The sequence below is a fragment of the Clostridiales bacterium genome, assembly GCA_017569285.1.
In the GTDB taxonomy this organism is placed as follows: Bacteria; Bacillota; Clostridia; order Christensenellales; family Aristaeellaceae; genus Aristaeella.
Genome location: CP069419.1, coordinates 2,247,958 through 2,305,628 on the forward strand (window position 1 = coordinate 2,247,958; position 57,671 = coordinate 2,305,628).

48 protein-coding genes (2 of these 48 only partly in view) are annotated in these 57,671 nt (G+C 60.2%); 39 read left to right on the forward strand and 9 right to left on the reverse strand.

The genetic code is table 11. The annotated features are described in order from the left end of the window. From JNO48_09725 to JNO48_09765, 9 genes are all read left to right on the forward strand, one after another. On the forward strand, positions 1–1,982 hold the 3' portion of the coding sequence (locus tag JNO48_09725) for a SpoIIE family protein phosphatase (protein QTE67478.1). Its footprint begins 187 nt before the window's first position; only the last 1,982 of its 2,169 coding nucleotides appear in the window; its start codon lies beyond the left edge, outside the window; it ends in the stop codon at positions 1,980–1,982. A gap of 294 nt (positions 1,983–2,276) precedes the next feature. After that, the gene (locus JNO48_09730; GenBank protein ID QTE67479.1) at positions 2,277–4,886 is read left to right on the forward strand and encodes a glycoside hydrolase family 3 C-terminal domain-containing protein; all 2,610 of its coding nucleotides are present in this window, start codon (positions 2,277–2,279) and stop codon (positions 4,884–4,886) included. A 21-nt stretch (positions 4,887–4,907) separates the two neighbouring features. Further along, entirely contained in the window at positions 4,908–5,669 is a 762-nt protein-coding gene (locus JNO48_09735; protein ID QTE67480.1) for a sugar phosphate isomerase/epimerase, read from the forward strand. Between the two features lie 589 nt (positions 5,670–6,258). Next, positions 6,259–6,573, forward strand: a complete 315-nt coding sequence (locus JNO48_09740; protein QTE67481.1) for a hypothetical protein — start codon at positions 6,259–6,261, stop codon at positions 6,571–6,573. Further along, a complete protein-coding gene (locus tag JNO48_09745) occupies positions 6,566–7,711 on the forward strand; it encodes a radical SAM protein (protein QTE67482.1) in 1,146 nt (381 codons plus the stop codon). The genes JNO48_09740 and JNO48_09745 overlap by 8 nt, the downstream gene beginning before the upstream one ends. A gap of 595 nt (positions 7,712–8,306) precedes the next feature. After that, the gene (locus tag JNO48_09750) at positions 8,307–8,846 is read left to right on the forward strand and encodes a hypothetical protein (GenBank protein QTE67483.1); all 540 of its coding nucleotides are present in this window, start codon (positions 8,307–8,309) and stop codon (positions 8,844–8,846) included. 31 nt (positions 8,847–8,877) lie between these two features. Beyond that, on the forward strand, positions 8,878–9,717 hold the full coding sequence (locus JNO48_09755; protein ID QTE67484.1) for an ATP-binding cassette domain-containing protein: 840 nt from the start codon (positions 8,878–8,880) through the stop codon (positions 9,715–9,717). After that, entirely contained in the window at positions 9,714–10,544 is an 831-nt protein-coding gene (locus JNO48_09760) for an energy-coupling factor ABC transporter ATP-binding protein (GenBank protein QTE67485.1), read from the forward strand. The genes JNO48_09755 and JNO48_09760 overlap by 4 nt, the downstream gene beginning before the upstream one ends. Further along, positions 10,537–11,283, forward strand: coding sequence for an energy-coupling factor transporter transmembrane protein EcfT (locus JNO48_09765; GenBank protein QTE67486.1), 747 nt, complete (start codon positions 10,537–10,539; stop codon positions 11,281–11,283). Before JNO48_09760 ends, JNO48_09765 begins: the two co-directional genes overlap by 8 nt. A 67-nt stretch (positions 11,284–11,350) precedes the next feature. Here JNO48_09765 and JNO48_09770 read toward each other — a convergent pair whose 3' ends face one another. From JNO48_09770 to JNO48_09780, 3 genes are read right to left on the reverse strand one after another with little or no spacing between them, the layout of a single operon-like run. Continuing rightward, positions 11,351–12,580 carry a DUF4129 domain-containing protein gene (locus tag JNO48_09770; protein QTE67487.1) on the reverse strand — a complete coding sequence of 410 codons (1,230 nt, stop codon included), beginning with the start codon at positions 12,578–12,580 and terminating at the stop codon, positions 11,351–11,353. 18 nt (positions 12,581–12,598) lie between these two features. Then, complete coding sequence (locus JNO48_09775) at positions 12,599–13,648, reverse strand: DUF58 domain-containing protein (GenBank protein QTE67488.1); 1,050 nt, start codon at positions 13,646–13,648, stop codon at positions 12,599–12,601. Further along, positions 13,645–14,586 (reverse strand): MoxR family ATPase, encoded by a 942-nt coding sequence (locus JNO48_09780; protein ID QTE67489.1) that lies wholly within the window; start codon positions 14,584–14,586, stop codon positions 13,645–13,647. The genes JNO48_09775 and JNO48_09780 overlap by 4 nt, the downstream gene beginning before the upstream one ends. A gap of 182 nt (positions 14,587–14,768) precedes the next feature. Between JNO48_09780 and JNO48_09785 the strand changes: the two genes are divergently transcribed. The 6 genes from JNO48_09785 (at position 14,769) to JNO48_09810 (ending at position 20,275) form a co-directional block, all read left to right on the forward strand. Next, positions 14,769–15,293, forward strand: coding sequence for a cysteine hydrolase (locus tag JNO48_09785; protein ID QTE67490.1), 525 nt, complete (start codon positions 14,769–14,771; stop codon positions 15,291–15,293). Between the two features lie 320 nt (positions 15,294–15,613). Continuing rightward, positions 15,614–16,891, forward strand: a complete 1,278-nt coding sequence (locus JNO48_09790) for a rhamnulokinase (protein ID QTE67491.1) — start codon at positions 15,614–15,616, stop codon at positions 16,889–16,891. Further along, entirely contained in the window at positions 16,888–18,144 is a 1,257-nt protein-coding gene (locus tag JNO48_09795) for an L-rhamnose isomerase (GenBank protein ID QTE67492.1), read from the forward strand. The genes JNO48_09790 and JNO48_09795 overlap by 4 nt, the downstream gene beginning before the upstream one ends. Continuing rightward, positions 18,141–18,953 (forward strand): rhamnulose-1-phosphate aldolase, encoded by an 813-nt coding sequence (gene rhaD, locus JNO48_09800; protein ID QTE67493.1) that lies wholly within the window; start codon positions 18,141–18,143, stop codon positions 18,951–18,953. Before JNO48_09795 ends, rhaD begins: the two co-directional genes overlap by 4 nt. 12 nt (positions 18,954–18,965) lie before the next feature. Next, positions 18,966–19,952 (forward strand): aldo/keto reductase, encoded by a 987-nt coding sequence (locus JNO48_09805; protein QTE67494.1) that lies wholly within the window; start codon positions 18,966–18,968, stop codon positions 19,950–19,952. Between the two features lie 107 nt (positions 19,953–20,059). Further along, positions 20,060–20,275 (forward strand): hypothetical protein, encoded by a 216-nt coding sequence (locus tag JNO48_09810; GenBank protein ID QTE67495.1) that lies wholly within the window; start codon positions 20,060–20,062, stop codon positions 20,273–20,275. Positions 20,276–20,289: 14 nt separating this feature from the next. On the opposite strand, the gene JNO48_09815 is transcribed toward JNO48_09810, so the two are convergent. Beyond that, positions 20,290–21,252, reverse strand: coding sequence for a helix-turn-helix transcriptional regulator (locus JNO48_09815; protein ID QTE67496.1), 963 nt, complete (start codon positions 21,250–21,252; stop codon positions 20,290–20,292). A 301-nt stretch (positions 21,253–21,553) separates the two neighbouring features. Between JNO48_09815 and JNO48_09820 the strand changes: the two genes are divergently transcribed. The 14 genes from JNO48_09820 to JNO48_09885 all read left to right on the forward strand — a co-directional run bounded on the left by JNO48_09820 (position 21,554) and on the right by JNO48_09885 (position 36,750). After that, entirely contained in the window at positions 21,554–22,465 is a 912-nt protein-coding gene (locus JNO48_09820) for a sugar ABC transporter permease (GenBank protein QTE69738.1), read from the forward strand. Positions 22,466–22,481: 16 nt separating this feature from the next. Continuing rightward, on the forward strand, positions 22,482–23,390 hold the full coding sequence (locus tag JNO48_09825) for a carbohydrate ABC transporter permease (GenBank protein QTE67497.1): 909 nt from the start codon (positions 22,482–22,484) through the stop codon (positions 23,388–23,390). A 191-nt stretch (positions 23,391–23,581) separates the two neighbouring features. Further along, positions 23,582–25,225: an extracellular solute-binding protein gene (locus tag JNO48_09830; protein ID QTE67498.1), complete on the forward strand. Its 1,644-nt coding sequence runs from the start codon at positions 23,582–23,584 to the stop codon at positions 25,223–25,225. A gap of 85 nt (positions 25,226–25,310) precedes the next feature. Further along, a complete protein-coding gene (gene gnpA / locus JNO48_09835; protein ID QTE67499.1) occupies positions 25,311–27,458 on the forward strand; it encodes a 1,3-beta-galactosyl-N-acetylhexosamine phosphorylase in 2,148 nt (715 codons plus the stop codon). Positions 27,459–27,462: 4 nt separating this feature from the next. Next, entirely contained in the window at positions 27,463–27,780 is a 318-nt protein-coding gene (locus JNO48_09840) for an L-rhamnose mutarotase (GenBank protein ID QTE67500.1), read from the forward strand. Between the two features lie 101 nt (positions 27,781–27,881). Further along, the gene (locus tag JNO48_09845; GenBank protein QTE67501.1) at positions 27,882–28,937 is read left to right on the forward strand and encodes a glycoside hydrolase family 88 protein; all 1,056 of its coding nucleotides are present in this window, start codon (positions 27,882–27,884) and stop codon (positions 28,935–28,937) included. A gap of 20 nt (positions 28,938–28,957) precedes the next feature. Beyond that, the gene (locus JNO48_09850) at positions 28,958–29,914 is read left to right on the forward strand and encodes a sugar ABC transporter permease (protein ID QTE67502.1); all 957 of its coding nucleotides are present in this window, start codon (positions 28,958–28,960) and stop codon (positions 29,912–29,914) included. 48 nt (positions 29,915–29,962) lie between these two features. Beyond that, positions 29,963–30,871 carry a carbohydrate ABC transporter permease gene (locus JNO48_09855; protein ID QTE69739.1) on the forward strand — a complete coding sequence of 303 codons (909 nt, stop codon included), beginning with the start codon at positions 29,963–29,965 and terminating at the stop codon, positions 30,869–30,871. 198 nt (positions 30,872–31,069) lie between these two features. Beyond that, positions 31,070–32,578, forward strand: coding sequence for an extracellular solute-binding protein (locus JNO48_09860; protein QTE67503.1), 1,509 nt, complete (start codon positions 31,070–31,072; stop codon positions 32,576–32,578). A gap of 94 nt (positions 32,579–32,672) precedes the next feature. Continuing rightward, positions 32,673–33,473 carry a polysaccharide deacetylase family protein gene (locus tag JNO48_09865; protein QTE67504.1) on the forward strand — a complete coding sequence of 267 codons (801 nt, stop codon included), beginning with the start codon at positions 32,673–32,675 and terminating at the stop codon, positions 33,471–33,473. Between the two features lie 12 nt (positions 33,474–33,485). Further along, positions 33,486–34,556 (forward strand): hypothetical protein, encoded by a 1,071-nt coding sequence (locus JNO48_09870; protein ID QTE67505.1) that lies wholly within the window; start codon positions 33,486–33,488, stop codon positions 34,554–34,556. A gap of 4 nt (positions 34,557–34,560) precedes the next feature. Beyond that, complete coding sequence (locus tag JNO48_09875; protein QTE67506.1) at positions 34,561–35,217, forward strand: rhamnogalacturonan acetylesterase; 657 nt, start codon at positions 34,561–34,563, stop codon at positions 35,215–35,217. A 23-nt stretch (positions 35,218–35,240) separates the two neighbouring features. Further along, positions 35,241–36,080 carry a sugar phosphate isomerase/epimerase gene (locus JNO48_09880; protein QTE67507.1) on the forward strand — a complete coding sequence of 280 codons (840 nt, stop codon included), beginning with the start codon at positions 35,241–35,243 and terminating at the stop codon, positions 36,078–36,080. Positions 36,081–36,096: 16 nt separating this feature from the next. Further along, on the forward strand, positions 36,097–36,750 hold the full coding sequence (locus JNO48_09885; protein QTE67508.1) for a rhamnogalacturonan acetylesterase: 654 nt from the start codon (positions 36,097–36,099) through the stop codon (positions 36,748–36,750). On the opposite strand, the gene JNO48_09890 is transcribed toward JNO48_09885, so the two are convergent. Then, positions 36,751–39,429, reverse strand: a complete 2,679-nt coding sequence (locus JNO48_09890) for a hypothetical protein (GenBank protein QTE67509.1) — start codon at positions 39,427–39,429, stop codon at positions 36,751–36,753. It lies immediately after the preceding gene. Positions 39,430–39,584: 155 nt separating this feature from the next. On the opposite strand from JNO48_09890, the gene JNO48_09895 reads away from it, so the two are divergent. Both JNO48_09895 and JNO48_09900 read left to right on the forward strand, forming a co-directional pair. Continuing rightward, positions 39,585–41,048, forward strand: coding sequence for an alpha-N-arabinofuranosidase (locus tag JNO48_09895; GenBank protein QTE67510.1), 1,464 nt, complete (start codon positions 39,585–39,587; stop codon positions 41,046–41,048). A 181-nt stretch (positions 41,049–41,229) separates the two neighbouring features. After that, complete coding sequence (locus JNO48_09900) at positions 41,230–42,987, forward strand: hypothetical protein (GenBank protein QTE67511.1); 1,758 nt, start codon at positions 41,230–41,232, stop codon at positions 42,985–42,987. Positions 42,988–43,092: 105 nt separating this feature from the next. Here JNO48_09900 and JNO48_09905 read toward each other — a convergent pair whose 3' ends face one another. Genes JNO48_09905 through JNO48_09915 form a run of 3 tightly spaced genes read right to left on the reverse strand, consistent with a single transcriptional unit; the run spans position 43,093 to position 45,915 of the window. Continuing rightward, on the reverse strand, positions 43,093–44,049 hold the full coding sequence (locus JNO48_09905) for an aldo/keto reductase (GenBank protein QTE67512.1): 957 nt from the start codon (positions 44,047–44,049) through the stop codon (positions 43,093–43,095). A gap of 24 nt (positions 44,050–44,073) precedes the next feature. Continuing rightward, entirely contained in the window at positions 44,074–44,850 is a 777-nt protein-coding gene (locus tag JNO48_09910; GenBank protein QTE67513.1) for a carbohydrate-binding protein, read from the reverse strand. Positions 44,851–44,868: 18 nt separating this feature from the next. After that, positions 44,869–45,915 (reverse strand): LacI family DNA-binding transcriptional regulator, encoded by a 1,047-nt coding sequence (locus tag JNO48_09915; GenBank protein QTE67514.1) that lies wholly within the window; start codon positions 45,913–45,915, stop codon positions 44,869–44,871. 270 nt (positions 45,916–46,185) lie between these two features. On the opposite strand from JNO48_09915, the gene JNO48_09920 reads away from it, so the two are divergent. The 7 genes from JNO48_09920 (at position 46,186) to uidA (ending at position 55,837) form a co-directional block, all read left to right on the forward strand. Continuing rightward, positions 46,186–47,415 carry a sugar ABC transporter substrate-binding protein gene (locus JNO48_09920; GenBank protein QTE67515.1) on the forward strand — a complete coding sequence of 410 codons (1,230 nt, stop codon included), beginning with the start codon at positions 46,186–46,188 and terminating at the stop codon, positions 47,413–47,415. 86 nt (positions 47,416–47,501) lie between these two features. Further along, positions 47,502–48,458 carry a sugar ABC transporter permease gene (locus JNO48_09925; protein QTE67516.1) on the forward strand — a complete coding sequence of 319 codons (957 nt, stop codon included), beginning with the start codon at positions 47,502–47,504 and terminating at the stop codon, positions 48,456–48,458. Between the two features lie 19 nt (positions 48,459–48,477). Then, positions 48,478–49,344, forward strand: coding sequence for a carbohydrate ABC transporter permease (locus JNO48_09930; protein QTE67517.1), 867 nt, complete (start codon positions 48,478–48,480; stop codon positions 49,342–49,344). A gap of 16 nt (positions 49,345–49,360) precedes the next feature. After that, complete coding sequence (locus JNO48_09935) at positions 49,361–51,178, forward strand: heparinase II/III family protein (protein QTE67518.1); 1,818 nt, start codon at positions 49,361–49,363, stop codon at positions 51,176–51,178. Between the two features lie 3 nt (positions 51,179–51,181). Next, complete coding sequence (locus tag JNO48_09940; protein QTE67519.1) at positions 51,182–52,984, forward strand: DUF2264 domain-containing protein; 1,803 nt, start codon at positions 51,182–51,184, stop codon at positions 52,982–52,984. Beyond that, positions 52,968–54,077: a glycoside hydrolase family 88 protein gene (locus tag JNO48_09945; GenBank protein ID QTE67520.1), complete on the forward strand. Its 1,110-nt coding sequence runs from the start codon at positions 52,968–52,970 to the stop codon at positions 54,075–54,077. Before JNO48_09940 ends, JNO48_09945 begins: the two co-directional genes overlap by 17 nt. A 23-nt stretch (positions 54,078–54,100) precedes the next feature. Continuing rightward, complete coding sequence (gene uidA / locus JNO48_09950; GenBank protein ID QTE67521.1) at positions 54,101–55,837, forward strand: beta-glucuronidase; 1,737 nt, start codon at positions 54,101–54,103, stop codon at positions 55,835–55,837. Between the two features lie 73 nt (positions 55,838–55,910). Here uidA and JNO48_09955 read toward each other — a convergent pair whose 3' ends face one another. Further along, positions 55,911–56,933, reverse strand: a complete 1,023-nt coding sequence (locus JNO48_09955) for a LacI family DNA-binding transcriptional regulator (protein ID QTE67522.1) — start codon at positions 56,931–56,933, stop codon at positions 55,911–55,913. Between the two features lie 239 nt (positions 56,934–57,172). On the opposite strand from JNO48_09955, the gene JNO48_09960 reads away from it, so the two are divergent. Further along, on the forward strand, positions 57,173–57,671 hold the beginning of the coding sequence (locus tag JNO48_09960; GenBank protein QTE67523.1) for an extracellular solute-binding protein. Its footprint extends 776 nt past the window's final position; 499 of the gene's 1,275 nt are visible here — the first part of the coding sequence; its start codon is at positions 57,173–57,175; its stop codon lies off the right edge, out of view.

Below are 57,671 nucleotides of genomic sequence, written 5' to 3' on the forward strand. Positions count from 1 at the left end.
CCACGGCCGGGGTGATCGATACCGTGATCACCCAGAACATGGACAGCATCACGGACAAGGAAGCCCAGCTGGCGGACGAGATGTTCCGGGATGTGGCTGCCCGGGTCCGGATGGTGGGCGATTATGCGCAGAAGCTGCTGGAAAACGCGGATGGGTCCCCGCGCGCGCCCTGGAACCGGCCGGATCCGTCGAAGAACGGGGAGCTGTTTGCCAAGGTTCTGTTTGCCGAAGGCGTGGACGAGGCAGCCCTGGAAGACCGGGTGGGCATCATCGCCAATATGGGCGACATGATGATTTCCCTCTGCAAGGCTTACGGCGGGGACAACATCTGGTTCTCCCTGGCGGAGGGCGCCACGCTGATGGTTGATGACGTGCCGGATGAGTGGATCCTGGATGACGGCAGCTATGAAACCTACAATGCCACTGAACGGTACTGGTATAAGCAGGCAGCGCAGGAGGGGAAGCTCGTCTTCTCCGATGTGGAGATTGACCGGCGGACCTGGAAAAAGTGCGTTACATGCGCGCTGCCGGTATACGGCGCGGACGGAAAGCTGCTGGGTGTTGCCGGCGCGGACATCTTCCTGACGGACATGCAGGCCAAGGCGGCCGCATCCTCAGACAGCGCCGGCATTCTCCTGATCGTGAACCAAAACGGCCATGTGGTGGTGGCTCCGGACAACCAGGACGTATTCCCGGTGCTGAAATCCGTGGAAGCCAGCGACCTGCGCGAATCGGACAATTCCGGGCTGGCATCTCTGGTGAAGGATGCGCTGCAGAGCAAGACCGACGTACGGATGGTCAGCCTGGATAACGGAACCTACTACATGATCGGCGTGCCGATGAAAACCCCCGGCTGGGCGATGATCACCGCCTTCAGCGAGGAAGTGGCCGGGCAACCCGTGCGGACGATCCGGGAAACCTATAACGGCATCCAGGCGGAAGCCGCCGAGGAATACCGCACCAAGACCACCCAGGGCCAGACGCTGATGTGGATTATCCTGGGCCTGCTGCTGGCCGCACTGGTGGGCGGCGCCCTGCTGGCCGGCCGGAAGATCGTCAAACCACTGAACACAATTACGAAGCGGATTTCCGAGATCGGCGGGGACAACCTGCAGTTCCGGATGGAAGACGAGTACCGGACCGGGGATGAGGTGGAGGTTCTCGCAAAGTCCTTTGCGGACCTTTCCGCGAAAACCATGGATTACATTGACCAGGTTACTACGGTGACGGCGGAAAAGGAACGGATCGGAACCGAACTGCATGTGGCACGGGAGATCCAGAAGGGAATGCTCCCCGGCATCTTCCCGCCCTATCCGGAACGGAGCGAGTTTGACCTGTATGCCGCGATGGACCCTGCCAAGGAAGTGGGCGGCGACTTCTACGACTTCTTCCTGATCGACCATGACCACCTGGCCATGGTGATGGCGGACGTGAGCGGCAAGGGCATCCCCGCAGCGCTGTTTATGATGGTTTCCAAAACCATCCTGAAGAACAACGCCATGCTGGGCAAGTCCCCCGCGGAAATCCTGGTTTCCGCCAATGAGACGATCTGCTCCAACAACAAGATGCAGATGTTTGTGACCGTGTGGATGGGCATCCTGGAGATCAGCACCGGGAAGATCACAGCAGCGAACGCCGGACACGAGTATCCGGCCATCCGCCGGGCCGGCGCGGGCTTTGAGCTGCTGAAGGACAAGCACGGTTTCGTGGTCGGCGGTATGGAGGGCATCCGCTACAAGGAATATGAAATCCAGCTGAATCCGGGCGACAAGCTGTTCCTATACACCGACGGTGTGCCGGAGGCCACCAACGCGGAACAGGAGCTGTTTGGAACGGACCGGATGGTCACCGCACTGGACACCGGCGCGGACGGCAGCGCCCGGGACGTGCTGGTGAACGTGCGGAAGAGCGTGGACGCATTTGTGCAGGATGCCGAGCAGTTTGACGACCTGACCATGCTGTGCCTGGATTACAAGGGATAAAACAGACGGAAAGACGACAGCGCCGCCCCGGCCTTTCCTGCCGGGGCGGCGTCCTGCTGTGGCGGAAGGCGGCTGGGAAGAAAACCGCGGAAGCATAAATGATCCAACGGAACCGGACCGGGTACCCGACAGGGCACCCGGTTTTTTGTATCCCGGCGGCGCCGGGGTATTGACCTCAAGTGAGCTTTAAGTTATAAAATGAACCCGGAGAGAAAACAGAAACAGCGGCAGGAAGGCCGGAAGGGAGATAAAGGCCGGCCTGCTGGATCATATCCGTATCGGAGGAATGACTGTATGGACCGCAACACACCCCTGTATGATCCCCGCCTGACGGACCGGGAACGGGCGGAATACCTGGTTTCCCAACTGACCATTGAGGAAAAGTTTGCCTGGTTCGGCCTGCGCATCCGCAACGAGCGCCTGGGCCTGGCCGTTTCCACCTGCGGCGGGGAAGGCGCGCACGGCGTGCAGGCCAGGGCCGGGCAGGGGGAAATGCACCCGCCGACCCCGACCACGTCCTTAACCCAGCCGATCGGTATGGCGGCGTCCTTTGACAAAGAGCTGATTTTCAAGGCTGGCGACGTTACCGGAAAAGAATCCCGGGCATTCGCGAACGCGGTCAGCAAGGGCGGGCACTGCCGCCTGGCGCCTACAGTCGATATGTGCCGCGATCCGCGGTGGGGCCGGAACGAGGAAGGCTACGGCGAGGATCCGTATCTTACCGGCAAAATGGCTTCCGCGTATATCCGGGGCATGCAGGACGAGCACAACTATGACGGGACACCGGTGGCGCCCGGGGAGCGGGGCAGCCGCATCCGGACCGGTGCGGTACTCAAGCATTTCTACGCCAACAACCAGGAATACCGGCGCGCCTACGACAGCTTCGACATCTCCGACAAGGTGAAGTACGACTACGAGCTGGAACCGTTCCGCTACTGCGCGCAGGAAGGCCACGCGGAAGGCGTGATGACCTCCTACAATGAGATCAACCACCTGCCGGCCATGCTGAACCACGAGGTACAGGATATCCTGAAGGACCGGTGGGGCATAAAGTATGCCATGACGGACGGCGGCGACTTCCTGCAGACGGTGAACTTCCACCATTATTACGAGACCCACGCGGAAACCCTGGCGGAAGCGGTCCGGGCCGGCGTGGACGCGATGCTGGACAATCCCTTTGAGGTGCAGAAGGCGGCCAAGGAAGCGTATGAGCGCGGCCTGGTTACGGAAGCGGAGCTGGACAAGGCGATCCTCTGCACGGTGACGGAGCTGATCCGCCAGGGCGCCTTTGACCCGGAGGATCCGTACGCGGAGCTGGACATGGCGGACGTGGGAACGGACGAGGCGAAGCGGATATCCCTGCAGATGAGCCGGGAATCCAACGTTTTGCTGAAGAACGAAAACGGCTTCCTGCCTTTCCACCGGGACGACGACATCGCCCTGATCGGCGACGTCGGCAACAACTGGTATATGGACTGGTATGCCGGAAAGCCGATCTACAAGGTAACACTGAAGGCCGGCCTGGAAAAGCGGATGCACCGCGAGATCCCGTATGACAGCGGACTGAACATGTTCCGGCTGAAATACGGCGACAAATACATCGGCGGAAGCCATCCCGCACAGGCTTACTGGAGCTACAACAAGCCGGAGCCGGCGGAGCTGGTGCTGGTGGACAAGGCGGAGGATGCGATTGTCTTTGAACAGCGCAACTGGGGCTGGGGCAGCAATTTCCTGTATGCCCCCGCATACCGGAAGTACGCCCGGGTGGATGCCCTCGGGAAGATCACCCTTTCCTCCGATGAGCCGTTCACCTTTACCCTGATGGAGAACTTCACGATCGGTACGGCGGATGCTGTCCGCAGCACGGACACGCCGCGGAACGCGAATTGCGTGGAGCTGACCCGGTACTGGAACGACGAGGAATGCGGCATCAAAATCTACTGCTTCGGCAACCGGAACGTGTACATTGAGGACGGAAAGCTGACCACGAATCCCCTGGTCCGCAAAAAGCCCGAAAGCAACACCAAGGAAGGCGGCAACGTCGTGGAAGCCTGGGCGGGATCCGAAAAGGAAGCCGCAACGCTGACGGTGGAGATCGTTTCCAGCGGAATCGAGCGCGCGAAGGAAATCGCGAAGAAGGCGAAGAAGGTCATCGTGGCGCTGGGCTGCAACCCGATGATGAACGCGAAGGAAGAGATCGACCGCAGCAGTATTGAGATGATCCCCCTGCAGCAGAAGCTGCTGGAGGAAGTGTGCGCGGTGAATCCGAATGTGGCGGTGGTGCTGATCACCAACTACCCGTACGCCATCAACTGGATGCAGGCGCATGTGCCTGCCATTCTCACGAACGCGACCGGTTCCCAGGACATGGGTAACGGCCTGGCGGACGCGATCTTCGGCGAGGCGAACCCTGCCGGACGCCTCCCGATGACCTGGTATCAGAGTGACGATGACCTGCCTCCGCTGGAGGACTATGACCTGATCAATCATCCCCGGACCTACCGGTACTTCGACAAGCCGGTGCTGTACCCGTTCGGATACGGTTTGAGCTACACGAAGTTTGACTACAGCGGCCTGCGGGTGGAAAAGTGCGGCGATGGACTGAAGGCATCCGTGACCGTGACAAACACCGGCGGCGTGCCCGGTGATGAGGTGGCCCAGCTGTATATCCAGCGGGTGTCGCCCTCCGGGACGGTGCATCCGATCCGCCGACTCATCGGGTTTGAGCGGCTGAAGGACCTGCAGCCGGGTGAAAGCCGGGAAGCCTGCTTCACGGTGAACCCGTGCGACCTGGAGATCTACATGGAATCCGAAGGAAAGAAGATCATTGAGTCCGGGGAGTACCGGGTATATGCCGGCGGAAACTGCCTGGACGAGCGGCTGTCGGTGAATACTGAACTGTAATCAGGAAAGGAGCATCAGAGCATGGAAATCGGCGCCCAGCTGTATACCCTGAAGACATACTGCCAGAATGAGAAGGACCTGGCCCGGTCCCTGGAAAAGGTGGCCGGGATGGGCTATTCCTGCGTGCAGCTTTCCGCGATCGGCCCCATCGCCCCGGAACGGATCAAAACTATCTGCGACGATAACGGCCTGAAAATTGTGCTGACCCATACGCCGGAGGCGGAGGTGCACGGACGCCCGGAAGAAACCATCGAGAAGCACCGGCTGTTCGGCTGCCGGTATATCGGCATCGGCTCCCTGCCGGAGCGGTACCGCAACCCGGACTTCCTGCCGTACTTTGCGGAGGACTTCCTGCCCGCCGCCGAAAAGTTCAAAGCGGCCGGGATGAAGCTGATGTACCACAACCACTGCTTTGAGTTTGAACGCCTGCCGGAAGGGGACACGATGATGGACCGGCTGCTGGCCATGATGCCGGCGGACCTGATGGGCCTGACTGCGGATACCTACTGGCTGCAGTACGGGGGTGTGGACGTGAATCAGTGGCTGAAGGAGCATGCGGAGCGGCTGCACTGCGTCCACCTGAAGGACTACGGGGTTAAGGGATTTACGGTCCGCATGGAAGCAGTCGGCTCCGGGAACCTGGACTTCCCGGTGATCCTGGAAACCCTGCGGAATAACGGAATCACCGAGTATGCCCTGGTGGAGCAGGATGACTGCAATGGGGAATCTCCTTTCGCCTGCCTGAAGCGGAGCCTGGATTACCTCCGGACACTGCCGGAATGAACTGAATAACTTGCTCACACAACGCCGTTTGGGGGACAAAACGCCATGTCCAACAAACGGCGTGTTCTGATTCCGGCATTTTCCGGGATGTGTGCGCGGGAGCAACATACGGCATTCAGATTGCAAACATATTCTGTATACAATTCTCCCCGAAAGAACAAATTGAACAAATTAAATATTTGGCAAAACCAAAAAACATGAAAATATTGATAGAAAAAGGATTTTTATTCGAGATGTCCATCAGATTCGTGGCGGCCTTTTCGCGTTGAAACTGCGCCGTTCCAGGCGTGTTGTCCATCTGATGTCCATCAGAGAAATTGACTAAAAATGCCCAAAAGTGACCAAGAACAACAATGTACGTATTTACTTGTACAAAAAAAGTTGATATTATATCAGCGTAGAAGTATCTCCGGAATTTGCAAAAGGAGCAGATACACGGATTGTTACTACTGAACAGACCAGCAATATGAGCCGGCATTCAGCGATTGAGATGAGATTACAAAGACTCTTAAGGAGGGGACAGTTTTGAAGAGAAAGTATGAAAAGCCTTTTGCCGAAAAGATGGAATTCGACTATAGGGAAAACGTAGTTGCTGCATCTGATGGCAACGGCGATGTTGGCAGAGGTAGAGGACGGGGTGGCGGATGTGATGGTGTACCTTATCATCGCAACCAAAGAAGTTTCAGTAGTGGAAGAAATTCGGGCTGCAATTAAGGGAAAATTTCTGGAATGGATTACCGGGGTCTGGGAAACCAGACTTCCGGTTTTTTTATCGGAGAAATGTTGTATAATCAAAATAACCATAAGATTCGTTCTACATATAAACCATAGATTGGTAAATGATTGGGATGGACTGAGAGATTCGGCCGAGAAGATAAGACTTGCGGAGGGAACATATGAATGACCCGATCAATGGACAGGCATACTTGGAAATGATGCTGCGGCAAGAGAAGGAAAAGAGGCCGGGTTTTTCAGGGTTTTCGGAATACCTTGAATCAAAGGCCCGCAAGAGAGGAATACCCATCCACGGACAGTTTGAATTGACACCGTTTTGTAATTTTAACTGCAAGATGTGTTATGTCCATTTGCTTCCTGAGCAGATGAACGGTCGCTCGGTGCTAACGGCAGGGCAATGGAAGGAACTGATTCTTGAGGCGTGGAAAAGCGGAATGTTTCAAGCGACACTTACTGGAGGCGAATGTCTGACATATCCGTGGTTTGATGAGATCTACTTATATCTGCATAGTTTGGGATGCGAAGTTAATGTAATGACAAACGGATTGTTGCTGGATGATAACAGGATCAGTTTCTTCAAAAAGCATCCACCAGCGTCCGTACAAATCACACTTTACGGCAGTAACAACGATGCGTATGAAAAGGTTACTGGCCGGCGGGCGTTCAGCATGGTGGCCGAGAATATCCGGCGGGTGGAAGAAGCAGATTTGCCTGTTGTTTTATCCATGACACCATGCAGTTACCTGGGCGAGGATGCGCTTGAAACACTTCGGTTTGCTTATGGTACCGAACATGAGGTGCTGATCAACTCAATGCTGTTTACACCGCATCAGGAGACCGGGCGCACCGGCACAGGTGCTGAAGCGGATATTGATCTGTATGTGAGACTTTATCGGTTGCAAGCTGAATTGAAGGGAAAGAAACTGGACGATCATTATGAAGGCAGTTTGCCTGAACCGGGCGGACCATTTCATGAGTGTGCGGAATGTGGGCTGCAGTGTGGCGGTGGGCGATCTGGTTTTATAATGAACTGGAAAGGCGAGATGATTCCATGCAACCGATTGGATATGATTATGGAGTATCCCTTGCGGGATGGTTTCGCAACAGCATGGACAAACCTGAACAGACGGGCGGAAAACTGGCCACGGATTCCTGAATGCGATGGTTGCGCTTATGAAACGGTTTGCAGAAATTGTGCGGCTAATACTCTTCAGTTTGGTGAACCCGGGAAAAAGCCGGAGAAATTGTGTGAGCGAACCATGTATTTTGTCCGTCATGGAGTATGGGAAATCCCGGAATGCGAGTAAGTGATGTGTTATTCTTCCCGGTGCTCTATGCACCGGGATCAGGTCAGTCTGGTCTGCATCTTATTATGACATATCAGCAAGTAATGTAGAAGGACCGGAAGCTGTAAGATTGGTGCATTGAGTATTTGAAAGCAGAGAGTGAAAATGCTGCTGCGTGATGGGAAACAACAGTACAATGGAAATACAATCGGGCATATTGACAGAATCATGGAGCCATGGTATCTTTCATCCAACATATTGAAACCTTAGAGGCGAAAGTCAAACCGGAAGGGACGCCCACAGAGAGCGGGGGCAGCTGAAAACCCGCGGAAGGTTCACCGGCAAATGGTTCGCTGAGGGAAAGGGGAAACGGGGTAACCCGGAGTATCCGGACCGTATGCCTGCGTTAAAGGCAGAGCGTGTGTTGGCACGTTCGTGAGAGATGAACCGGTTTTCCGGTTCAAAAAAGGTGGCACCATGGATGATCACATCCGTCCTTTGACAAGGACGGATTTTGTTTTTATCCGCCTCCTCTCTTTCACCGACCGGGACGGCATCCGGCACCAACGGAAATTTATGGACAGCCCACAGAGGCGAAAGAAAGGAAGGATTCCCCATGGCAGAAAAACGTGTACTCACCAAAGAAGAAACCAAAGGCTTTTCCGTTCAGGACCTGATCATCGTGGCGGTGCTGCTGGCCGCCGGAACTGTGCTGAAGCTGTTTGTCGGCAGCGTGATCAACTTCTTCGGCATGAAGCCGAACTTCATCATTGCTTCCTATTGCCTGGCCATCCTGCTGGTACGGCCGAAGCTTCCCGGATGCGCGATTATCGGCATCCTTGCCGGCGCGATCTGCCAGTTCCTGCCCGGAACCCCGTGGCTGAATTTCATCAGCGAGCTGCTGGGCGCGGTCACCATGTTCTTCATGATGAAGGTGCCGTTCAAATTTGGCAAGCTGGACCTGAACCCGCTGCTGTCCACCTTCGTTTCCACAGTGGTTTCCGGCGGAAGCTTCGTGCTCTGCCTGCTGCTGTTCATGGGCGCGGCCACTTCGAGCCTGGTGGCCTATATCCCGATCGTGCTGGGCACGGCGGCCATCGGCGCGGTGCTGGTGCAGCTGCTTTACCTGCCCCTGCGGAAGGTTCTGAACCGCTGAGGCAGCCGATACCGGAAGGAGCTTGTTTTCCATGATTACGATTCAGGATTTTTCCTTTACCTATAAGGGGGAGAAAAAGCCTGCCCTGCAGGATGTCTGCCTGACGGTTCCGGAAGGCGGATTCCTGGGGGTGATCGGTCCGGCCGGCGCGGGGAAAACCACGCTGGCCCGGGCCGTGAGCGGCATGATTCCCCATCACTATACCGGGGACTACTACGGCCGGGTGTCGGTGAACGGGCTGGACACGGTGGAAACCTCCCTGTCGGATATCTCCCGGCAGGTGGGCATGGTATTCCAGGACGTGGAAAGCCAGATCATCTCCCCCATGGTGGAGGATGAAATCCTCTACGGGCTGGAGAACTTCGGCGTGCCGCGGGAGGAAATCCCCGCGCGGATGGAAGAGGCGCTGGAGCGGGTCGGCATCGCGGACCTGCGGGACCGGACCATCGGATCACTGTCCGGCGGACAGCGGCAGAAGGTGGCCATCGCCTCCATCATTGTCCTGAAGCCCCGCGTCCTGGTACTGGATGAACCCACGGGTGAACTGGATCCCCGCAGCAGCCGGCAGGTGTTCTCCCTGCTGAAGGAACTGAACGAGGAACAGGGGATCACCGTGATCGTGATCGAACAGAAGATTATGCTGCTGGGCGAATTCGCGAAGCAGCTGGCCGTGCTTTCCGACGGGAAGGTCCTCCGGCAGGGGGAGACCCGCGAAGTACTGGCCCACTCGGATGAACTGGAAGCCGCCGGCGTCAACTGCCCGCGGGTGACCACCCTGAGCCGCCTCCTGAAGGAGAAGACCGGCGAGGAACAGCCCGTCTGCGTCAACCTGGATGAGGCGGAGGATATGGTAAGGAGGCTGATCCCATGATTCAGGTGGAGAACGTCAGCTTTGCCTATTCCGACCAGGCCGCCACGGTGAAGGACCTGAGCTTCCATATTGAAAAGGGCGAGTTTGTGGCGCTCCTCGGCGCCAACGGCACCGGGAAAACCACCACGGTCCGCCTGATCGACGGACTGCTCCGGCCGACCAAGGGCCGGGTGCTGATCCAGGGCGCGGATACGGCCGCGACCTCCGTGAGCGAACGGGCGCGGCATGTGGGATTCCTGTTCCAGAACCCGGACCGGCAGATCTGCAAAAACACGGTGCGGGAAGAGATTATGTTCGGCCTGCGGACGGTGCGGGACGATGAGAGCGAGGAACAGCTGAATGCCCGCTGCGACAAAGTGCTGGAGGACTTCGGCTTCACCGGGGAGGAAGAACCTTTCTCCCTCAGCCGCGGACAGCGGCAGCGCGTGGCGCTGGCCTCCATCCTGGCGGTGGAACCGGAAATCCTGATCCTGGATGAGCCGACCACCGGCATGGATTACCGGGAATGCTGCCATATCATGGACCGGATCCGCCGGATGAATGAGGAACAGCAGGTAACGGTGATCATGGTGTGCCATGACATGGAAGTTGTGCTGGACTATGCCAGCCGCGCGCTGGTGATGGCGCACGGACAGCTGCTGGCGGACGGCCCGGTGGCGGAGATTTTCCGGAAGGACGAACTGATGGAGGAAGCCTCCATCCTGCCGCCGCAGATGATCGGCCTGGCGCAGCGGCTGGGGGACGGATTTGAACAGGCCGACAGCCCGGAAGCCATGGCGGAAGCGGTTCTCGCCCGCCGCGCGGAAGGAGGGAAACGGCATGAATAACCTGTTCCAGTACGTGCCGGGAAACTCCGTGATCCACCGGCTGAACCCGGTGACGAAACTGCTGCTGGCCATCGTGATCTGCATCGCAGCGTTCCTTTCCGGCAATCTGATTTTCCTGGCGGCGCTGCTGGTGATTGACCTGCTGATCGGCATCGTGGCCGGCGTGGCCTGGAAGACCTGGACCATTTTCCGCGGGCTGCTGAAGATTGCCCTCTTCCTGTTTGTGCTGCAGATCCTGCTGGTGCGGGGCGGCACGCCGGTTTTCTGGATTATTACGGATGAAGGCCTGCTGACCGCCGCGCGGGTGGTAATCCGCCTGGTGGTGGTGTGCATGCCGCTGGCGCTGGTGCTGGCGGTAACAAGGATTACCGACCTGACCAACGCCCTGGTGCAGGTGCTGCATGTGCCGTACCAGTACGCGTTTACCCTTTCCACCGCGATCCGGTTTGTGCCCCTGTTCCTGGAGGAAATGAGCGGGATCATGGAAGCGCAGACATCCCGGGGTGTGGCCTTTGACAAGGCAAAGGGCCTGAAGAAATTCTCGATGATGCTGCCGCTGTGCGTACCGCTGCTGGTTTCCTCCATCCGGAAGACGGATCAGACCGCCGCGGCGGCGGAGGTGCGCGGATTCCGCCTGCGGACCCGGGAATGCGCCTGGAAGCGGTATCCGTTCCACGGGATTGACCTGGCGGCGGCGCTGTTCTGCGCCGTGCTGCTGGCGGCCGCGATTATCCTGTAACCTTTCTATTGGAATATGAAAAAGCCCGGTGCATATCCGCACCGGACTTTTTTCGTGGTTCAGATGATCAGCCGACAATCCGTTCCAGGCAGGCCTGGGCCTCCTGGACCTGCTCGCGGGTGACCGCGGAGGGGTTGCCGTAGCGGGCGGCAAGATAAAGCTCGCGGAGACGAGCCGCGTCTTTGCTTTCGGCCATCTGCAGGTCCTTCTCCAGCACTTCCGCGGAGGTGTCGGAGGGGTAGACGGCGACGCCCTTGTCCCGCCGGTATTCCAGATAGGTCTTGTAGATGCGGCGAAGCTGGCGCGCGCTGCCGGCCAGGAGCGGCAGGCGATTCTTCCGGCGCTTCCGGCCTTTGACCGGGGCGCTTTCGTATTCCTCATACATCAGCTCTTCGTCCGCTTTGGCCTCGTTCTTCCGCGCGTGGTGCCAGATCAGCAGGAGGACGATGACCAGCAGGATGACCAGCAGGATCCAGCCGCCGATTGCGGCGGCGCGCTCGATAAGCAGTTCATTAAAGTTGGAAATCTCGATGGCGCGCATCTCTTCGCTAACCGAGCCGGACTCTTCCAGGGCTACGGGCTGGGCAACGGAGAAAGGCTGCATGGCTTCTTCCAGCGTCATTTCGTCAATGGGCGAATTCCCGGTGGGGAACAGCTGGTGGAACAGCCAGATGAAGAAACGGCCGACCGGGGCGAGTATCGCGCCCAGCGCGTATGTGCTGAAGCGCAGGAGCAGGAAGACTGCCAGGGAGGCGCCGATGGCCAGCAGCGGGATGCCGACCACGGACAGGACGTTCCGCACCTGCCAGCGCATATCCATCTGCGCGCCCATCCGCAGCCTGCGCATGACGAAGATGCCCAGGATCAGGAAAACGAGAGCATAGACCAGGCTCTCCGCGGAGATGACCTGGTTGCGCATGAGCGTGGAGTTGGCGATGTTGGCCGCGACAAAGAACAGGCTGATGGACAGCATAAAGATGAAGGCCTTGCGGTATTCCTCCAGCGGGATGGCGTAATGCCCCAGGACCATGACGATGATATAGTAGATCCAGGCAAATACCGGGAGGATCAGCAGCCACGTGAACGGCGCGAGGAGGAAACAAAGGCCCGGCAGGAGCGCCAGGACGCCCCGGATGACCGGGTTACTGATCCGGACGATGACCAGGCCCAGCAGCAGGCAGGCAGCCGCGAACAGCGCCATGGGCAGGGTGAACGCATTTGCGAGCGTTGCCGCGTGCAGGACGGAGAAATAGAAACAGATTTCCGCCGCAATCCGGAAGACAAATGTCAGCTTCATGGAAAAACCTCCCTTGAATCACGCGATGTCTTCTTCCGCACAGAGAACAACAGGTTTTCGGTCGATGTGGCCCGCGAGGCGGTGAATGGCCGCCTGCGTGCTTTCATCCAGGGTCGGGGTGATGACGATATAGGTCCGGCTGGGCTTCTTCATGCGCAGGCAGGCATCCACCGCATTGGAAAAACGGGTGTAGCCCGTCAGGCCGGACAGGCCGATTCGCCGCTGGATAAAGAACAGGTGACTGCTTCCCAGGCCTTCCGTGAGGGAGAAGAGGTCGCCGTTGCTCTGCATGGCATAGGGGACCTTCTGCTGCTCCAGCATCCGGCAGACCGTGGAGGTCATGGACAGGCACTGCTCCATGAGCCGGCGGGAAGTCGGGTCGATATTGACGACAACCACGGCAGCGTGGTCGGCAGTGTAGTCATTCTGGCGCACGATGAGCCGGCCGACCTTGGCACTCTGGTTCCAGGAGATCTGCTTCAGGGGTTCCCGGCCGGAGTAGTCGCGGTATCCCTGGACCATGGTGGGGTCATCATACAGGAAGCGCCGGACGGAGAATGTGCCCAGCTCGCCTCCCAGGGCCCGGATGGAGGGCACATCGCACGATGCCGCGGTGCAGATGATCCGGAGGCCAACATCCCCGGCGCGGACCTTCGGGCTCAGGCCCAGGAAATCGCCGGATTCCAGGTAGTACCGGCCCAGGTCATACAGGCCCCGCCGGCGGACGGAGAACCGTACCCGGCCGGAGAACTGCCGCTTGGGCGGCAGGAAGAAATGATGCGAGATGCGGACGCCCGTGAAATCGGTGACGGTGTACCGCTTCATGAATGCCTCGTCCTCTTCCGGCGCGAAGTCCGTATCCAGCCGCAGGGAGAGCCCGCCGTACATGACGGGGAGGATGCCGGTGTTGCGGACGGTATAGCGGAGGGTAATCACTTCCCCCGGCTCCGCAAGATCCGTATCAATGGCAAAATGGACATAAAGATTCCGGAAATAGTCCCGGCGGCTGATGATTTCGACGACGCCCAGGATCACGACTGTGAGCAGCAGGACAACTGCGACCATCATAGCTGTTCGAGGGGGACGGGAATCTCGTCCAGCAGGTTCTGCAGGTACTGGACATTGTCCAGGTGGCTCTGGTTGACCAGGGTGAGCCGGTGAGGCAGGACGCACAGCGCTTCCAGCTTCACGTCCTCGGGAATCACATAATCCCGGCCGCGCAGCGCCGCGATGATCTGGCAGGCGCGGTACAGGGCGAGGGTGCCGCGGGTGGAGATGCCGGTGAGCAGCATCTCGCTGGAGCGGGTGGCGTCCACGAGGTTCATGATATAGGCGGCGATGTCATCGCTGACCCGGACTTCGGGATAGCTCTTCCGCAATTCTTCCAGCTCGCCGGGTTCAACGACGGGCTGCAGGCCTTCCAGCAGGGTGCGGGTATCCGGGCGGCGCAGCACGCCGATTTCCTGCTCCCGGGTCATGTAGCCCAGCTTCAGCCGCATGAAGAAGCGGTCCAGCTGCGCCTCGGGCAGCGGGAAGGTGCCGTAGGATTCCAGCGGGTTCTGGCTGGCCATGACCAGGTAGGGCTCCTGCATGGGATAGGTGGTGCCGTCCACGGTGATCTGCTTTTCCTCCATCACTTCCAGCAGCGCCGACTGGCTGCGGGGCGTGGCACGGTTGATCTCATCCGCCAGGATGACCTGGGCGAAAAGGGGACCGGGACGGAACTCGAACTCACTCTTTTTCTGGTTGAAGAAGTTGATGCCGGTAAGGTCGGAGGGCATCAGGTCCGGGGTGAACTGGATGCGGCGGAATTCCCCGCCGATGCTGCGGGCGAAGGCACGGAGCAGCATGGTTTTGCCGGTGCCGGGTACGTCCTCCAGCAGGATATGGCCCGAGGCGACCAGGCAGACGACGATCTGCTCGATAACGTCTTCCTTGCCGACGATGATGCGGCTGCAGTTTTCCAGGATTTTATCCTTCAGTTTCACAAAGGGCTGTGTCTGCATGAATGATCCTCCGGATGCAAATATGGATATTGGGTTTTCCCGATTCTGAACATCTTTTATCATATCATTTTTCCGGCATGCGGGCAATACCCGCCGCAGAAAGCACCGGAAATGATTGACCGCGGGCGGTCGTTCGTTTACAATATTGTCTGCATTCATTTGCAGGAGGCGCGTGAGCTGAAATGATTTTACTGGTTGTGGATATGCAAAAAGCCCTGACCGAGGACGAGGAGCTGTACGACGCGGAAGCGTTCATGGACCGGAATATCCGGCTGATCGACGCCGCCCGGAAGAACCATGTGGAAGTGATCTTCGTGCAGCATGACGCGGGCGAAGGCTCCGGCTTCTCCGCCGGGGACGAGGACTTCGAGATCGATCCGCGGGTTGCGCCGAAGGAAGGCGAGAAGGTCTTCGTGAAGACCATCAACAGCTGCTTCGGGAACAAGGAGTTCAAGGCCTACATGGAGCAGCAGGAAGACAAGCGCCTGATGGTGATCGGCCTGCAGACGAACTACTGCATCGACGCCACGGTGAAATCCGCTTTTGAGCGGGGATTTGAGGTGATCGTTCCCGAGGGAACCAATTCCACCTTCGACAACGACTACATGACCGGGGAAACCACCGTTGCGTACTACAACGAGGATGTGTGGGACGGCGTGGCCGAGCTGCCGACATTTGACGAAGCGATGGAAATGATTGAAAAGTAAAAACCACATTGCAGGTCCCGGGAAACCGTGAAAAGGGTTCCCGGGATTTTTGGTGAAGAGTTTAGAGTTTAGAGTTGAAAAAGCCCGGAAAGCCGATGAAACGGTTTATGGTCTTTTTCAGTGAAGAGTTATCGTGCAGGGGCGGGCCCCTGCACGATAAGCAAATATATTGCATATTGCCCATAGGGAAAGGGTTAATGGTCGAAAACGCACCGGAAATGATCGGAAAAGCGGTTGACCATTCTTTTTTTATCTGGCAAAATGATTCATTGAAAGAGTATCAAAAATTGACCTGATCCGGATAAAGGGGGGACCAGCCTTTGGAGCGCTTTCTTGCGGTTGATATCGGCGCGACCAGCGGCCGGCACATTGTCGGCTGGAAGGAAAACGGGGAACTGAAGACCGAAGAGGTCTACCGTTTCCCGAACGGTGTCGCGGAAAAGGACGGGCACCTGACATGGGATATCGGAGCACTGGAAAGCCATGTCCGGGCCGGGATCGACGCGGCGCTGGAAAAGTATCCGAAGATTGAGAGCCTCAGCATTGACACCTGGGGCGTGGACTACGTGCTGATGAACGGCAGTGAGCCGATTCTTCCATGCTATGCCTACCGGGACAGCCGGACGGAGCCTGCAATTGAGGAAGTGCATAAAATCCTGCCGTTCGCGGAGCTGTACCGCCGGACGGGCATCCAGTTCCAGCCCTTCAACACCATTTACCAGCTGTATGCTGACAAGATGGCCGGGCGGCTGGAAAAGGCCACAGGTTTCCTGATGATGCCGGAATACCTGATGTACCGGCTGTGCGGCGCGGAGAGCCATGAGTACACCAACGCGACGACCGGCGGAATGGTCAGTGCGGAAACCGGGGCATTCGACCCGGAAATCATCCGGGCGCTGGGCCTGCCGGAACACCTGTTCCATTCCCTGCAGCAGCCGGGGACGGCAATCGGGGAATACAAGGGAATCCAGGTCGTGCTATGCGCGACGCACGACACCGGCAGCGCGGTGGAAGGCATTCCCATGGAAGGGAACGAGCTCTACATTTCCTCCGGTACCTGGTCCCTGCTGGGCGTGAAGACGCCGAAGCCGCTGACGGACGAGGGCAGCCAGGCGGCCAACTGGTCCAACGAGGGCGGCGTGGGATACAACCGGTACCAGAAGAACATCATGGGCATGTGGCTGGTGAACCGGCTGCGTGACGAGCTCTGCCCGGGCAAGCCGTGGGACGAGATTACCGCGGAGGCAGCGGAAAAGCATTTCGATCCCCTGGTGGATGTGAATGATCCGGTGTTCCTGGCGCCGGAGAGCATGAAGGTGGCGTTCGATTCGAAACTGCCGCATCCGCCGAAGTGCACGGCCGGATATTTCCGGTGTGCGTACCGGTCGCTGGCGGAGGGATACCGCACGGCGATTGAGGAACTGGAGCGGAACACCGAGAAACACTACACGAAACTGTATATTGTGGGCGGAGGCGCGAAGAACAGGTACCTGAACCGGCTGACGGAAGAAGCCATCGGCCGGCAGGTGATCGCACTGCCCATTGAAGCAACGGCACTCGGAAATCTCAGAATTCAGATGGAGGCGGAAAAGGCATGAGTTACGAAGAAGCAAAGAAACGGTACGCGGCACTGGGCATCGACACGGACGCGGCAATGAAAAAGCTGAAGGGCGTTCCGGTTTCCCTGCACTGCTGGCAGGGGGACGACGTGCGGGGATTTGACACGGATCCCTCCAAGCCCCTGACCGGCGGCATCCAGACCACCGGCAACTATCCGGGCCGCGCGCGGACGCCCGAAGAACTGATGGCGGACCTGGACAAGGTGATAAGCCTGATTCCCGGCACGCCGAAAATGAACTTGCATGCCAGCTACGCCATCTTTGAAAACGGCGAGTGGGCGGACCGGGACAAGCTGGAGCCGAAGCACTTCCGGAAATGGGTGGAGTTCTGCAAGGAGCGCGGCCTGGGCTGCGACTTCAACCCCACGTTCTTCTCCCATCCGAAATGCGACCCGCTGACGCTGTCGTCCCCGAACGAGGAAACCCGGAAATTCTGGATTGAGCACGGCAAGGCCTGCATCCGCATCAGCACCTACCTGGCGGAGGAGCTGGGCCAGCCCTGCGTGATGAACATCTGGACCGGCGACGGATTCAAGGACGTTCCCGGCGACCGGATGGGTCCCCGGGTGCGCTACCGCGAGAGCATCGATGAGATCCTGCGCGAGCCGTATGACTTCAAGAAGGTGAAGCCCTGTGTGGAAAGCAAGGTGTTCGGCATCGGCGTGGAAGCCTACACCACCGGCAGCGCGGAATTCTGCCTGAGCTATGCGGCGATGAACATGGACAAGTGCATCCCGCTGATGGACAACGGCCACTACCATCCCACCGAGGTGGTTTCCGACAAGATCCCGGCGCTGCTGACGTTCTTCCCGGAAATCGCACTGCATGTGACCCGGCCGATCCGCTGGGACAGCGACCATGTGGTGCTGTTTGACGACGAGACGAAGGAGATTGCCCGGGAGATCGTCCGCTGCGGCGGGCTGGACGGCCGGGTGAACATCGCGCTGGACTACTTCGACGCGAGCATCAACCGCATCGCGGCGTGGACCGTGGGATACCGCAACCTGCAGAAGGCGCTGCTGTTTGCGCTGCTGCAGCCGGCGGACGAGCTGAAGAAGCTGCAGGATGAGAGCCGCTTCACCGAGCTGATGGCGGCCCAGGAAGAAATGAAGACCATGCCCTTCGGCGAGGTGTGGGATGAATACTGCCGCCTGTGCGGAAAGCCCGCGGACGGCGAATGGATGCCGGAAGTACTGGCTTACGAGAAGAAGGTTCTGGAGGCACGGGCATGAAAGACGTAATGACGGCTCCCTTTATGGTGGAAATGATCCGCACGGCGACCAACATGTATGACCATGGCTGGGATGAGCGCAACGGCGGGAATATCTCCCTGATGCTGGAAGAAAAAGAAGTGAAGGAATACCTGGACCCGGCCCAGGTGCTGCGGACAATCCCGACGGGCTTTGAGGCGCCGGCGCTGGAAGGGAAGTATTTCCTGGTGACCGGTACGGGCAAGTATTTCAAGAACGTGCAGTACGCGCCGGAGGTCAACCTGGGCATCGTGCGCCTGCGGGACAACGGGCAGAACGCGGACCTGCTGTGGGGATTCACCGACGGCGGGAAGTTCACCAGCGAATTCCCGGCCCACATGATGAGCCATGCCGCACGGCTGGCGGTGGACCCGGACAACCGCGTGGTGATGCACTGCCATCCCGCGAACCTGCTGGCGATGACGTATGTGCACACGCTGGACGAAAAGGAATTCACCCGCACGCTGTGGCAGATGTGCACGGAATGCATCGTGGTGTTCCCGGAGGGCGTGAACGTGCTGCCCTGGATGCTGTGCGGCACCAATGAAATCGGCGAGGCGACCGCCGAAAAGATGAAGACGGCGCGCCTGGTGGTGTGGAGCCAGCACGGGATCTACGGCGCCGGCAAGGACCTGGACGAGACCTTCGGCCTGATTGAAACCGCCGAGAAGGCTGCGGAGATCTATATGAAGATCGCGCACCTTCCGCGGGTGAACACGATTACCGATGAACAGATGCACCAGCTGGAAAAGCGGTTTGGCATCAAGGCCCGGGAGGGCTACCTGGACTGAGGAGGTGCAGGAATGTACATTCCGGATGAAAACCGGTACGGAAAGATGACCTACCGCCGCTGCGGCAACAGCGGCGTGATGCTGCCGGTGCTGTCCCTGGGATTGTGGCACAATTTCGGGAACATCACCCCGTACACCACGCAGCAGGCGCTGCTGCGCACGGCGTTTGACTGCGGGATTACACACTTTGACCTGGCCAACAACTACGGCCCGCCCTATGGGGAGGCCGAGCGAAACTTCGGCCGGCTGATGGACGAGGACTGGCGGCCCCACCGGGACGAGCTGTTCATCTCCACCAAGGCGGGGTATGACATGTGGCCCGGCCCGTACGGCGACCACGGCAGCCGGAAATACCTGATTTCCAGCCTGGACCAGAGCCTGAAGCGGATGCGGCTGGACTATGTGGACCTGTTCTACCACCACCGGCCCGATCCGGAAACCCCCATCGAGGAAACGATGGGCGCGCTGGACCAGATCGTGCGCAGCGGCAAGGCGTTGTATGTGGGAATCTCCAATTACGGTCCGGCACAGGCCGAGGCGGCGATCAAAGAGCTGAAGCGCCTGGGAACACCGTGCCTGATCCACCAGCCGCGGTACTCCATGCTGGACCGGCATATCGAGAACGGACTGACGGACGTGCTGAGGAAGGAAAAGGTCGGCTGCATTGTGTTCCAGCCGCTGGCCGGCGGCATGCTGACCGGCAAGTACCTGGCCGGGATCCCTGCGGATTCCCGGATGGCGAAGGACAACCGGTATATGAAGCCGGACAGCCTGACCGAGGACATCCAGCGGAAGGTGGCCGCGCTGAAGGAGATTGCCGACGCGCGGGGCGAGAAGCTCCACCAGCTGGCGCTGCAGTGGGTGCTGCGGGACGAGGTGGTTACCTCCGCCCTGATCGGCGCGAGCCGGCCCGAGCAGATTACCGACAACGCGGAAATCCTGTCCATGCCGCCGCTGAGCGACGAGGAAATCAAGAAAATCGACAGTATCCTGAAGTAATCCGACCGACCGCTTTCCTGAAAGGGGCGCAGGATTCCCATGAACAAACGGGAACGCGTGACCGCGGCTTTCCGGGGACAGGAGACCGACCATGTGCCGGTGTGCATGTGGAAACATGTGCCGCAGGCATTCTGGGCGGCTTTGACAACCGGCCCGGCACGCTGCTGTATACCGCGGAAAAGGAAGAAATAGAAAAAGAAACTGCCTCGCTGATTGAACAGGGAGGCAGGAAAGGGTATATCATCGGGGCGGACTGCAGCCTGCATGACGAGCTGCAGGAGGAACGGATCCGGTGGGTAGCGGACGCCGCGCACCGGATCTGATACCGTCCGGGAGGTCAGGAAAACGCGGGCTCCGCGTTTTTCTGCAGGATCTCGTCGGAGGTTTCCGGCTGGACCCAGCCGGTGAACGTCAGCACGGAGCGGCGGACGTTCTCATCGTCCGCATGGCGCCACCGGGACGGTGAAGTGCCCATGAACCGGAGGAAATGCCGGTTGAAACAGCTGAGGGAGGAATAGCCCACGGCGGTGGCGACCTCCGCGATGCTGTCCGTGGACGTGAGCAGCATGGAGCAGCTGGTGGCGATGCGCACCTGGTGCAGGAAATCCAGCGGCGTGGTGCCGAGCTGCTGCAGGAACAGGCGGCGGAAGTGCGTCGGACTCAGGTGGCACAGCTCCGCCAGGGACTCAATATAGAAATCTTCCGCGTAATTCGTACGGATGTAATCGAGCGCGGGTGTCAGGACCCCGGTACGGGGCTGGACGCCCGCGTTTTCCTTTGGCGCGTTGCGAAGCAGGTAGACCGCCATGGAGAGAAGGAGCCCGCGGACGCTGGTTTTGTAGCCGGGTTTGCAGTCCACCACCTCGCGGATGAGGCCGGAGACGAGGGGTTCCGCCCAGGGATCGGTATCCGGACGGAGCATCAGGCCGCCGTTGATGACCAGCTCGGTGAAGTCCTGGTAGTTCGGAAGCTCCAGGGCCATGCTGTCCAGCAGGCGGGCATAATCCACAAACAGGTAGCTCCACAGGCTGTGGGAATCCGGGGAGGACCAGGTGGTGTGGTGCACATGGGGCGCGACAAAGGTGACGGTGCCCTCGGAGAAGGAAAGGTGATCCTCGCCGATGATCATCTCCCCGCTGCCGCGGCGGCATAAGCCGATTTCCACGCAGTTATGGAAATGCAGCCGCGGGCTCTGCACCGGGCTGATGAGCCAGTTGTCCCCGTGCAGGGCAAGGATCGGGAAATCTGCCGGAAGCTCATAATTCCGGTATTCAGAAAAGATGATCCGCGGTCTGGCCATGGCGCGGCTCCTCCTGTGATGTTGTCTGCGATGCAGCGGATTCATTATACGCCACATGGTGAAAAATGACAATTCTTCTTTTTTACGAATGAAAAATGGAAAAAATGGTACGGATAACACCGGATTGTAACTTATTACAGGATCGTTAATGGTCGAAACGAGTCAGTCCTGGGTCCAAAAAGAGTTGAAGGAAGGTGGAAACGGGCATTAAGATAAGGGCAGAACAAAAACGTTTGCATATTCCGGAAACTGAACAAGGGGGAAGGCAGATTTGCAGAAGACTGCAGCTGAGCGGAAACGGATGAGAACCCGCCTGTATTTCAAGGACAACTGGCAGATGTATCTCATGATCCTGGTTCCGATTATTTTCGTTTTCCTGTTTAAATACGCTGCCTACCCGGGCCTGCGCGTTGCCTTCATGAACTACAAGCCGGCCAAAGGCTTTGAAGGAAGCGAATACGTCGGTTTCCAGATTTTTGAGAAGATTTTCAAGGACCGGGACTTCCTCCGGGCGCTGAAGAACAGCCTGGTGTTCAACTTCCTGGACCTGCTGGTCGGCTTCCCGGTACCGATCATCCTGGCCCTGCTGCTGAATGAGCTCCGCTTCCCGCGGTACAAGAAGCTGACCCAGACGGTGCTGTACCTGCCGCACTTCCTGAGCTGGGTCATCATCGGCAGCGTGGCGCTGAGCCTTTTCAAACCCCAGACCGGCCTCGTCAACATACTGCTGCGGGATCTCCTGGGCTGGGTGGACAAGGGCGTTCCTTTCCTGACGGAAAAGTGGCACTGGGGCGCGACCTACCTGCTGATCGGCGTATGGCAGAACATGGGATGGGGATCCATCATCTACCTGGCGGCCATCACCGGCATCAGCCCGGACCTGTATGAAGCGGCAACCATCGACGGCGCCGGCCGCTGGCGCAAAATCTGGAATGTGACGCTGCCGTGCATCCGCGGCACGATGGTGACCCTGCTGATTATGAACCTCGGCCGGGTAATGGGCAGCAACTTTGAACGGCTGGATTCCCTGGGCAACGTCCAGGTGAAGGAATTCCAGTACCAGCTGGCCATCTACACCTACGAGAAGGGACTTGCGGGCGGCAACTTCAGCCGGGCCACGGCGGTCGGCCTGTTCCAGTCCCTGGTAGGCCTGATCCTTGTACTTGCGTCCGACCGGGCAGCGAAAGCGCTCGGCGAGGACGGACTGCTGTGAGGAAGGGGGAAGAAAGATGACGACGATTTCCCCGGCCAAGAAGACCGGCGCTTTCAGCGGTGTAAAGCGGCTCCGGATCAGCGATTTCGTGATCGCGTTCATTATCCTGGTGCTTTCCCTGACCTGTGTGATCCCGTTCCTGCATGTCGGCGCCAAGAGCATCTCCTCCAACACGGCGGTGATGAGCAAGCAGGTGTACCTGTGGCCAAAGGACCTGAATTTCAACGCGTATGAAGCTGTTTTCAAGGACGGGCAGCTGACGCACTCCATGGTCTACACGATCTGGATGACGGTCCTGTTCACTGTGATCGGCATGATCATCACGATCCTGGCGGCGTATCCGCTGGCCCGGAAGGAACTGAAGGGACGCAGCCTTTTCGCCTTCATCCTGATGTTTACGATGTACTTCAGCGCCGGCCTGATCCCCGAGTACCTGCTGTACCGGGACCTGGGCCTGATCAACTCCATGTGGGTGCTGGTGCTGCCGCTGTCGTTCTCCCCGTACAACATGCTGATCATGCGGTCCTTCATCCGCTCCACGATTCCGGACAGCCTGTACGAGGCGGCCAACCTGGACGGCGCTTCGCACTTCCAGATCCTGTTCAAGGTGGTGCTTCCGCTGTCCAAGCCGATCCTGGCAACGCTGGCCCTGTTCTACGCGGTGGGCCGCTGGAACGCCTACGCGGACGCCAAGTACTACATTACGACGAAATCCCTGCAGCCGCTGCAGTACCTGCTGAGTAACATGGTGCTCAACAGCGGGCAGGAAGCCATGAGCCTTTCCGAAGCCAGCGCGGCCGAATCCACCCCCGAGGTGCTGCAGTCCGCGGTGGTCATGTTCGCAACGATCCCGATCATCCTGGTGTATCCCTTCGTGCAGAAGTACTTTGTGCAGGGTACCATGATCGGCGCTGTGAAGGGATGAACATCTGACGACCCGCAGTGCGGGGAGTTTCGTCAGATGTGAATTCAACCGAAAGGGAGCAAGCTCCCCGGTGGGGAGTTGCGACCATTGAGGTTGCGGATGCATGGAAAAAGCCAATTGCCTTACCTGCTCTATATATTTCGGAACCCTGGGCGCGGAATGCCCTGAATGATAAAAAGGAGGTTACCCTAATGAAAAAACTCGTATCTGTGCTGCTGACACTGTGCCTGCTCATGAGCCTGGTCGCGGTTGCGGCGGCGGAAGCCCCCGCCGGCATCGAAGGCTGGGAACCCTTCGCGGAGCGCGTGAAGATCACCGTGCCCGTGTATGACCGTTCCAAGGCCGGCTATCCTGCCGTGGATGACAACTACTGGACCAAGTGGATCCAGGAGAACTTCGGTGACAAGTACAACATCGACGTGCAGTATGTCGCCATCCCCCGCGGTGACGTGATGATGAAGTACTCCACCCTGATCGCCGCGAAGGAAACCCCCACCATCATGATGGAATACGACTATCCGAAGGTTGCGCAGTGGGCCAATGACGGCGCGATGCAGGTGATCGACCTGGAAGCCTTCGCCAAGGTTGCCCCGACGTTCTACCAGGCGATGGTGGACAACAACCAGCTGGGCTACACCGACATCAACGGAAAGACCTACTTCGTGCTGACCGAGCGTCCCTACTACAACACCACCTTCGCTTTCGCCACCTTCGTTCGGATGGACTGGCTGCGCAAGGTTGGCTATGACCATGTGCCCGCGAATTACACCGAGTATGTGGATGCCATCAACAAGATGATTGAGGCCGGCCTGACCAAGAACCCCGTTGGCGCCGGTATCCCCACCAGCGCCTACATCACCAACTTCGGCTTCCGTGATTTCCCGGTCAGCGATGAAGGTGAAAAGGAATGGGCCATGCACTCTTCCCTGGGAACGCCCGGCTTCCCCTGGTATCCCACCAAGCGGCTGCTGCAGCGCGCGAACGCTGAGTACCACATGGGCTGGTATTCCGAAGAGTTCGACCTGGACAAGAACTCCTCCGGTATGGCGACCGACCAGACCCAGACCGACTTCATCAACGGCCTGACCTATTCCTATGGCGGATACATCGGCACCAACATGGCGTGGCTGACCGCTTTCTATGAAAACAATCCCGATGCCGAACTCGCGCTGGCCAGCCCCTACGGCGGCGTTGAGGAAGGCGTCAACACCGGCTGCATCCGCGCGGACAACCCCTTCGGCATGATCGTCGGCTTCTCCAACCTGGCAACGGAAGACCAGCTGAAGGCTGCCTGGATGCTGATGGAGTGGATGATCCAGCCTGAAAACCTCTTCGTGCTGGAGAACGGCGTCGAAGGCAAGACCTACGAACTCGGCGAAGACGGCCTGCCCCGGATGCTGGAGTACACCGGCGAGGAAATGATGAACCACAACAACAACATCGACATGACCTGCCTCGTGCATGCTTCCAAGAAGGTCGGCACGATCGAGCAGACCATCGCCCAGATGAGCCCCGTGGGCCTGCCCCAGGATTTCACCCAGGCGCTGATCGACAACTACTACCAGCTGAAGGAAATCGCGGATTCCGGCAAGGCCTACTCTGACCCGGTGTTCGCGGTGGCCATCGAGAGCGAGAGCGAATACTCCGCCACCCTGCTGAGCCTGTACCAGGAATACTACGCAAAGCTCGTGAAGTGTGATCCGGCTGAATTCGACGGCCTGTTCGACCAGTTCAGCCAGGAATTCCTGGATGCCGGTTACCAGGAGATCATGGACGAGCGCCTGGCGGCGTTTGAAGCCGGCCAGACCACCCGCCTGCCCGCCAACGCGAAGTAATTCGGAAGGCTTCAGGTAAAACCCCGGGGGCCGGACATCCGGTCCGGCCCCCTTTTTTCCCGGGAAAGAGAGAGGATGTGTGTGTATGAAAGCTGAGAGGCGCGGGGATTTCACCCTTCCGGGCGAAGCAGGCTATGAGAAGCTGACCCTGGAACTTGCGGAAAAATGGGGCGCCGACGTCATCCGCGACAGCGACGGCACCAAGCTCTCTCCCGAAATTACGGCAGCCGGCTACCGGATCTACTCCACGATCTGCATCATCCGCGAGCACAACGGGTTTGCGGAGGCCCATCCCGACGCGCAGCAGCAGACGTTCCTCTGCTCCGACGCGGAGGTGGCGGAAGGGGATACCGTGCGGATTGAGCCGCTGAAGGGCTATTTTGAGGAACAGTTCACCATCAACGACAGTGCGGACGCCATGGAATACTGGCAGGTCTATGACCGGACGGCGGACTGCCCGGTGCCGCGGGAGAAGTGGCAGTGGGACGGAAAAGCCGTGACGGTGACAGGCTGCGCGAAATGGCACCGTTACACGGTCTCCTTCCTGTGCTGGCGCATCTGGGAAGAGATCAACATGTACAACCACACCACGAACCACTGGACCAGCGAGCACCTGCGGCAGCTGGATCCGCGGCATCCGGAAGCCTGGGCCTTCCTGCAGGAATGGCTGGACACCTGGTGCCGGAACAATCCGCAGACGGACGTCGTGCGGCTGACGTCCCTGTTCTACAACTTTGTATGGATTTTCGGCAGCGATATGCGCCGGAGGACCCGGTTCTCCGACTGGGCCAGCTATGATTTTACGGTCAGCCCCGCCGCCCTGCGGGCATTCCGTGACGAATACGGATACGCGCTGACCGCGGAGGATTTCATCCAGAAAGGGCACCTGCAGGCCGCGCACCGGCCGCCGACGCCCGCGAAACGGGACTACATGGACTTTATCTCCCGCTTTGTGGCGGAAAAGGCCAAGGTGCTGGTGGATATCATCCACCGCTACGGCAAGAAAGCGTACGTCTTCTGTGACGACAGCTGGGTCGGCATGGAGCCGTACGGAAAGTATTTCCCGTCCGTCGGGTTTGACGGATTCATCAAATGCGTATTTTCCGGGTTTGAGTGCCGCTTCTGCGCGGGAACCGACGTTCCGGTGCACGAGCTGCGCTTCCACCCGTATTTATTCCCGGTGGGCCTCGGCGGACTGCCCACCTTCTCGGAAGGCGGAAAGCCGGAGCTGGACGCCCTCCGCTACTGGATGCATGTCCGCCGCGCACTGGTGCGCCAGTGCGTGGACCGGATCGGCTTCGGCGGATACCTGCACCTGACGCAGGGATTCCCGGCGTTTACCGAGACCGTAACCGAAATGGCCGATGAGTTCCGGACGATCAAGGCGCTGCACGCGCAGGGAGCGCCGGCGGTGCTGCCGGTCCGCGTGGCCGTGCTCCACGGATGGGGCGCGCTGCGGCCCTGGACGCTGTCCGGCCACTTCCACGAGACGGACGGCAACATCCTGATCCACCTGAACGAGGCGCTGTCCGGCCTGCCGGTGGACGTTCGGTTTATCTGCTTTGAGGATGTGAAGAACGGCGCGCTGCGCGACGCGGACGTGGTGATCAACGCGGGCCGCGCGGGCGACGTATGGAGTGGCGGGGACGCCTGGAAGGATCCGGAGCTGATATCTGAGCTGACCCGCTTCGTATATGAAGGCGGCGCACTGATCGGCGCCGGGGAACCCTCCGCGGTCCGCGGCGGGGAATACTGCCTGGCGCTGGCGCCGGTGCTGGGCGTTGATATTGACGACGGAACGTGGGCCTGCCACGGGGCCTGGGAGTTTGCGGAAGAGAAAGCGCCCTTCCCGGTGGCGGACGAAGCACTGGCCGTGAAACCCGGGGTACGGCTGACCGATCCGGAAACAAGCGTGTTCCGGGTGAAGGACGGCAGCCCGCAGCTGACGGTTCACCGCTTCGGCCGCGGCAAAGCCGCGTACCTGTCCGGGTTCACCTACAGCCCGGAGGCGGCGCGGATGCTGCTGGACCTGCTGCTATACCTGACCGGAACGGACGGGACGGCCGCGGCGATCTGCGGAAGCCCGGAGGCGGAAGCCGCCTGGTTCCCGGAAAGCAAAACGCTGGTCGTGATGAACAATGCGGAAACCGCCGTGCGGACGCGGGTTACCTGGCCCGGCGGCAGCACGGAAATGACCCTGAACCCGATGGAAACACGGATTACGGAGGGATGAAAGCATGGAGAGATTTGCCTGGAAGGGACGGATCAAACCGGGAATGCAGGCGGAATACAAACGCCGTCATGACGAGATCTGGCCGGAAATGCTGGCGCTGCTGAAGCAGGCGGGCATCCGGAACTACAGCATCTGGAGCGACGGATCGGAAGTGTTCGGCTACTACGAATGCGAACAGGGCGTTGCCTTCGCGGAGAAGACCCAGGCCGGAAGCCCGGTGGTGGACTGCTGGAACGATTACATGCAGGACGTGCTGGAGCTGGAAATGGACCCGGAAACCGGCGCCCAGCCGAAGCTCCGGCAGATGTTCCTGATGGAATAATCCGGTTTGACAAAAGCCGTTTGCGGCCGGTATAATGTTTGCACAGAAAAATACAAATGCATATCCGGCACACCAATCATAGAAAAAACGGGAGTTTTATTATGAAATACAGTGAAATCGCGGCGAAAGTTCTGGGAATGCTGCAGCGGGCGGACGGGAATGACCCGTCCCGCGGGCACCTGACGATGAACAACTGGGAGTGGCCGACCGGCGTGGCGCTGTACGGCATATACAAGACCTACCAGCAGGACGGAAATAAAGAAACGCTGGATTACCTGCTGGGCTGGTATGACGATTTCCTCTCCCGGGAAGAGAAGCCGCACCGCAACGTGAACACCGTTGCCCCGGTGCTGACGCTGACCTGCCTGTATGACGAGACAAAAAACGAAAAGTACCTGCCGGTGATCGAAAGCTGGATCGACTGGGTGATGAAGGAAATGCCCCGCACGGAGTACGGCGGGCTGCAGCACTGCACGGTGTGGAACAAGCATTACCAGCAGCTGTGGTGCGACACGCTGTTCATGGTGTGCCTGTTCCTGGCCAAGGCCGGCGTGGTGCTGGAGCGGCCGGAACTGATTGAGGAAGCGGAGTACCAGTTCCTGATCCACATCCGCTACCTGCAGAACAAGGTGAACGGCCTGTTCTACCACGGATGGACGTTCGACCGGCGGCACAATTTCGCAGAGGCCTTCTGGGCCCGCGGCAACGCCTGGTTCACGGCGGCCGCGATTGAACTGTACGATATCACGAAACGCGACAACGCCGCGATGCGGATGATCCGCTCCGCCTGGCTGGACCAGGTGCTGGCGCTGTGGAAATACCAGCGGGTGAACGGCCTGTACACGACGCTGATCAACGTGGAGGAAACCTACTGCGAGACCAGCGCCACCGCGGCCATCGCCTACGGCGTGCTGAAGGGAATCCGGCTGGGCTGGCTGCCCCAGGAACCCTACCAGGATATGGGCATGCTGAGCGCGGGCGCCGTGCTGGACCAGATTGACGAAACCGGCGCGGTGCAGGGCGTCTCCGGCGGAACCGGAATGGGACACAACCTGCAGCATTACAAGGACATCATCGTAACGCCGACGGCGTACGGCCAGGGACTCACGTTCCTGATGCTGACCGAACTGATGATCCGGGATACCAGACGGGATTGAGCGAAAGGGGGGAAACACACGTGAGCTCCAAAGCAGCTGAACGAAGAGCCGTGCACGGGACCGGGAAGCAATACTGGCGGCGCCTCGGCAGCGAAGTGAAGCGGGACAGGTGGCTGTACCTGCTGCTGCTTCCGGGTCTGATCTACTTTATCGTGTTCAAGTACCTGCCCATGTTCGGCATCGTCATCGCCTTCGAGAACTACGTGCCGTTCTCCGGCGTACTCGGAAGCCAGTGGGTGGGACTGAAATGGTTCCAGTATTTCTTCAAGTTCCCGGCATGGATCAACTACCTGAAGAATACGCTGGTCCTGAGCGTGATGAACCTGGTTTTCTACTTCCCGGCGCCGATTATCCTGGCGCTGCTGCTGAATGAAATGCGGAATGTGCACTACAAGAAGACACTGCAGACCATGCTGTACGTGCCGCACTTCATCTCCATCGTGATCGTGGTGTCGATCACCTTCGTGATGTTCGGCACCTCCGGCATCATCTACAAGCTGACCGAAAAGGTGCTGGGGCATACGATTCCCTACATGGGCAGCCCGGACACCTTCCGCTGGATGATCATCGGCCAGACGATCTGGAAGGAAACCGGGTGGGGCACCATCATCTTCCTGGCTGCCCTGACCAACGTGGATACCCAGCTGTACGAAGCCGCCATGGTGGACGGCGCAGGGCGGTTCCGCCGCCTGTGGCACATCACCCTGCCGGCCATCCGCTCTACAATCGTGCTGATGCTGATCCTGCGGATGGGCAGCATGCTGGATACCGGCTATGACCACCTGATCCTGATGGCCAACCCGCTGAACCGATCCGCCAGCCAGACACTGGACGTGTTCGTGTACCAGCAGGGTATCCAGCAGGGCCAGTTCAGCTACGCTTCAGCCATCGGCCTGATGAAGGCGGTCGTGAGCGTGACGCTGGTGGTTACCTCCAACAAGATCGCGCACCTGCTCGGCGAGCAGGGGCTGTACTGAGAAGGGAGGGACAAGCGCATGACAACGATACCTGCCTCCCAGAAAAAGATGAAGATCTCCACCGGCCCGGTCGGCCAGAACGCCACCTTCGGAAGCCGGCTCTTCGACATCGCGAACTACCTGATTGTAACCATCATCGCGCTGACGACGATCTTCCCGTTCATCTATATCATCGGCGCATCGTTCGCAACGGAGTATGAAATCGCCACCCGGCCGATGTTCATCATTCCCCAGAACGCGAGTACCGCTGCCTATGAGTACATCTTCTCCTCGAACAAGATCCTCCGCGGCTTCGGCAACTCCATCTTCATCACGGTCTGCGGTACGGCGATCAACCTGTTCTTCACCGTGACCATGGCGTACGCCCTGTCCAAGACGCGGCTGCGCGGCCGGAACTTCTTCCTGAACATGGTCATCATCTCGATGTTCTTCTCCGGCGGCATGATCCCGGGATACATCGTGGTGGCCAATATCCTGAACCTGAAGAACACCTACTGGTCCGTGCTGCTGCCCGGCGCGATCAGCGCGTACAACATGATGATCGTGAAGAACTTCTTCCAGGGCATCCCGCAGGAGCTGGAGGAATCCGCCTCCATGGACGGGTGTACGGACATGGGCGTCCTCTGGAAGATTGTGCTTCCGCTGTCCCTGCCGGTGCTGGCGACCTTCGGCCTGTTCTACGCGGTGGGCCACTGGAACGCCTACTTCGGCGCCATGATCTATATGAAGACCGCCAAGGAGAAGTGGCCGCTGCAGGTGCTGCTGCGTGAACTGATCATCCTGTCCAGCGGTACGGCCGGCGACATGAACAACCTGGATCCCGAGTTCGTCCAGCCGCCGGAACAGTCCGTGAAGATGGCGGTGATCGTGGTCTCCACCGTTCCGATCATGATGGTTTACCCCTTCCTGCAGAAGTACTTCGTGAAGGGCGTAATGGTCGGTGCTCTCAAAGGATAATATTCGATGACCCGCAGTGCGGGAAATCTCATCGAATATTATCTCAAGCGAAAGGAAGCAAGCTCCGCAGTGCGGAGTTGCGACCATTGAGCTTGCGTTGCGACCTAAGAGCATCGGATTTGGCAAACCAATTTAGGTTGTCATCAGCGATGAGAAGCGCTGTTGAACGATAAATAAATTACTTAAGGAGGCTTACCCATGAAGAAACTTCTCTCTGTGATCCTGGCTCTGCTCCTTGCCCTCGGCATGATGAGCTTTGCCGCCGCGGAAGAACCCTTCGAAATCACCGTAATGGTGCCCGAGTTCACGTATGACGCGGACTATGTGGAAGAAGGCAACCCCATCCTCGCGAAGATCGAGGAGCTGACCGGCGTGAAGCTGAAGATGCAGTTCATGGCCAATGAAGGCTATGGCGACACCATCAGCACCACCATGACCGAGAACAATCCCCCCATGGTGATGGCGGTGACGGATGCCCGCGCTCCCATCATTGTGGAATCCGCCCGTGCCGGCGCGTTCTGGGATCTGACTGATTTCGTGTCTGACGCGGAAAACTATCCCTACCTGGCTGCCGGTTCCCCCGCTGTTTACCAGAACATCGCGGTGGACGGCCGTGTGTACGGCATCTTCCGCGGCCGTGCCTTCCCGCGCGGCGGCGTCTACTATCGCTGCGACATCGCGAAGGAAGCCGGATTTGACCGCGAAGTCAAGACCATCGACGACCTGACCGAACTGGCTGAGAAGCTGGCGAAGTACAGCGATGACACCTATGCCCTGAATATGTGCTCCTACACCGCCGGCACGATCAACGTGATCACCGTCATGATGGGCGCTCCGAACGGCTGGGGCATCGACGAGAACGGCGACATCTATCCCGCCCACCTGTCCCCCGCTTACCTCGAAGGCCTGAACTGGCTGCGCCACCTGTATGAAATCGGCGGCATCGACCCCGACTTCTCCCAGATCCCGACCTCCGAGTGGGACAATATCGAGCGGACCGGCAAGGCGTTCATGCGGTTTGACTGCCTGGACAACGCACATCGTCAGCAGTGGTGGTTCGAAGACAACGCCGGTGTGACCGAACAGGTCTGGCAGTCCTGCGGACCGATCGCCAAGGCAGACGGCTCCATCACCACATGGCCGCAGAACAACGGCTTCGCCGGTGAGATCCTGATCAACAAGAAGAGCGTCTCCGAAGAAGACCTGCCCAAGGTTGTGAAGTTCCTCGACTGGTGCAACGGCCCCGAAGGCCAGACGATCCTGAATGCCGGTCTCGAAGGCGTGACCTTCGACATCAACGAAGACGGCCTCCGTTATGTGCCCGAAGACAAGTCTGAAGAATACGGAAAGAACAGCAAGGCTTACCTGCATGACTTCAACCAGCTGGGCATGGGCGTTCCCGGAAACCTGGAGAACCCGAAGGCTGTGCTGAGCCGCGGTTACACCAAGCTGCGTGACCGTTATGACGAACTGAACATCGAGCTGGCTCCCTACGCGGTGGCCAACCCCTGCTTCCCGTTCGTGAGCGAGACCTACCAGGCATTCGGCACCCAGCTGGATCCCATTATCTCCGACGCGGCTGTGCAGTACATCGCAGGCCTGATCGACGAAGCTGGCCTCCGTGCTGCCTGGGCTGACTGGGCTGCGCAGGGCGGCGACCAGGTAACTGCTGAGTACAACGAAGCCTATCATGCTTCCATCCAGTAATTCCTGAATCCAACGGTTATCCGGGGCTGCCGCGGGTGCGGCAGCCCCTAACAATTTGATGTTGTGAGGACCATATCATCACAGGAGAATGAAAATGAACAGAGTATACTGCTGCTACCCCGGGGGAAAGCACAAGGCGCTGACCATGAGCTATGACGACGGCCGTTCCTATGACCGCCGCCTGGTGGAGATTTTCAACAAAAACGGGATCAAGGGGACGTTCCACCTGAACAGCGGCCTGTTTGACCGGGGCGACCGGGTGATGCCGGAGGAGATTTCCACCCTGTACGCGGGCCATGAGGTGGCGTGCCACACCGTGACGCACCCGACGATTGCCCGCTGCCCGCTGCCGGAGGTGGCGCAGGAAGTGCTCGAGGACCGGAAATTCCTGGAGAAATACACCGGCTATCCGGTGCGGGGACTGAGCTATCCGAACGGCTCCGTGACCAAGGACATCGAAAACCTGCTGCCGTCGCTGGGAATCCGCTATTCCCGTGTGGTAGGCTCTTCGGATTCCTTCGGGCTGCCCGAGAATCCGTACCGCTGGCAGGCCACCTGCCACCACAATCACCGGCTGATGGAACTGGGCGAACAGTTCCTGGGCCTTTTCAAGAAACAGTACCTGTATCTGATGTATGTATGGGGACACAGCTACGAATTCAACGACAAGAACAACTGGGATCTGATGGAATCCTTCTGCGAAATGATGGGCGGCAAGGAGGACATCTGGTACTGCACGAATATCGAGTTCATGGACTGCATGGACGATTTCGCCCGCCTGCAGTTTGCGGCGGACAACAGCTTTGTATATAATCCCAACGCCAGGGACTGCTATATATCCGTGAACGACCAGCCTGCCATCCGGATCCCCGGGGGTCAGTGCATGACACTGTAAGGAGAGAAAACCATGGAACTGTACCGCGATCCGGTGACCGGCTATGAAATCCGTCGCTACACGGAAGGCCCGGAACGGAATGCCAAGCTTTACTTTACCTGTGAAAACTTCTCGACGGACGACCAATACTTCTTCTTCATGAAGCAGCAGATGTCGGACGGCAGTAAGGAACTGTCCGGCGGATGCTACCGGGCCAACGTGGAAACCGGCGAGCTGGAACGCGTGACGGACAATACCTACCGCGGCTTTGCCACCGACCGGGAGAAGAACATCGGCTACACCTGCCGGAATGAGACGGAAGTGTACGCCGTGGACCTTGCCACGATGGAGATGAGGAAGATCGGCGACCTGCCGAAGGGCGGCCAGATCACCGGCCACCTTACCGCGGCGGACACCGGGCGCATCGCATGCAGCTACCACCTGGCCAACAAGTACTACGGCCTGGTGATCATGGATCCCGGCAAGGAAGCGGAAGTGGTGTACCAGAGCGACTACCGCCTGGGCCACGCGCAGATCTGCCCGTCGGACGAGAACCTGATCTTCTACATCCACGAGACGGAGGGAGACGCTTTCCAGCGCACCTGGATGTTCGACGTGAAGGAACGGTATGTGCGTCCCTACTACGTGGAGCATCCCAACGAGTGGATTACCCACGAGGTGTGGTCCTCCGATGGGAAGGAAATGGCGCTCATGAAGCTGGATCCCGCCGGGCCTGTGGACGGGAGCAAAGGCGAGTTCCACACCGGCAACATCATCATCGCCGATAAGGACGGCCGGCACTTTGACGTGGCGGCGCAGAGCATGCAGATCCTGCACCCCTGCATCAGCCGGGACCATAAATGGCTGTGCGCGGACCGCATCAGCTACCTGGGCACCAAAGTGCAGGAAGGCGTGGTCCTGTTTGAACGCGCCACGGGCAAATCCAAGTTCATCGCGTCCACCGGAAACTGCAAAACCGGTGCGGACCACCAGCATCCCTCCTTCAACCGCCGGGGTGACCAGATCCTCTTCTCCAACCCGGACGCGAACGGGAATGCCCAGGTGTGTGTGATTGACCTGAATCAGGTATGGAAGGACTGGTAAGCATATGCCTTCGATTTATATCATCGGTGATTCCACGGTGGAGGACAACAAGCCGCCGTTCCGGGGCTGGGGATGGGCCCTGCCGAAGTATGTGAAGGAAGGCGTGGAGGTGAAGAACCACGCGCTCTCCGGCCGCAGCACCCGTTCCTTCCGGGAGGAAGGCCTGTGGGATCCGGTGGAAAAGGGACTTTCCGCCGGGGACCTGCTGCTGATCCAGTTCGGCCACAACGACGAAAAGGACGACGAGCGCCACACGGATCCGGACACGACCTATCCGGAAAACCTGTGGAACTACTGCAAGGCCGCGCTGGACAAAGGCGCGCAGCCGGTGCTGCTGACGCCGGTTTCCCGCCGGTTCTTCGTGGGCGGCGGCGCTATGCTGTACACCCACGGGGAATATCCCCGGGCGGTGCGGCAGCTGGCGGAGGAAAAGCATATTCCCCTGATTGACCTGAAGAAGGAAAGCCGGGAGCTGTACCTCTCCCTGGGTGAGGAGAAGACGGCGGAGCTGTTTGTGCGCCTGGCGCCGGGCGAAAACCCGGACTTCCCGGACGGACATGACGACAAGACCCATTTTAACGCAACCGGCGCGGACAAAATCTGCGCCCTGGTGGTGGAAGGGATGCGCCGTATTCCCGAATGCGCGAAATTCCTGAAATAACCGCCGCGGAACGGAGGAAAACGATGAATATCGGTATTCGCCTGCATGACACAAAGCCCGGAACGCTGAAGGAACGCCTGGCCTTTGCAAAGGCCCAGGGTTTTACCTGCGCGCATGTGGCGCTGAGCAAGGTGCTGGACGATTTTGCCATGGAGGACGCGCCAGGGAAGCTGACGGATGAGTACGCGGCGGCGGTGCGGAAGGATTTTGACGAATCCGGCCTGGAATGCGCGGTGCTCGGCTGCTACCTGAACCTGACGGACCCGAACCCGGAGCGCCGGGCACGGACCCAGGAGATCTACAAGGCGCACCTGCGCTTTGCCCCGAAGATCGGCGCGCGGGTGGTCGGCTCCGAAACCTTTGCCAACCCGGAAATGAAGCTGACCGAACCGGCCGGGCAGAGCGAGGAAGCCTTCCGCCTGTTTATGGACAGCCTGCGGCCGATCATCCGCTGCGCGGAGGAAAACGGCGCCGTAATGGCCATCGAGCCGGTGTGGAACCATGTGATCGCCACGCCGGAGCGCGCCGCGCGCATGCTGGAGGAGATGCCCTCGGACAACCTGCAGATCATCCTGGACGCGGTGAACCTGATTGCCCCGGATAACGCGGGGAAGGCGGATGAGATCATCCGGAACGCAGTTTCCCTGCTGGGAGACCGGGTGCGCATCCTGCATATGAAGGATTTCGTACTGACCCCGGAAGGAAAGATGGACGCCTGCGCCTGCGGCACGGGTTCCATGCGGTATGACCGGCTGCTGGCCTTCGGAAAGGCAAAGGCCCTGCCCATGACGCTGGAGAACACAGTGCCGGACAACGCGGAGGCCGCGCGGCTGTACCTGGAGAAGGCGGCTGAAGCCCTGTAAGCGGAGGAAAAGCGAAATGCGGATTTACGTCTGCGGCGATTCCACCGCCGCTTCCTATAACCCGGAGGAAACCCGGATGGTGGGCTGGGGACAGCTGCTGGGGGATTTCCTTCCCGGGGCCACCGTGGTGAACCTTTCCATGGCCGGGCGCAGCACAAAGACCTTCCTGGCGGAAGGCCGGCTGGAGCCGGCGGGGCAGGCGGACCCCGGCGACCTGGTGCTGATCCAGTTTGCGCATAACGATGAGAACGAAAAAAAGCCGGAGCGCTATACGGCGCCCTGGACAGAATTTACGGACAACCTGAAGTACTTTATCCGCTTTGCGCGGGAGCACGGCGCGGTGCCGGTGCTGCTGACGCCCATCTGCATGCGCATCTGGCAGGACGGAAAGCTGCAGCCGACCCACGGGGAATACCCGGCGGCCATGCGCGCGGTGGCGGAAGAAACGGACGTTCCGCTGATCGACCTGTATACGGAGAGCTTCCGGATTGTGGAGGCGATGGGCGAGGAAGGGAGCAAGGCACTGTTTATGCACTTTGCCCCCGGCGAAGACCCCGCATACCCGGACGGATCGGAGGACAACGCCCACACGAAACGCGCCGGCGCGGAACGCTTTGCCGAAGCGGCCGCACGGGGACTGAAGAAGTTGGGCCTCGTTCCGCAGGCCTGATTACCGCCAGGGCAGGAAGCCCTTTGCTTCCTCCATGGATATCTCCTCTTCCGGATGGAAAAGACCTGAAGCCATATAGTCATATATGGCTTTTTGCATGGCCCGGACGTTCGGCGCCTGCGGTCCCTGGTGCAGGCCCAGGGAGGAAACCAGCAGGCGGCCGCCGCCACATTTACATTCAAACAGCTGCGCCATCGGGCGGAGCAGCGCGCAGGAATCCATCTCCGTGACGATGGCCTTCATCCGGCGCGGAAGCAGGATCGCTCGGCGGCAGGCCATGGGCTTCCACTGCCAGGAGCTGAACTCATTGGTGGGGAAACTGCGGAACAGCGGATGGCCCGCGTCGATCAGCTGCCCCATGCAGCCAGACTGGGAAGGGAAGGTGCAGACCGACCAGAAATCCGGGCTGAACTGGGCCTGCACGGAGCAGGGAAGGGCTTCGGCCGTACTGTCCGGCGCAAGATACACCTTCCCGCCGGCGGCAAGCACCTGGCGGGCCTGCTCATCCAGCACGCGGCATTCCAGCACATCCCCCGGGCAGACCGGTTCTTCATCCGGGTAGACCCAGAGGGGATAGGTGTTCGCGTTTCCGCAGAAGTTCAGCGCCAGGTCCAGGCGCGCGGCGGCCGGCAGATCCGGCAGGCGGAAACAGATCTCCAGGTCTCCGGACAGGGAAACGGCCGGGACGCGGAGGGATGCGGTTTCCCCGAAAAGGGAAACCCCGTCCCCGGAGAGCGACCAGGCGCAGGGACCGTCCAGGCCGGCCTTGCCGTAATTCGCGATCCGGACCGGGAAGGAGACTTCCTCGCCGGAGGTGAACACAAACCGGGGCAGCAGCGCCAGGGGCAGCACATCCCGGAAGAAGGCGGCAAAGCGCGCCGGATCCGCAAAGGGAAACGGCTTCGGATGCAGGTGCGCGTTCATCATGCCGACCAGCGCGGTGCCCTGGCCGGGGAAATCCTGCAGGCTGAGCAGGGAGATGCCGCTGTAGCCTTCCGTGCGCATGGCGGCCTCGACCTCGGCCCGGTAGCACTGCAGCGCGTTTTCACCGGTGGCGCGGACCATCCGCGGCCAGAGATCCGAAAGCCCGGCGGCGCGCATTTTCCGCTCCATGTGCATGAGGTTGCACGGCTCGGTCACGCCGCGGTAGTCCGCAATTTCCCCGAAGTCCGGCAGGACTTCGTACTGCCCGACCTCAAAGGAGAAGACCGGCACGCCGGAAACCTGCCGGAGACGCTCCACGGCGCCGGAGTAGTCGATATCAAAGCCGGATTCCTCCCGGTTCAGCCAGCCGGTGAAGTTGGCGGAGGTCGCGCGGAGCGTCACCTTCCGGTCATCCGAGGCGGTGTAGAAATCATCCCCCGGGTTCGGTCCCTTTTCACCGTAGAACGCGTTGGAGCCCGCGGCGTACAGCCGGGTGGGGTCCTCTTCCTTCAGTTCCCGGAGCAGGTGACCGACAAAGGGGCGGACCTCATCGCGGTAATGCAGCTCGTTGCCGAAGCTGAGCATGACAAAGGACGGATGATTAGCCAGGGCACGGAGGATTCGTCTGGCCTCGAAAGCGTAATACCCGCGGGCCTCTCCGGAGCCGAAGGCATCCTTTGGGTCCCAGTGGGAAAGCTCGGGCTGCATCAGCATGCCAAGCCGGTCCGCGGCAGCAAAGGCGGCCTCCGGCGGGCAGTGGCTGTGGAAACGGACGCAGTTGACGCCGTAGGCGCGGTACTGCTGCAGGATGGAAATCCAGGTATCCTCATCAGTGGGAATATATCCCGTTTCCGGGAAGGCGGCGCAATTGGCTTCCCCGCGGAGGAAGATCCGCCGCCCGTTCAGCGTGAGGTGCCCGTCCCGGGCGGCAAAGGTGCGCACGCCGAAGGACACGGTGCGGCTTTCCAGGCCGCCTGCGGACACGGTGAGGGGAAGGAGGTTCCCCTCTTCGATATCCCAGCGGGGAACGTCCGGGCGCAGGGGCAGGGTGCAGCGCACCTCAAAGACCCCGGTCTTTTCGGGCACCGGGATTTCCGCGTCCGAAACGAGGGCGGGGGAAGATATGTGAAGGGGGTACGTTAATGCCCGGGAAAGGTCCAGGGTGATGCGGATCTCCGCCCTGCCGTTTCCGGGATAAACCCGGACGCCGGCAATATAGTCCGGCTGCTCAATGCGCAGGCGGATATATCCAAGGATGCCGTTCCAGTTGGTCTGCGTTTCGTCCGAGGCGGCGGAGGCATACACGATGGCGTCCCGCGGCCAGCCGGGATAGCTGTTGTCCGAAAGGAAGGAGAACTCATCCTCCCCGGTCGCCAGGCCGGTGATTTCGAACACGGCGGGGGCGGAGAGGCAGGACGGCTCCGCGGCGGGCGCTTCCTTCCCGTTGACGGTGAGGCGCAGCTGGCGCGTGCGTTCGCACTCCAGGAAGACCCGGGCTCCGGCGGGACAGTCCCAGGAAAGCTTCCGGGTCAACCGCACCGGTCCCTCGAAGGTATGCCGGCGGGTGAGCCGCGTGACGATCGGGTCGCCCTCCTGCCAGAAACCGAGGCGCTTTACGTCTTCAGCCTGCCACTGGTTCGCGGGATCATCCGGGAAGCCGAGGCCGGCTTCGTCCAGCGTTCCGGGCAGGCGGACTGCACCGGACTGCCCGGCAAAGGAACATTCCCAGATTCCCGAAAGGTCTATGGTTTTCATGCGCGTATCCCCCGCTCTTTTCTGCCTCTATCATACGCCCGCGGGCGCGCTTCGGCAAGGGGATTCATCAGTTATTGCGGACTTTCTGAAAAGCCTTGCGGGGAAACACCCGCAGCGGATATAATCAAAAAAACAAACAGGGAGAGGAAAAACAGATGACAAGGATCAATATCAGGCGGGACCAGTCCGCCGGGACGATTTCCCGGTATATCTACGGCAATTTCTCGGAGCACCTGGGCCACTGCATCTACGGGGGCATCTTCGTCGGGAAGGACAGCGATATCCCCAACGTGAACGGCATCCGCACGGACGTTGTGGAGGCCATGAAGGCCATTCATATGCCGGTGCTGCGCTGGCCGGGCGGCTGCTTCGCGGATGAGTACCACTGGCGGGACGGCATCGGCCCGCAGGAGCAGCGCCGCAACATGGTGAACACCAACTGGGGCGGCGTGACGGAGGACAACTCCTTCGGCACGCACGAATTCATGGAGCTGTGCAGCCAGGTCGGGTGCGAGCCCTACATCACGGGCAACGTCGGCAGCGGCACGGCGCAGGAAATGAGCGAGTGGGTGGAATACCTGAACTCCGACGGGGACTCCACCGTGGTGCGCGAACGCCGGGCGAACGGCCGGCAGGACAGCTGGGGCGTGAAGTACTGGGGCGTCGGCAACGAGAGCTGGGGCTGCGGCGGCATCATGCGGCCGGAGTACTACGCGGACGTGTACCGCCGGTACCAGAACTTCTGCCGGAAATACGGGGACAACAAACTCTACAAGATCGCCTGCGGCCCCAACGGCGCGGACACCAACTGGACCGACGTGGTGATGAAGAACGCCGCGTTCTGCATGGACGGCCTGAGCCTGCACTTCTACACCGTTCCGGGCAGCTGGGAGCACAAGAACAAGGCCACGGAATTCACGAAGGACGATTACATTGAAACCCTGGCGATCGCTTCCCGGATGGACCAGCTGGTGACGGACCACGCCGCGATCATGGACAAGTACGATCCCGACAAGCGGGTTGGCCTGATCGTGGACGAGTGGGGCACCTGGTTTGAAGTGGAACCCGGCACGAACCCCGGCTTCCTCTACCAGCAGAACACCATGCGCGACGCGATGGTCGCAGCCCTCACGCTGGATATCTTCAACAAGCACTGCGACCGGGTGCACATGGCCAATATCGCCCAGACGGTCAACGTGCTGCAGGCCATCATCCTCACCGAGGACGGAAAGATGGTCCTGACCCCGACCTACTACGTGTTCGACCTGTACCAGCACCACATGGACGCGAAGGAGCTGGCGTGCGAAGTGGAGGCCGCGCAGCTCGGGACAGAGAAGTTCCAGGTGCCCGGCGTAACGGCTTCCGCCTCCGAAAAAGATGGGTTTGTCACCGTGACGCTGAGCAACCTCGATCCCGAAAAGGGAGACGAAGTGGTGATCAGCCTGCCGGGCGCCGCGGAAGTGACCGGCCGCATCCTGCAGGGAAAGATGGACGCGTACAACGACTTCGGCAATTCCCCGCTGAAGACGGAAACCTTCAGCGATTTCGAAATCCGCGGGGATGAAATCCATGTGCGGATGCCGGCATGCTCCGTGGCGGAGCTCCGCGTGAAGATCTGAAGAACCGTATGAGAAGAGAGCCCGGGAGTGAATTCCCCGGGCTCTTTTCTTTTGGCCCAATATTGAAAAAACAACTGTGATATGGTATAAACAATAACAGAAACAGTATATGCCCAACGGGACCGGAAGAAAAACAAATACGCTGCAGTCGTGTTTCACGACGGAGGACAGGAGAAAGAACATGAAAAAAGGGATCTTTATCACCGTGATCTGCGTTCTTGCCGTGGCAGCTATCGCACTGGGAATGCTGTACTATACGAGCAATGAGGACAAAACCCGGCAGATCAAAACCCTGATGGCCGATGCGGACAGGCAGGCGGACCAGATTGAACGGCTCAGCGCGGACGTGGAGGACAAAGCGCTGCGGATCGAGGGCCTGGACGCGGACGCCGCAGACAAGGCCGCGCAGATCGAGACACTGAACGCGGATGTGTCCGACAAGGCGGCACAGATCGAAACGCTGAACGCGGATGTGTCCGACAAGGCGGCACAGATCGAAACGCTGAACGCGGACGTGTCCGACAAGGCGGCACAGATCGAAACGCTGAACGCGGACGTGTCCGACAAGGCGGCGCAGATTGAAACGCTGAACGCGGACGTGGCGGACAAAGCCGCGCAGATTGAGACACTGAATGCGGATGTCTCGGACAAAGCCGCGCAGATTGAGACACTGAACGCGGATGTGGCGGACAAGGCGGCGCAGATTGAAACGCTGAACGCGGATGTGGCGGACAAGGCGGCGCAGATCGAGACGCTGAACGCGGATATGGCGGACCAGGCAACGCAGATTGAAACACTGAAAGCCGAAGCGGCAGACAAGGCCGCCGAGATTGAGACGCTGAAGGCGGACGCCGCGGACAAGGCCGCCGAGATTGAGACGCTGAAGGCCGACGCAGCAGAAAAAGCCGTTCAGGCTGAGACGCCGGCTGCGGATGCCGCAGACAAGGCGGAACAGGCGGATGCTCCGGACGCGGAGACCGCGGAACAGGCGGCCCGGATGGATGAACTGAGCGCGGATGCCGCCGAGCAGATTGAGACGCTGAAGGCGGAGGTTGCGGACAAGGCAGCCCTGATCGATGCCCTGAACGCCAATATCACCGAGCAGGTTGAGACCCTGAAGGCGCAGATTACGGAGAAGGAAGACCTGATCCAGAAACTGGAAACGGACGCCAAAGACAAAGCGGCGCAGATTGATGCGCTGAACGCGGATATCGCGGACAAGGCGGCGCAGATCGACGCGCTGAGTGCGGACGTTGCGGACAAAACCGCCCGGATGGATGCCATGGACGCGGATGCCGCGGAAAGAGCCAAACTGGTGGAGACGCTGCAGGCAGACGTGGAAAGCAAGACGGAACAGATCGGAATCCTGAACACGGATATTGCGGAGAAGGCCACACAGATTGAAACGCTGAACGCGGATATCACAGAGAAGGCTGCACAGATTGAGACGCTGAACGCGGACATCGCGGACAAGGCCGCGCAGATCGACACGCTGAATACGGCCGTTGCGGACCAGACCGCGCAGATTGAAGCCCTGAACACCGATGTGGACACTCTGCAGAAGGCGCAGGAAGACAGCACATACCGGTTTGAGGAGCTGAAGAAGCTGTTTATGACGACATTCAGCGCTTCTTCGGACAACGCGCTGGCCAACCTGGAAGGCAATGAAAATGTGGAAGTGATCCGCCGTTTCCGGATCCGGGAGGAAGACAATCCCAACGCGCGCTCGTACCCCGGCATCGCGGCGGACAATATCCTGGGCCATGCCACCGCTTCCCAGGAGTACACGATCCTGGACGTTTCGGACAACGGATGGTACCTGATCCGGCTGGACAGCGGGGAAACCGCCTGGGTCAACGGAAAGATGGGAAGCGTGGTGGAAATCGGATTCAACTTCGCATCCGACACGCCTGACGCGGCAGCTGAAGGCGGGGAATGACCGGGAAGGCCGGTGCGCCTGTAAAACATGACAAACGGTAAACAAAAAAGACCTGCCCGATCCGGGCAGGCCTTTTCCATATCCGGAAGAGAATCAGGTGCGCGGTCAGACCACCGTGCGGAGCAGGTCCCGCTGCGCTTCCGTGAGCATGGCGTCCCCGGCTTCCCGCAGGGCCAGCACATGTTCCACTTTACTGGCGCCGACGAGCGGGAAGGCCGGGAAGGGCTGGCTGATGAGCCAGGCCAGGGCGATGCTGCTCACGGACAGGCCGGTTTCTTCCCGGATCGCCCGGATCCGCTCCAGGATGGCGCGGTTTTCCGGACAGTCGAATTCCCGGCGCAGGTTATCGGTGAGGGCGTCTCCGTCCCGGGTGTCCAGCCGGGTGAAATACCCGTGGGCCTGGGAGGAGAAGCAGAAGCAGGGCATGCCGGTTTCCCGGTGCATGCGCCATGTTTCCGCGTCCATGCCCCGGGTGGTGGGGTCCAGGAAGAAACGCTGCTCCGCCAGGCTGAACTGGGGCTGGTTGGCGGAAAGGCGGGTGAGCCCGTGGGCGTCGGCCCAGGCGTTGGCCTCCCGGATTCGCGCCGGCGCCCAATTGGAAACGCCGACCATGCGGGCAGAGCCGTTCTCCACGAGGCTGTGCAGGGTTTCCATGATCTGCCCGACCGGGCGGGACGGATCATCCCGGTGGAGGAAGTAAATATCCACATGATCCGTCCGCAGGTCCTCCAGGCTGGCGGCCATATCGCCCCGGATCTCCTCCGGGGACAGGCGGCTGCGCTGCATATCATTGAACGGCGGATGGCCGCCCTTGGTGCTCAGGAAAATCTGCCGGCGGTTGCCCCGGGCTTCCATCCAGCGGCCGACGATTTTCTCGCTTTCCCCGTTCTTCGGGGTCACAAAATCGCCGTATACCCGGGCGGTATCGACCAGGTTTCCGCCCAGGGAGACATAGGCGTCCAGCAGGTCCCGGGCGAGCCCTTCCGGGTGCCGCCCGCCAAACTCCGCCGTGCCCATGCCAATGACGGATATCTCATATTTTCCGAATGACTGCTTTCTCATAAAGGGTCATCCTTTCCGGAGGCGTTACGCCTCCCGGCCGAAGACCTCCCACTGCCGCAGGGCGGGGAAGGCGGAGGGGTCGTCGCTCTTGATCATCCGCTCCAGGCGCAGCCAGCGGACGGTGCGGTTTCCCAGGTCGATCCACTGGCGGTTGCCGGTCTTTTCCAGGTCAAAGGAAAGCTCCGTCCCGTCCGACAGGACGGCATGGCCGGAGACCCAGTAGGCATCGTGCGGGAAGTCCGCCCGGAGGGTCAGCGCCATCCTTTCGGCAACGACCGGGCGGCCCAGGTCCAGCAGGCACCAGGCATCCTCCCGGGCGCCGATGCCCCAGCTTTCAAAGGGCCATTCCCCGTGGAACGTATTGTGGCGGAGCCCGTCGATGACGTTGCGGGCGCAGAAGCACGCCTCATTGCGGGTTTCCACGTTGGCGGTGCAGTGGGGGAAGAAATCCGTATCCCCGCGCAGGTCCGCCGGGTTGAGGGCAACGTTGCGGACTTCGCGGAGCGTTTCTTCCGGAACCGCCGCGGCGCGGATGATATGCCGGGGCTGGTCAAACAGGCCCGGCGCGTAGGCCAGGCGGTGCTCCCCGGCGGGAACGGTCCAGGTCATGCTTCCCTCCGGGAGGAAAACCTCCCCGGCGGGGATGGACTGGTCCATCTGCACGGTGAGGTGCTTCGCGCCGGAAATGCGGATGACGTCCCCGGGCTCGTATACGCGGTCGACGGACAGGAGGGCTTCCTCCGGGTGCTCCGCGGAGGCGAGGACGGCGCCGTCCGGCGCCTGGACAAGAATCGTAATCATGGCAGTTTTCCTCCGGTATTACAGTTTGCGGAAGCCCAGGTGCACGCCGCAGCTTTCGCGGACGATGAGCGTGGCTTCCCGGACCATGGCAAAGGAACGGGACGAGGATTCGCGGGCCAGCAGCAGCTCCCGCACGGCGCTCTGGGCCATTTCCTCCGGGTGGAGGTCCACCGAGGTGAGGGCGGGATCCGTATAGGCGCAGAAGAACTGGTTGTCGCAGCCGATGATGGCCATATCCTCCGGGAGGGTGAGGCCCATTTTCTTCAGCTGCTTCATAACGCCCAGGGCGACCAGGTCGTTGAAGGTGACGATGGCGGTGGGCCAGCGGTTCCGGTCCAGGCCGGAGAGCATCCGCAGCACGGCGCGCTCGCCGCTTTCCATATCATATCCGGCGTCCACGTGGTAGGCGGGATCGTCCGGCAGGTCCATCATGCGGAGCTGTTCCAGGAAGCCGACGCCGCGGCGGGAGGTATCCTTGCTGTGCATGGAGCCGCCCAGGAATGCGATGCGCCGGTGGCCCAGGGTGTGCAGGTGCCGGACCGGCAGGCGGGAACAGTTGACCAGGTCGCTCTGGATGCAGATGCAGTCCAGGGAGACGTCCGGCGGGCAGATGGTGGCGACGGGCATATATTTGCCGAGCTTTTCCAGGGCGGTGTTCAGGTCGCCCCGGTCCTCAGACCAGATGCTGCCGGCAAAGAGCACGCCGTCCATCCGGCAGCGGATCAGCTCGTTGACAATCTCGGGGGAGATGGCCTGGTTTTCCATCGTCTGGAACAGGCGGAGGCTGCAGCCGTTCTTTTCCGCCTCCCACCAGGCAGCATCGAAGATCCGGTTGAAATACAGGTTGGATATTACGGGAAGCACAACCGCCAGGGTGCGGCTGCGGCCGCCCTCCAGGTTCTGGGCGGAGATGCTGGGGGAGTAGGCGTGGGCGTCGATGACCTGCTGCACCTTCAGGCGGGTGGCTTCCTTTACATGCGGGTCCTTCCGGACGACGCGCGTGACGGTGGCGGTGGAGACGCCGGCTTCCCGGGCAATGTCGTAGATGGTGGCTTTCTTTGTCATGCGGTTTTCCTCCGATGAGAATGAATCCGGTAACAATATAGCATGATCTCCCGCGAAAAGCAAGAAAAATGTTACCGATAACATGAATTATGTTCAGAATTTTTGATACATTTTTGGGAAAAATACTTGACAGAACGGGGGCTAAAACATAAAATAAGGACAAATACAGGGAAAAATACGCGGTCAACCGGTCCGAAAGCAAGGAACGGAATGCCCAGGACTATGAAACCGGTAACATTTCCCCGACATCATTACAGAGGAGGAACCCCCATGAAGAAAATGTTGTCCCTGCTGCTGGCGGCCATGCTGGTGCTGCTGGCCATCCCCGCCATGGCGGAAGACCAGGTGATCACCGTGGTGACCTGGGACGCCACCACCACCCCCTACCTGATTGCCCAGAAGGAAGCTTTTGAAGCGGCCAACCCCGGCATCAAAATCGAGTATGTGGACGTTGCTTCCCAGGACTACGCGGTGAAGACGACCACCATGCTCGAAGGCGGCGACAAGAGCGACGTCTACATGATCAAGGAAATCGACAACCTGATCAATTGGCAGGCCCAGGGCTTCGCGGCCCCGCTGGATACCGCTGACTACGACATGTCCGGTTTTGTCGGAACCGAAGCGAACTACGCGGTGGACGGCGTGCAGTACGCGATCCCCTTCCGCAGCGACTTCTGGGTGCTGTTCTACAACAAGGACCTGTTCGACGCGGCCGGTGTGGAATATCCCACCAACGACATGACCTGGGACCAGTACGCTGAACTGGCCAAGAAGATGACCAATCCCGAGAAGGAAATCTACGGCACCCACTATCACACCTGGCTGTCCGCGGTTGCCAACTGGGCGGTCTGCGACGGCGTGAATACCCTGGCTGACGGTCAGTATGACGACCTGCTTTACTTCTACAAGCTGTACCAGGATCTGGAAGACAGCGGCGCCTGCATGAGCTTCGCGGACCTGAAGGCCGCCGGCCTGCACTACTCCGGCGCGTTCGCCAACGGCAACATCGCCATGATGCCCATGGGCTACTGGTACGTTTCCACCCTGATCGGCTACAACAAGGACGGCACCTGCAGCTTCAACTGGGGCATCACCGCTGTTCCGCACCTGGAAGGCGTGCCTGCCGGATCTTCCTTCGGCAACCTGACCGGCGCGATGATCAACGCGAAGTCCGAGAACAAGGACCTGGCCTGGAAGTATGTTGCATGGCTGGGCGGCCCCGAAGGCGCGAAGGCGACCGCTTCTGTCGGCGCCCGTCCCGCGTGGGTTTCCGAGGATGTTGCCGGCGCGATGGCTTCCGTGGAAGGCTTCCCGGCGGACGAGACCAGCAAGGGCGCTCTGCTGCCCTCCGGCGTCGCGATGGAGTGGCCGGTGGCTGAAAAGGTCGCGGACATCAAGACCATCGTCAACGAAGAGCACAGCATGATCATGGCCCGCGAAATCACCCCCGAAGAGGGCATCGAAGAGATGAACGAGCGGGTTGCGGAACTGTTTGAATAATCCGGTAAGATAAACAGAACCCCAGGGCAGGGAAGGCGGCTTGCCTTCCCTGCCTTTTTCAGGACAAGGGAAAGGAAAGATGACACATGAGCCAGGCCGAAGTGAAGAAAGTCCGGCGGAAGATGGGTAAGCTGGAGCGGAAAAACACGCTCGTGGCCTATTCCTTCCTGGCACCGAACTTTATCGGTTTCGCGGTCTTTACGCTGGTGCCGGTAATCTGCGCGATCCTGCTTTCGCTGTTTGAGTGGAACGGCGGCGACATCTCCAAGATGAAGTACGTGGGGCTGGACAACTACGCCACGATCTTTGCCACGAAAAAGGTGGCGGAGAAGGGGATTGAGTACTTCTTCAACCGGGCGGACCTGGGCATCGCGCTGAAGAATACCGTGTACTACACGATTGTGACCGTGCCGCTGACGATCGCCTGCGCGCTGGCGCTGGCCCTGCTGCTGAACAAGATCAAAGGCGCGGTGTTCTTCCGGACCGTCTTTTTCTTCCCCTATGTTTCCTCCATGGTGGCCATCTGCGTGTGCTGGTCCTTCATGCTGATGAAGAACGGACCGGTGAACCAGATTATCATGGCCCTGGGAATCGATTTCAACAAAGGCTGGACCGCGGACAGCACGATGGCCATCTGGGCCATCATCCTGGTGAGCGTATGGAGGAACATGGGCTACTACATGGTCCTGTACCTGGCGGCGCTGCAGGGAATCCCGCGGGAGCTGATGGAAGCCGCCACGGTGGACGGCGCCGGCAAGTGGAAGCAGTTCCTGCATGTGACGCTGCCGCAGCTGAAGCCCACCACCTTCTTCGTTTCCGTGATGATGATCATCTCCTGCTTCAAGATTTACGACGTGGTCGCGATCATGACGGAGGGCGGCCCGGGACGGTCGACGAAGATGCTGGTGACGTACATCTATGACGAAGCGTTCGTCAAGATCCGGTACGGCCAGGCCAGCGCCATCTCCATGGTACTGCTGGTGATCGTACTGCTGATCACCATCATCCAGTTCAGCAGCGAGAAGAAATTCTCCAACGACTGAGAAAGGAGGAGAAGCATATATGGAAACCGCGATTCACAGCCGGGAGATCCGCAAGGACAATCCGGTGCTGCGCAAGATCGGGCGGGTGGTCATCTGGATCCTGCTGATCGCGCTGGCGGCGTTTACCCTGATCCCGTTTGTATGGATGATCTCCTCCTCCCTGAAGCTGGACCGGGAAGTGTTTGCCTTCCCGATGCGCTGGGTTCCGGAGACCTTCCACTGGGAGAACTACTCCCTGATCTGGCAGAAGGTGCCGCTGGTGACCTATTTCAAGAATACGGCGTTCATCGCCATCGTGGTGACGATCCTGCAGACGCTGACGTCCTCCTTCGCGGCGTACGCGTTCGCGAAGCTGAACTTCCGCGGGCGGGACGCCCTGTTCCTGTGCTACATCGGTACGATCGCCGTGCCGTGGCAGGCGTACATGCTGCCGCAGTTCATCATGATGCGGTCCATGGGCCTGTACGACACCCTGTGGGCAATGGTCGTGCTGCAGGCCTTCTCGGCCTTCGGCGTGTTCCTGATGCGCCAGTTCTACCGCTCCATTCCCACGGAGCTGTGCGAGGCGGCGCGGCTGGACGGCCTGAGCGAATACGGCATCTGGGCGCGGATCATGCTGCCGCTTTCCAAGGCAGCCATCGCAACCCTGGTGATATTCACGTTCGTGAATACCTGGAACGACTACATGGGCCCCATGATCTACCTGACCCGGGACGTGAACAAGACCGTGCAGGTAGGCCTGCGGCGGTTTATCCAGGAGAACTCCAGCGATTACCACCTGATCATGGCGGCTTCCCTCTGTTCGCTGCTGCCGGTTTCCATCGTGTTCCTGTGCCTGCAGCGGTACTTCATTGAGGGAATTGCCACATCCGGCCTGAAGGGCTGATTTTCCGGGAGGAAATATGCTGACGGAGTTTTTGCAGGACCATCCGGTGCGGGAGCTGCTGGCAGGCGGCACGCGGGTGCTGTTTCCCCCGGCGGACGATCGCCGGGCCTGGGAGGGAATCCCGGAAGGGTACCGGCGGGAAATCCGGGAACTGGCCGGGAAATACGCGGCGGTGACCTGGCCGGCGCGCACCGCTTCCGGCTTCCTGGCGTTTGTGAAAACCGGAAGCCGGCGGGCGGATGAGGATCCGTACTTCACGCGGCGGCGCAAGCTGTGCGCGGAAGTGCTGGGTGCCTGCCTGGACCCGGACGCCGGCATGGACGATATCGTGGACGGGATCTGGATGATCTGCGAGGAAAGCACCTGGGTGATCAGCGCGCACAACGTGAACCCGATCCCGGGTGCGCCGGCGGCCGCGGAATACCCGCTGCCGGATATCCGCAAACCGTATGTGGACCTGTTCTGCGCCCAGACCGGGATGATCCTGTCGCTGACCGCCTCCCTGTTGGGGAAGCGTCTGGACGCTGTTTCCCCGCTGGTGCGGAAACGCATCCGGGAGGAAATCCGCCGGCGGATCCTCCGGCCGTTTATGGCCACGGACGATTTCTGGTGGATGGGATTCCGGCGGAAGGACCTGAACAACTGGACCCCGTGGATCCTGTCCAACATTATGGTTTGCGCGGTGTATGATCCCATGCCGCGGGCGAAGCTGGCCGCCGTGCTGGAACGCGCGTGCGGCATGCTGGACCGCTACCTGGACACGCTGCCGGAGGACGGCGGCTGCGACGAGGGCGCGGGATACTGGAACATGGCCGGCGGGGCGCTGCTGGACTGCCTGGAGATCCTGGAAAAGGTGACGGGCGGGAAGATGACCTTCCGGCAGGAAAAGAAGATCCGGAATATCATGGCGTTCCCGGCGAAGATGGAAATGGGCGGCGGCTGGTTCGCGAACTTCGCGGACTGCGACGCGCGGCCGAATATCAGCGGGGAACGGCTGGAAACCGCCGGACAGATGCTCGGCGACCAGGCGCTGGCCGCCCTGGGCGCCCGGATGCCGGCTACGGTGGCCGGACAGCTGAACGACACACCGCACCTGACAAGGGCGCTGGACCTGATCTTCCACATTCCGGCGGAAACGGCGCCGGCGGCGGAGCCGGGGGATACATGGCTGCCGGACCTGCAGGTGCGCCTGGTGCGCCGCGGCAGCTGGACACTGGCCTGCAAGGGCGGGCACAACGGCGAAAGCCACAACCACAATGACGTGGGCTCCTTCATCCTGTTCCGGAACGGGGAGCCGGCGGTGGTGGACGCGGGCAACATGGTATATACGGCCAAAACCTTCTCCTCTGAGCGCTATACGCTGTGGAACGTGCAGGCGGAATGGCATAACCTGCCGGTGGTCGGCGGGCATGCCCAGAAGCAGGGCAAGGACCACGCCGCCCGGAACGTGAAGCGTACGCCGGACGGGATGGAGCTGGACCTGGCTGGCGCCTATGAGGAGGCCGCCGGTATCCGCAGCCTGCGGCGCACCTTCGCGCTGGGCGAAGGCGGACTGAAGCTGGCGGATGAAGGCCTCCTGCGGGAAGCACAGGAGACGGAATGGATTTTCCTGCTGCGGGAGAAGCCGGAGTGGATAAACGGGACCGTCCGGGCGGGAAGCCTGGAAATCCGCTGCCCGGAAGGGCTGGAATTCTCCGCGGAGGAGAAGCCGGTGACGGACGCGCGCATGGCGCGGAACTGGCCGGGAAGCCTCTGGCGGGTACACCTGCGGGGCCGGAAAACGGACCGGTTCCGGATGGAGTTTGTGTTTTCGGCATCAGGCCGGGAGGCATAAGGAATGAGGGAAGAACAGGGATTCCTGCGTACACGGCAGGACCTGGTACAGGCCGCAGTGAAGATCCTGCGGCCGATGACCGGATGCATGACGCCGGGGAAGGCGCGCATCTATGTGGGAAACGGATCCGCCCATTACGGGGAGGACGTTTCCGGCATGGAATGCTGGAGCCGCGCGCTGTGGGCGCTGGTGCCCATGCTGGCGGGAAAGTGCCCGGAAGCGGAAGAGCTCTGGCCGCTGTGGCAGGAGGGACTGATCCACGGGACGGATCCCGCCGACGCGGAGTATTGGGGTGAAATCGGCGATTTCGACCAGCGGATGGTGGAGATGGCGGTGATCGGCTGCGGGCTGAGCTTCGCGCCGGATTATTTCTGGAAGCCGCTGGACGACAGGCAGAAGCGGAACCTGTACAACTGGCTGAACCAGATCAACCGCTATGGCATGCCGAAGAACAACTGGCGGTTTTTCCGGATCCTGGTGAACATCGGTTTCCTGAAGAATGGGATGCCGGTGGACGAAGCCCGGCTGAAGGAAGACATGGATATGATGGAGAGCCACTATACCGCTGACGGCTGGTATTTTGACTATCCGACCAAGCGGGACTATTACACGCTGTGGGGATTCCATTTCTACAGCCTGCTGTATGCCGTGCTGATGGCGGACGACGACCCGAAGCGGTGTGACCGGATCCGGGAGCGCGCGGCGCTGATTGCCCCGCGGTTTGCCTGCTGGTTTGACCGGGAGGGAAGGGCGCTGCCCTACGGCCGCAGCCTGACCTACCGATTCTGCCAGGGCTCCTTCTGGGCCGCGGCGGCCTTCGCAGGAGTCGAGTGCGGCAGCCTGGTCCTGGGGCAGGTGAAGCACCTGCTGCTGCAGAACCTGCGGTTCTGGCTGAAGCGGCCGATCTTCGATCCCGCCGGCCTCCTGACCGTGGGCTACGGATACCCGAACCTGTGCGCCGCGGAAGGATACAACGCGCAGGGGTCCCCCTACTGGGCGATGAAGACCTTCTGGATCCTGGCCCTGCCGGAGAACCATCCCTTCTGGCAGGCAAAGGAGGAAGAGGTGTTCCCGCCGGAGAGCTTCCTGGATTCGCAGGTGCGGCTGCTGCTGACCCGCGACCGGAAGAACCGGCAGGTGGTGGCCTATACGGCCGGCAACCACGCCTGGGAGCATATGCACGAGGATGAGAAATACGAAAAGTTCGCGTATTCCACGCAGTTCGCCTTCTCCGTGGCGAAGGAGGAATCCGCGCTGAACCGCGGGGCATACGATTCCATGCTGGCGGTGAAGGCAGAAGGCCGGGACCTGTGGCATGTGCGGAGCGGATGCGAGAAATATGAACTGGCGAAGGACCGGATCACATTCACCTGGTCGCCCGTGAACGGGGTGATGATCGATACGGTGATCGCGCCGCTGGGCATGTGGCATGTGCGGAAGCATGTGATCCGGACGGAGATCGCGCTGGAAGCCGCGGAGGGCGCGTTCGCCGTGCCGAAGGACTGGGCGGGGGCCCGGCCCTGCGACCGGATCCGTACGGAAACGGAAGCGGACGACAGCCATGCCGCGGCATACGGAGACAAGGGAACCAGCGTGATCTGCGCGCTGGAAGGCTATACCGGCGGCGAGGTGATCAGCACCGAGCCGAACACCAATCTGATGGAGCCGCGGTGCGTGCTGCCGATGCTGCACGGCCGCCTGGAGCCGGGGGAGCACACGCTGCGGTGCGCGGTGTTTACGGACGCCGGAAATCATCTGCCGGATCGGATTCCGAAGGAGGTGCGGAAACTTGCCGCTGAATTATGAGGACGCGCTGAACCGAACTGCCCTGAAGTTCCGGAAGACCGCGGAAGCCGCGGCGGAAGCCGGGATTATCCCGTACCAGAGCGTGAACGGGAAATGGGTGGAAAGCCCCTATGACGGGAACAGCTGGTGGACCGGCGGCTTCTGGCCGGGCCTGATGTGGCAGCTGTGGACCCTGACCGGGGATGATTTCTTCCGGCAGGAAGCCCGGCGCGCGGAAGCGCTGCTGACCGCGGAATTCCGCACCTTCCGGAAGCTGAACCACGACGTGGGCTTTATGTACCTGCTGTCCTGCGGGGCGGACGCGAAGCTGACCGGGGATGAACAGGCGGAAACCGACACGCTGCATGCCGCGTCCCTGCTGATGGGCCGCTTCAACCCGGCCGGGTTTATCCGGGCCTGGAATGAGCCGGACCGGGTCGGGTACGCAATCATCGACTGCATGATGAACCTGTCGATCCTGTACCGTGCCAGCCGGGACACCGGGGACCCGCGGTTCCGGAACGCGGCGAAGGTCCACGCGGACACGACCCGGCGGGAATTCCTGCGGGCGGACGGCTCGGTGAGCCATATCATTGAGCTGGACCCGGAAACCGGGAAGCGCGTGCGCGAACATCCGGGCCAGGGATACGCCCTGGGCACGCAGTGGAGCCGCGGGCAGGCCTGGGGCCTGTACGGCTTCACGCTGGCCTGCCGCCATATGCAGGATCCGGCATACCTGGAAACCGCGAAGAAGATTGCCGCTAACTTTGCCGCCCATATCCGGGAGGACGGGCTGACGGACTGCGATTTCTGCCAGCCGGAGGGCGAGGAACGGATTGACAACATTGCCGGCGCCATCGCGGCCTGCGGCATGCAGGAGCTGGCGGAGCTGACCGGGGATGAAGCCTGGAAGCGCTGCGCGGAAAAGCTGGTCGACGGGCTGCTGGAACACTGCGCCGACTGGGGCGAAGACCGCTGCGGCATCCTGACCAAATGCACGGCGAGCTACCACGACGACGGGGCGGGCCGGCACACGAATATCACCTACGGGGATTATTTCCTCGTGGAAGCGCTGATGAAGCTCTGCGGGAAAGACCCGCAGCTGTGGAGCTGAGACAGGGAAAAGGAGAAACAGTTATGAGCACACTGTATCCGCAGGTGAATGAAGCCCGGATGGCGCTGGATCTCGGCGGGGTCTGGGATTTCCGGTTCCGGGGGGATGAAAAATGGCAGCCCATCGCGGTGCCGGCCTCGTACAACGACCAGAGCCCGGATCCGCGTTTCCGGAACTACGTCGGCATCACGGAATACCGGCGGAGGATCACCGTTCCCAAAGCATGGAAGGGAATGCGCGTGTGCCTGCGCTTTGACGCGGCGGCGCACAACGCCCGGATCCTGCTGGACGGGAAGGAGATCGCGTTCCACCGGGGCGGCTTCCTGCCCTTTGAGGTGGAGCTGGGCGGATACCTGGAGCCGGGACAGTCGGCGGAACTGACGGTGGAAACGGACAACCGGATCGACCACACCACGCTGCCCATTGGCACGGAGGGTGGCGTTTCCTTCCTCGGCTCCGACAACCCGGGAATCGAGGCGGTGGAAGCCGGAAAGAAATTCCAGCAGGAACGCGGGATCAACCGCCCGGCCTTTGACTTTTTCAATTACACCGGCCTCCAGCGTCCCGTGCGGATGATTGCGACGCCCCGGGAGTTTATCCGGGACATCACGCTGGTGCCCTCCATAGACGGCGAAGTCCGCTGGAGTGTGGAAACCGAAGGAACCGGCGGGGAGGTCCGGGTGGAAATCCTGGACGCGGAAGGAAAGACGGTTGCCGCGGGCGAGGGCCGGGAAGGCAGCCTGCGCGTGGCTGAGCCGCACCTGTGGGAGCCCTGGCCGGGCACGCCGTACCTGTATACGGCCTGGGTGACCTTCGGGGAGGACGTGTATGAGCAGCCCTTCGGCATCCGGGAGGTGAAGGTGGAAGGCACCCGCTTCCTGATCAACGGCAAGCCGTTCCGCTTCCACGGTCCCTGCAAACACGAGGACAGCCCGTTCCACGGACGCGGGATGGACAACTGCCTGAACGTGACGGACATCAACCTCTACCACTGGATGAACGCGAACTGCTTCCGCACCAGCCACTACCCGTACGCCGAGGAGATGTACCGGCTGTGCGACCGCGAGGGCATCGTGATCGTGGACGAAACCCCGGCGGTGGGCATGTGGGCGGAGGAACCGTACGGCTGGAACCTGGCGGATTACCATATGCAGGTGCTGACGGATATGATCATGCGGGACAAGAACCATCCCTGCGTGGTGATGTGGAGCCTGGGCAACGAGCCGGATACGGACACCATGCCCGACGCGGCGTACGAATACTGGCATCCCCTGTACGAGGCCGCCCACCGGCTGGACCCGCAGAACCGCCCGGTGACGGTGGTGGGCTGCCAGAACAAATACGGGGTGGAAAAGGTGATCCGTTCCATGGACGTGGTGCTGATCAACCGGTATTACGGCTGGTACAACCTGTCCGGCGACCTGGAGGCGGCGAAGTATGCCTTCCGGATGGAGCTGGACTGGTGGGAAAACCAGCACAAGCCGCTGATCCTCTCCGAGTACGGCGCGGACACGATTGCCGGCCTGCACGGCGCGGTGGCGGAGATGTTCACCGAGGAATTCCAGGTCGCTTTCTACCAGATGGTGAGCGAGTGCCTGGACGAGCGGGATTTCGTGGTCGGCGAGATGCCGTGGAACTTTGCGGACTTCTCCACCTGCCAGGGACCGATGCGTGTGGGCGGGAACCGGAAGGGCCTGTTTACCCGGGACCGCCGGCCGAAGATGGCGGCCCACTGGCTGCGGGAGAGATGGAGCAAATGAATACAGCAGCAAAGCCGGCAGGAACAATCCTGCCGGCTTATGCTCTGCTGCCCCGTTTCCGGGAACGGCCCGATTAATCTGTATTGGTCCGCGGCGGGGCAGCGGTGCCCTCATCGAACAGGTGGACCGGGAGGACAATCACCTGCGGCGGCAGGTCCGGGTGTTCGATGCGATCGAGCAGCAGGCGTACGCCATTGGACGCGACATCCTGACCTTCGGAGAAAATACTGGTGAGCTTCGGGAGGTAGGGGATATCCCCGCGGAGATGGTCGAAGCTGACGATGGAGATATCCCGGGGAATCTCCATTCCCATATCCGCCAGCGCAAGCATCACGGGATAGGAAACCTCGTCGCGGAAGGAAACGATTGCGGTATAGTCCAGCGGGAACAGGAGCTCCCGGAGGCTGTTTTCAGCCAGGGCGGCTTCCACTTTTTCACCCTGGACAACGCGGATATTGCTTTCGGGGATTCCATACTCCCGCATGGCCTGCATGAAGCCTTCCAGGCGGTCCACCTGGGAGCTGGAGCGGTTTTCACCGGACAGGAACAGGTATTTCCGATGACCGAAGCCCGCCAGGTGGGTGCCGGCCAGAAAACCGCCGCGCCGGTCATCGCAGCGGACGTTGTCCGTGACGATATCGTTGATCCGGCGGTCCAGCAGCACGAAGGGCACGTGGTTTTTCCGCATGACCTCGATATGCTCCGGATTGTTCATATAGGGAAAATACAGGATGCCGTCCACGGACTGGGAGATGGCGGAGCGGATCAGGCGCTCACCCAGCTCTTCGTTCAGGCCCATGCACAGGACCATGATGTTGTAACCGGCCCTGCGCAGCTCGCTGTCCATCACCGTCAGCATATTACAGAAATGCAGGTTATGCACGTCGTTGACGATGACCGCCACATTGCCGCTCCGGCCGGAACGGAGGGTGGAGGCGAGGGAGTTGCGGATATAGCCCATCCGGACGGCAACTTCATGGATTTTCGCCCGGGTGGATTCCGGCAGGCGGGAATCCCCGCGGAGCGCCCGGGAAACGGTGTTGACGGTATAGCCGCATGCACCGGCGACATCCCTGAGGGTAATGCGGTTGGCCATGAAGATCCCTCCTGATCCGGATTAACGTTATTATAAAAATTATACCACAAAGCCCTGCATGATGACAATTTTTTGCGGCCTTACATCTTTATCAAAAAAGAATTACGAATCGATGAAAGAAAATTTGTCAAAATATACTTGACAATTGACCAAATAAGATATATCATGGAATCAGCAGTTAGGATTAACGTTAATCCTACAAAATGAGAATCAAATATGGAAAGAGGAGGAGAACTACCATGAAGAAACTGTTGGCCATCCTGCTGTCTCTGGCTCTCCTGCTGGGCATCTGCGGTGCCTTTGCGGAAGACGAACCGATCAAACTGACCCTGTGGACCTTCCAGGAACTGCATACCCAGCTGTACAAGGAAATGCTGGAATCCTGGAACGCGAATCCCGACAACCCGAAGCTGGATATTGACATGCAGGTCTATCCCTACGATGACATGCACAGCAAGCTGACCCTTGCCCTGCAGAGCGGCGAAGGCGCCCCGGATATCGTGGACATCGAAATCAACCAGTTCGCGAACTACCTGAAGGGCGACATCCAGCTGGCGGACATCAACGACATCGTTGAGCCGATCAAGGACCACCTGGTCATGAGCCGTTTCAACAACTATGCCAAGGACGGCAAGTACTACGGAATCGACCACCACATCGGCGCCTGCATCATGTTCTACAACACTGAGATCCTTGAGGCGGCCGGAATCAACTACCAGGATATCAAGACCTGGGACG

Bases quoted from the DNA above. Each gene is read 5' to 3' on its own strand.
- JNO48_09730 (QTE67479.1), top strand. From the start codon at position 2,277: ATGGACCGCAACACACCCCTGTATGATCCCCGCCTGACGGACCGGGAA.
- JNO48_09735 (QTE67480.1), top strand. From the start codon at position 4,908: ATGGAAATCGGCGCCCAGCTGTATACCCTGAAGACATACTGCCAGAAT.
- JNO48_09745 (QTE67482.1), top strand. From the start codon at position 6,566: ATGAATGACCCGATCAATGGACAGGCATACTTGGAAATGATGCTGCGG.
- JNO48_09750 (QTE67483.1), top strand. From the start codon at position 8,307: ATGGCAGAAAAACGTGTACTCACCAAAGAAGAAACCAAAGGCTTTTCC.
- JNO48_09755 (QTE67484.1), top strand. From the start codon at position 8,878: ATGATTACGATTCAGGATTTTTCCTTTACCTATAAGGGGGAGAAAAAG.
- JNO48_09760 (QTE67485.1), top strand. From the start codon at position 9,714: ATGATTCAGGTGGAGAACGTCAGCTTTGCCTATTCCGACCAGGCCGCC.
- JNO48_09765 (QTE67486.1), top strand. From the start codon at position 10,537: ATGAATAACCTGTTCCAGTACGTGCCGGGAAACTCCGTGATCCACCGG.
- JNO48_09770 (QTE67487.1), bottom strand. From the start codon at position 12,580: ATGAAGCTGACATTTGTCTTCCGGATTGCGGCGGAAATCTGTTTCTAT.
- JNO48_09775 (QTE67488.1), bottom strand. From the start codon at position 13,648: ATGATGGTCGCAGTTGTCCTGCTGCTCACAGTCGTGATCCTGGGCGTC.
- JNO48_09780 (QTE67489.1), bottom strand. From the start codon at position 14,586: ATGCAGACACAGCCCTTTGTGAAACTGAAGGATAAAATCCTGGAAAAC.
- JNO48_09785 (QTE67490.1), top strand. From the start codon at position 14,769: ATGATTTTACTGGTTGTGGATATGCAAAAAGCCCTGACCGAGGACGAG.
- JNO48_09795 (QTE67492.1), top strand. From the start codon at position 16,888: ATGAGTTACGAAGAAGCAAAGAAACGGTACGCGGCACTGGGCATCGAC.
- rhaD (QTE67493.1), top strand. From the start codon at position 18,141: ATGAAAGACGTAATGACGGCTCCCTTTATGGTGGAAATGATCCGCACG.
- JNO48_09805 (QTE67494.1), top strand. From the start codon at position 18,966: ATGTACATTCCGGATGAAAACCGGTACGGAAAGATGACCTACCGCCGC.
- JNO48_09815 (QTE67496.1), bottom strand. From the start codon at position 21,252: ATGGCCAGACCGCGGATCATCTTTTCTGAATACCGGAATTATGAGCTT.
- JNO48_09820 (QTE69738.1), top strand. From the start codon at position 21,554: ATGAGAACCCGCCTGTATTTCAAGGACAACTGGCAGATGTATCTCATG.
- JNO48_09825 (QTE67497.1), top strand. From the start codon at position 22,482: ATGACGACGATTTCCCCGGCCAAGAAGACCGGCGCTTTCAGCGGTGTA.
- JNO48_09830 (QTE67498.1), top strand. From the start codon at position 23,582: ATGAAAAAACTCGTATCTGTGCTGCTGACACTGTGCCTGCTCATGAGC.
- gnpA (QTE67499.1), top strand. From the start codon at position 25,311: ATGAAAGCTGAGAGGCGCGGGGATTTCACCCTTCCGGGCGAAGCAGGC.
- JNO48_09840 (QTE67500.1), top strand. From the start codon at position 27,463: ATGGAGAGATTTGCCTGGAAGGGACGGATCAAACCGGGAATGCAGGCG.
- JNO48_09845 (QTE67501.1), top strand. From the start codon at position 27,882: ATGAAATACAGTGAAATCGCGGCGAAAGTTCTGGGAATGCTGCAGCGG.
- JNO48_09855 (QTE69739.1), top strand. From the start codon at position 29,963: ATGAAGATCTCCACCGGCCCGGTCGGCCAGAACGCCACCTTCGGAAGC.
- JNO48_09860 (QTE67503.1), top strand. From the start codon at position 31,070: ATGAAGAAACTTCTCTCTGTGATCCTGGCTCTGCTCCTTGCCCTCGGC.
- JNO48_09865 (QTE67504.1), top strand. From the start codon at position 32,673: ATGAACAGAGTATACTGCTGCTACCCCGGGGGAAAGCACAAGGCGCTG.
- JNO48_09870 (QTE67505.1), top strand. From the start codon at position 33,486: ATGGAACTGTACCGCGATCCGGTGACCGGCTATGAAATCCGTCGCTAC.
- JNO48_09875 (QTE67506.1), top strand. From the start codon at position 34,561: ATGCCTTCGATTTATATCATCGGTGATTCCACGGTGGAGGACAACAAG.
- JNO48_09880 (QTE67507.1), top strand. From the start codon at position 35,241: ATGAATATCGGTATTCGCCTGCATGACACAAAGCCCGGAACGCTGAAG.
- JNO48_09885 (QTE67508.1), top strand. From the start codon at position 36,097: ATGCGGATTTACGTCTGCGGCGATTCCACCGCCGCTTCCTATAACCCG.
- JNO48_09890 (QTE67509.1), bottom strand. From the start codon at position 39,429: ATGAAAACCATAGACCTTTCGGGAATCTGGGAATGTTCCTTTGCCGGG.
- JNO48_09895 (QTE67510.1), top strand. From the start codon at position 39,585: ATGACAAGGATCAATATCAGGCGGGACCAGTCCGCCGGGACGATTTCC.
- JNO48_09900 (QTE67511.1), top strand. From the start codon at position 41,230: ATGAAAAAAGGGATCTTTATCACCGTGATCTGCGTTCTTGCCGTGGCA.
- JNO48_09905 (QTE67512.1), bottom strand. From the start codon at position 44,049: ATGAGAAAGCAGTCATTCGGAAAATATGAGATATCCGTCATTGGCATG.
- JNO48_09910 (QTE67513.1), bottom strand. From the start codon at position 44,850: ATGATTACGATTCTTGTCCAGGCGCCGGACGGCGCCGTCCTCGCCTCC.
- JNO48_09915 (QTE67514.1), bottom strand. From the start codon at position 45,915: ATGACAAAGAAAGCCACCATCTACGACATTGCCCGGGAAGCCGGCGTC.
- JNO48_09920 (QTE67515.1), top strand. From the start codon at position 46,186: ATGAAGAAAATGTTGTCCCTGCTGCTGGCGGCCATGCTGGTGCTGCTG.
- JNO48_09925 (QTE67516.1), top strand. From the start codon at position 47,502: ATGAGCCAGGCCGAAGTGAAGAAAGTCCGGCGGAAGATGGGTAAGCTG.
- JNO48_09930 (QTE67517.1), top strand. From the start codon at position 48,478: ATGGAAACCGCGATTCACAGCCGGGAGATCCGCAAGGACAATCCGGTG.
- JNO48_09935 (QTE67518.1), top strand. From the start codon at position 49,361: ATGCTGACGGAGTTTTTGCAGGACCATCCGGTGCGGGAGCTGCTGGCA.
- JNO48_09940 (QTE67519.1), top strand. From the start codon at position 51,182: ATGAGGGAAGAACAGGGATTCCTGCGTACACGGCAGGACCTGGTACAG.
- uidA (QTE67521.1), top strand. From the start codon at position 54,101: ATGAGCACACTGTATCCGCAGGTGAATGAAGCCCGGATGGCGCTGGAT.
- JNO48_09955 (QTE67522.1), bottom strand. From the start codon at position 56,933: ATGGCCAACCGCATTACCCTCAGGGATGTCGCCGGTGCATGCGGCTAT.